Source organism: Curtobacterium sp. VKM Ac-2865, assembly GCF_015350905.1.
Lineage (GTDB): Bacteria > Actinomycetota > Actinomycetes > Actinomycetales > Microbacteriaceae > Curtobacterium.
In genome coordinates this window covers 57485-115155 of sequence record NZ_JADKRZ010000001.1, presented here as the reverse complement: position 1 = coordinate 115155, position 57671 = coordinate 57485, and the positions used below count along the sequence as shown (strand labels likewise).

Annotated in this window: 49 protein-coding genes and 1 other RNA gene (2 of these 50 running past the window's edge); 8 read left to right on the top strand and 42 right to left on the bottom strand. The window is 70.9% G+C overall.

Annotated elements, in window-relative coordinates:
• The 9 genes from ITJ54_RS00515 to ITJ54_RS00475 form a co-directional block, all read right to left on the bottom strand.
• Positions 1–1064, bottom strand: the 5' portion of a protein-coding gene (locus tag ITJ54_RS00515) for an APC family permease (RefSeq protein ID WP_323741540.1). It extends 604 nt beyond the left edge of the window; 1064 of the gene's 1668 nt are visible here — the first part of the coding sequence; its start codon is at positions 1062–1064; the stop codon falls past the left edge of the window.
• 122 nt (positions 1065–1186) lie between these two features.
• Positions 1187–2041 carry a hypothetical protein gene (locus ITJ54_RS00510; RefSeq protein WP_194625417.1) on the bottom strand — a complete coding sequence of 285 codons (855 nt, stop codon included), beginning with the start codon at positions 2039–2041 and terminating at the stop codon, positions 1187–1189.
• Positions 2042–2212: 171 nt separating this feature from the next.
• Positions 2213–2590, bottom strand: a transfer-messenger RNA (tmRNA) gene (gene ssrA / locus ITJ54_RS00505).
• A gap of 95 nt (positions 2591–2685) precedes the next feature.
• Positions 2686–3162, bottom strand: coding sequence for an SsrA-binding protein SmpB (gene smpB, locus ITJ54_RS00500; protein ID WP_071271162.1), 477 nt, complete (start codon positions 3160–3162; stop codon positions 2686–2688).
• A gap of 57 nt (positions 3163–3219) precedes the next feature.
• Positions 3220–4134, bottom strand: a complete 915-nt coding sequence (gene ftsX / locus ITJ54_RS00495) for a permease-like cell division protein FtsX (RefSeq protein WP_194625416.1) — start codon at positions 4132–4134, stop codon at positions 3220–3222.
• Complete coding sequence (ftsE, locus tag ITJ54_RS00490; protein ID WP_194625415.1) at positions 4131–4889, bottom strand: cell division ATP-binding protein FtsE; 759 nt, start codon at positions 4887–4889, stop codon at positions 4131–4133. The genes ftsX and ftsE overlap by 4 nt, the downstream gene beginning before the upstream one ends.
• Positions 4890–4940: 51 nt before the next feature.
• Positions 4941–6050 (bottom strand): peptide chain release factor 2, encoded by a 1110-nt coding sequence (gene prfB / locus ITJ54_RS00485; RefSeq protein WP_194625414.1) that lies wholly within the window; start codon positions 6048–6050, stop codon positions 4941–4943.
• Positions 6051–6162: 112 nt separating this feature from the next.
• Entirely contained in the window at positions 6163–7719 is a 1557-nt protein-coding gene (locus ITJ54_RS00480) for a glycoside hydrolase family 16 protein (RefSeq protein WP_194625413.1), read from the bottom strand.
• A gap of 166 nt (positions 7720–7885) precedes the next feature.
• Positions 7886–9049, bottom strand: a complete 1164-nt coding sequence (locus ITJ54_RS00475; protein ID WP_194625412.1) for a cysteine desulfurase family protein — start codon at positions 9047–9049, stop codon at positions 7886–7888.
• 56 nt (positions 9050–9105) lie between these two features.
• Between ITJ54_RS00475 and ITJ54_RS00470 the strand changes: the two genes are divergently transcribed.
• The 3 genes from ITJ54_RS00470 (at position 9106) to glgB (ending at position 15915) form a co-directional block, all read left to right on the top strand.
• Positions 9106–11157, top strand: coding sequence for a glycogen debranching protein (locus ITJ54_RS00470; RefSeq protein WP_194625411.1), 2052 nt, complete (start codon positions 9106–9108; stop codon positions 11155–11157).
• A gap of 94 nt (positions 11158–11251) precedes the next feature.
• Entirely contained in the window at positions 11252–13252 is a 2001-nt protein-coding gene (locus tag ITJ54_RS00465) for an alpha-1,4-glucan--maltose-1-phosphate maltosyltransferase (RefSeq protein ID WP_323741539.1), read from the top strand.
• A complete protein-coding gene (gene glgB / locus ITJ54_RS00460) occupies positions 13249–15915 on the top strand; it encodes a 1,4-alpha-glucan branching protein GlgB (protein ID WP_228508098.1) in 2667 nt (888 codons plus the stop codon). The genes ITJ54_RS00465 and glgB overlap by 4 nt, the downstream gene beginning before the upstream one ends.
• Positions 15916–16196: 281 nt before the next feature.
• Here the strand turns inward: glgB and ITJ54_RS00455 are convergent, their stop codons facing one another.
• Both ITJ54_RS00455 and ITJ54_RS00450 read right to left on the bottom strand, forming a co-directional pair.
• The gene (locus tag ITJ54_RS00455; protein ID WP_194625410.1) at positions 16197–17240 is read right to left on the bottom strand and encodes a tetratricopeptide repeat protein; all 1044 of its coding nucleotides are present in this window, start codon (positions 17238–17240) and stop codon (positions 16197–16199) included.
• Complete coding sequence (locus tag ITJ54_RS00450) at positions 17237–18973, bottom strand: hypothetical protein (RefSeq protein WP_194625409.1); 1737 nt, start codon at positions 18971–18973, stop codon at positions 17237–17239. Before ITJ54_RS00450 ends, ITJ54_RS00455 begins: the two co-directional genes overlap by 4 nt.
• A gap of 185 nt (positions 18974–19158) precedes the next feature.
• On the opposite strand from ITJ54_RS00450, the gene ITJ54_RS00445 reads away from it, so the two are divergent.
• On the top strand, positions 19159–20973 hold the full coding sequence (locus tag ITJ54_RS00445) for a hypothetical protein (RefSeq protein ID WP_194625408.1): 1815 nt from the start codon (positions 19159–19161) through the stop codon (positions 20971–20973).
• A gap of 75 nt (positions 20974–21048) precedes the next feature.
• Here ITJ54_RS00445 and ITJ54_RS00440 read toward each other — a convergent pair whose 3' ends face one another.
• The 10 genes from ITJ54_RS00440 to ITJ54_RS00395 all read right to left on the bottom strand — a co-directional run bounded on the left by ITJ54_RS00440 (position 21049) and on the right by ITJ54_RS00395 (position 29844).
• On the bottom strand, positions 21049–21804 hold the full coding sequence (locus ITJ54_RS00440; RefSeq protein WP_194625407.1) for an alpha/beta hydrolase: 756 nt from the start codon (positions 21802–21804) through the stop codon (positions 21049–21051).
• Positions 21801–22118 (bottom strand): hypothetical protein, encoded by a 318-nt coding sequence (locus tag ITJ54_RS00435; RefSeq protein ID WP_194625406.1) that lies wholly within the window; start codon positions 22116–22118, stop codon positions 21801–21803. The genes ITJ54_RS00440 and ITJ54_RS00435 overlap by 4 nt, the downstream gene beginning before the upstream one ends.
• A gap of 16 nt (positions 22119–22134) precedes the next feature.
• Positions 22135–23127: a transglycosylase SLT domain-containing protein gene (locus ITJ54_RS00430; protein ID WP_416354883.1), complete on the bottom strand. Its 993-nt coding sequence runs from the start codon at positions 23125–23127 to the stop codon at positions 22135–22137.
• Positions 23128–23194: 67 nt separating this feature from the next.
• Entirely contained in the window at positions 23195–23743 is a 549-nt protein-coding gene (locus ITJ54_RS00425; protein ID WP_194625405.1) for a DivIVA domain-containing protein, read from the bottom strand.
• Between the two features lie 73 nt (positions 23744–23816).
• The gene (locus ITJ54_RS00420) at positions 23817–24836 is read right to left on the bottom strand and encodes a phosphatidate cytidylyltransferase (protein WP_194625404.1); all 1020 of its coding nucleotides are present in this window, start codon (positions 24834–24836) and stop codon (positions 23817–23819) included.
• The gene (gene frr, locus ITJ54_RS00415) at positions 24836–25390 is read right to left on the bottom strand and encodes a ribosome recycling factor (RefSeq protein ID WP_071271201.1); all 555 of its coding nucleotides are present in this window, start codon (positions 25388–25390) and stop codon (positions 24836–24838) included. The genes ITJ54_RS00420 and frr overlap by 1 nt, the downstream gene beginning before the upstream one ends.
• A 46-nt stretch (positions 25391–25436) precedes the next feature.
• Positions 25437–26156, bottom strand: a complete 720-nt coding sequence (pyrH, locus tag ITJ54_RS00410; RefSeq protein ID WP_071271204.1) for a UMP kinase — start codon at positions 26154–26156, stop codon at positions 25437–25439.
• A 151-nt stretch (positions 26157–26307) separates the two neighbouring features.
• The gene (gene tsf / locus ITJ54_RS00405) at positions 26308–27135 is read right to left on the bottom strand and encodes a translation elongation factor Ts (protein ID WP_194625403.1); all 828 of its coding nucleotides are present in this window, start codon (positions 27133–27135) and stop codon (positions 26308–26310) included.
• A gap of 87 nt (positions 27136–27222) precedes the next feature.
• Positions 27223–28149, bottom strand: a complete 927-nt coding sequence (gene rpsB / locus ITJ54_RS00400) for a 30S ribosomal protein S2 (RefSeq protein WP_194625402.1) — start codon at positions 28147–28149, stop codon at positions 27223–27225.
• Positions 28150–28401: 252 nt separating this feature from the next.
• Positions 28402–29844 (bottom strand): sugar porter family MFS transporter, encoded by a 1443-nt coding sequence (locus tag ITJ54_RS00395; protein WP_323741538.1) that lies wholly within the window; start codon positions 29842–29844, stop codon positions 28402–28404.
• Positions 29845–30259: 415 nt separating this feature from the next.
• Between ITJ54_RS00395 and ITJ54_RS00390 the strand changes: the two genes are divergently transcribed.
• A complete protein-coding gene (locus tag ITJ54_RS00390; protein ID WP_194625401.1) occupies positions 30260–30871 on the top strand; it encodes a M23 family metallopeptidase in 612 nt (203 codons plus the stop codon).
• Positions 30872–30948: 77 nt separating this feature from the next.
• Here ITJ54_RS00390 and ITJ54_RS00385 read toward each other — a convergent pair whose 3' ends face one another.
• The 9 genes from ITJ54_RS00385 to rplS all read right to left on the bottom strand — a co-directional run bounded on the left by ITJ54_RS00385 (position 30949) and on the right by rplS (position 37949).
• Positions 30949–31878 carry a tyrosine recombinase XerC gene (locus ITJ54_RS00385; protein WP_194625400.1) on the bottom strand — a complete coding sequence of 310 codons (930 nt, stop codon included), beginning with the start codon at positions 31876–31878 and terminating at the stop codon, positions 30949–30951.
• Positions 31879–31902: 24 nt separating this feature from the next.
• Positions 31903–33144: a DNA-processing protein DprA gene (gene dprA, locus ITJ54_RS00380; protein WP_194625399.1), complete on the bottom strand. Its 1242-nt coding sequence runs from the start codon at positions 33142–33144 to the stop codon at positions 31903–31905.
• Positions 33141–34673 carry a YifB family Mg chelatase-like AAA ATPase gene (locus ITJ54_RS00375; RefSeq protein ID WP_194625398.1) on the bottom strand — a complete coding sequence of 511 codons (1533 nt, stop codon included), beginning with the start codon at positions 34671–34673 and terminating at the stop codon, positions 33141–33143. The genes dprA and ITJ54_RS00375 overlap by 4 nt, the downstream gene beginning before the upstream one ends.
• The gene (locus ITJ54_RS00370) at positions 34670–35023 is read right to left on the bottom strand and encodes a YraN family protein (RefSeq protein ID WP_194625397.1); all 354 of its coding nucleotides are present in this window, start codon (positions 35021–35023) and stop codon (positions 34670–34672) included. Before ITJ54_RS00370 ends, ITJ54_RS00375 begins: the two co-directional genes overlap by 4 nt.
• A 140-nt stretch (positions 35024–35163) precedes the next feature.
• Positions 35164–35517 (bottom strand): histone-like nucleoid-structuring protein Lsr2, encoded by a 354-nt coding sequence (locus tag ITJ54_RS00365; protein ID WP_194625396.1) that lies wholly within the window; start codon positions 35515–35517, stop codon positions 35164–35166.
• Positions 35518–35623: 106 nt separating this feature from the next.
• Positions 35624–35947 (bottom strand): DUF2469 family protein, encoded by a 324-nt coding sequence (locus tag ITJ54_RS00360; RefSeq protein ID WP_194625395.1) that lies wholly within the window; start codon positions 35945–35947, stop codon positions 35624–35626.
• Positions 35948–36000: 53 nt separating this feature from the next.
• Complete coding sequence (locus ITJ54_RS00355; protein WP_194625394.1) at positions 36001–36705, bottom strand: ribonuclease HII; 705 nt, start codon at positions 36703–36705, stop codon at positions 36001–36003.
• Entirely contained in the window at positions 36702–37448 is a 747-nt protein-coding gene (lepB, locus tag ITJ54_RS00350; RefSeq protein ID WP_194625393.1) for a signal peptidase I, read from the bottom strand. The genes ITJ54_RS00355 and lepB overlap by 4 nt, the downstream gene beginning before the upstream one ends.
• Positions 37449–37592: 144 nt before the next feature.
• The gene (rplS, locus tag ITJ54_RS00345) at positions 37593–37949 is read right to left on the bottom strand and encodes a 50S ribosomal protein L19 (protein WP_071271237.1); all 357 of its coding nucleotides are present in this window, start codon (positions 37947–37949) and stop codon (positions 37593–37595) included.
• Between the two features lie 173 nt (positions 37950–38122).
• On the opposite strand from rplS, the gene map reads away from it, so the two are divergent.
• On the top strand, positions 38123–38902 hold the full coding sequence (gene map, locus ITJ54_RS00340) for a type I methionyl aminopeptidase (protein WP_194625392.1): 780 nt from the start codon (positions 38123–38125) through the stop codon (positions 38900–38902).
• 162 nt (positions 38903–39064) lie between these two features.
• On the opposite strand, the gene trmD is transcribed toward map, so the two are convergent.
• From trmD to aroA, 8 genes are all read right to left on the bottom strand, one after another.
• Entirely contained in the window at positions 39065–39754 is a 690-nt protein-coding gene (gene trmD, locus ITJ54_RS00335) for a tRNA (guanosine(37)-N1)-methyltransferase TrmD (protein WP_194625391.1), read from the bottom strand.
• A gap of 4 nt (positions 39755–39758) precedes the next feature.
• Positions 39759–40340 (bottom strand): ribosome maturation factor RimM, encoded by a 582-nt coding sequence (gene rimM, locus ITJ54_RS00330; protein ID WP_323741537.1) that lies wholly within the window; start codon positions 40338–40340, stop codon positions 39759–39761.
• Positions 40341–40359: 19 nt separating this feature from the next.
• On the bottom strand, positions 40360–40596 hold the full coding sequence (locus ITJ54_RS00325; RefSeq protein ID WP_071271248.1) for an RNA-binding protein: 237 nt from the start codon (positions 40594–40596) through the stop codon (positions 40360–40362).
• A gap of 5 nt (positions 40597–40601) precedes the next feature.
• A complete protein-coding gene (rpsP, locus tag ITJ54_RS00320; RefSeq protein WP_194625389.1) occupies positions 40602–41012 on the bottom strand; it encodes a 30S ribosomal protein S16 in 411 nt (136 codons plus the stop codon).
• Positions 41013–41180: 168 nt separating this feature from the next.
• Positions 41181–43304 (bottom strand): FAD-dependent oxidoreductase, encoded by a 2124-nt coding sequence (locus ITJ54_RS00315; protein ID WP_194625388.1) that lies wholly within the window; start codon positions 43302–43304, stop codon positions 41181–41183.
• Between the two features lie 2 nt (positions 43305–43306).
• A complete protein-coding gene (locus ITJ54_RS00310) occupies positions 43307–44203 on the bottom strand; it encodes an SDR family oxidoreductase (RefSeq protein ID WP_194625387.1) in 897 nt (298 codons plus the stop codon).
• A gap of 148 nt (positions 44204–44351) precedes the next feature.
• The gene (locus tag ITJ54_RS00305; RefSeq protein ID WP_228508096.1) at positions 44352–45521 is read right to left on the bottom strand and encodes an acyl-CoA dehydrogenase family protein; all 1170 of its coding nucleotides are present in this window, start codon (positions 45519–45521) and stop codon (positions 44352–44354) included.
• A gap of 4 nt (positions 45522–45525) precedes the next feature.
• Entirely contained in the window at positions 45526–48684 is a 3159-nt protein-coding gene (gene aroA / locus ITJ54_RS00300; protein WP_194625386.1) for a 3-phosphoshikimate 1-carboxyvinyltransferase, read from the bottom strand.
• Between the two features lie 119 nt (positions 48685–48803).
• Here aroA and ITJ54_RS00295 point away from each other — a divergent pair, with 119 nt between their 5' ends.
• The gene (locus tag ITJ54_RS00295) at positions 48804–49943 is read left to right on the top strand and encodes a glutamate--cysteine ligase (RefSeq protein WP_228508274.1); all 1140 of its coding nucleotides are present in this window, start codon (positions 48804–48806) and stop codon (positions 49941–49943) included.
• 214 nt (positions 49944–50157) lie between these two features.
• Here the strand turns inward: ITJ54_RS00295 and ffh are convergent, their stop codons facing one another.
• The 3 genes from ffh to ftsY form a co-directional block, all read right to left on the bottom strand.
• Entirely contained in the window at positions 50158–51708 is a 1551-nt protein-coding gene (gene ffh / locus ITJ54_RS00290) for a signal recognition particle protein (protein ID WP_194625384.1), read from the bottom strand.
• Between the two features lie 171 nt (positions 51709–51879).
• Positions 51880–52047, bottom strand: a complete 168-nt coding sequence (locus ITJ54_RS00285; protein ID WP_194625383.1) for a hypothetical protein — start codon at positions 52045–52047, stop codon at positions 51880–51882.
• 59 nt (positions 52048–52106) lie between these two features.
• Complete coding sequence (gene ftsY / locus ITJ54_RS00280; RefSeq protein ID WP_194625382.1) at positions 52107–52976, bottom strand: signal recognition particle-docking protein FtsY; 870 nt, start codon at positions 52974–52976, stop codon at positions 52107–52109.
• A gap of 211 nt (positions 52977–53187) precedes the next feature.
• Between ftsY and ITJ54_RS00275 the strand changes: the two genes are divergently transcribed.
• Entirely contained in the window at positions 53188–54216 is a 1029-nt protein-coding gene (locus ITJ54_RS00275; protein ID WP_194625381.1) for a TerC family protein, read from the top strand.
• 73 nt (positions 54217–54289) lie between these two features.
• On the opposite strand, the gene ITJ54_RS00270 is transcribed toward ITJ54_RS00275, so the two are convergent.
• Positions 54290–57671, bottom strand: partial view of an AAA family ATPase gene (locus ITJ54_RS00270; protein ID WP_194625380.1) — the 3' portion only. The gene runs 338 nt beyond the window's last position; the window shows 3382 of its 3720 coding nt (coding positions 339–3720); the start codon falls outside the window, past its right edge; the stop codon is at positions 54290–54292.

Genomic DNA, 57671 nt, shown 5'->3' with positions numbered 1-57671 from the left:
CCGGCCTTCGTGGTCCACTCGAACGCCTTCGGGAAGTACCCGTTCCGGCTGAGGCCGTACGAGATGCGCGACGTCGCCGTGACGTAGATGAGTCCGGTGCCCGCCGGGGAGATGATCGCGTCGATGAAGATGACGACCGCCAGCCACGTGAGTCCCGCCGCCATCGCGATGTCGGCGAACGGGCCCGTGTACTTCGTGAAGTCCGCGGTCGCCCACGAGCCCTGGATCGCGTCCGAGCGCAGCACGCCGAGGAAGACGACCTGCAGCAGCAGGTAGATGACCAGGCCGATCACGACGGAGCCGATGACGGCGCGGGGGATGTCGCGCCTGGGGTTCTTCGCCTCGCCGGCGAGCTGGTCCGCCTGCTCGAAGCCGAGGAACGCGAAGATGATGCCGGACGTGGACACCGCGGCGAGGACGCCCTTCGCGCCCTGGGGCATGAACCCGTCCGCGGCGGTGAAGTTCGAGCCGTGGAACCCGCTGAAGGCCAGCACGATGATGACCAGCAGGGGGATGGCGACCTTCCACCAGGTCGCCGCCGAGTTCGTGTTCGCGAGGATCTTCACGCTCAGCAGGTTGATCACCGTGACGACCGCCATGAGCAGCACCGCCACGGCGATGCCCGCGCCGGTGAGGAGCTGCTGGGTCTCCCCGTCGACGGTGGTGGTGTGCAGCCACGGGTGGGCGAACTGCCAGTGCTGCGCGTACTTGATCATGGCCTCGACCTCGATCGGCGCGACCGTGACCGACTGCAGCCACGAGAACCAGCCGAACGACGCCCCGGCGACGCCGCCGAACGCGATGTGCGGGAACCGGGCCGTGCCGCCGGCGATGGGGAACATGCCCCCGAGCTCGGCGTGCACGAGTGCGAGTACCAGGATCGCGACGCCACCGATCAGCCACGAGATGATGGCGGCGGGCCCGGCGGTCTTGAGGGCCTCCTGCGAGCCGAACAGCCAGCCGGACCCGATGATCGAGCCGGTCGAGGCCCAGATCAGTCCGATGAAGCCGACGTTCCGCTTGAGTCCGGAATCCGGAAGCGTCGGTGCGCTCGTCGTTGCCACGGTTGCTCCTGTCGAGTCAGACACGACCCCGGTGGGGGGCCGTGTCCGACTCTGGCACCGTGCGGCGACGACGGCGGGATTGTTCACAGGACTGAAACATCAGTCCTGTACAACACCTCAGGCTACTGCTTCTTGGACTTCTTCTTCTCGTCCTTCTTGGACTTCTTCTTGTCGTCCTTCGTCTTGTAGTCCTTCTTCGACGACTTCTTCTTCTCGTCCTTCTTCTTCGACGACTTCTTCTTGTCATCGTCCTTCTTCGACGACTTCTTGTTCTCGTCGTCCTTCTTCGTGTCGCCCTTCTCCGTCGGCGACTGCTGCTCGGGCGCCTCGGGCACGGGCGGCACGGCAGGGACGGTCGGCACCACGGGGTCGCTCGGCTCGAGTCCGTCGACCGGCTCGACCACGACGGCGGACCCGGTGTCCTCGAGCACGTCCACGGGTTCCTCGGTCAGCTCGGAGGCGAGCGCGTCCTCGACCCGCTCCACGGTGAACTCGGCGGCGTCCTCGGCCAGCCGCACGAGGGCCTGCGCGGCACGGAGCCGTGTGGTGCTCTTGCGGGCCAACACGTCGGCCCGGGCGCCCTCGAGGAATGTCCTGAGCGACCGCTCGACGGCCGAACGGCCTCGGGGGGCCGAGCGGTCCAGGCGGTCGATCTCCCCCGCGACCCCGGCGACGTCGTCCTCGACGTGCTCGAGCCGCACGGACTCGATGAGCGCGGCCACGGCGGCGGCGGCGCGCTCGACGGCGGCGCTGCGCTGGTCCAGCACGACGAGCATCTCGAACGTGGAGCCGTACGACACGGTCTCCAGGCGGACGGGCTCGGCGCCACGGCCGCGGATGACCAGTCGGGCATCGGGGGTCGGGAGCCAGGCGGTCAGCGCGGCGACGGTGGCGACCGACGCGACGGTGCGCTCGTACTCGGCCAGGCCGACTCGTTCCTGCTCTCGCAGCCGGACTCGGATCGCGATCTCCTGCACAGCGGGACCTTCCACTCGGGTTCGGCACGGGCGTCTTCCCGGGCCTGCCCCGGAGCGTAGTCCTGCGGGGTGCACGAACAGCGAACGCCCCGTCGGTGTCCTTCGACACCGACGGGGCGTTCGGTCCTGATCACTCAGGCCACGTGTGACAGCAGCTGCGCCGCTCGGCGATGGTGGAGATGGGGGGAATCGAACCCCCGTCCATCGCTGCAATTCGACGTCTTCTACGGGCGTATCCGGATGATTCGTTCTGCTCGGCCCCGTCCTTTGCTACCGGCTTCTAGGACGACGGGCCCAGTCTCAGTGCAAGTCCCGCACGGCCCTGAGGCGCAACCGTGCAGCAAGTCCTCTGGATGACGCCGGAACTCAGGTTAGAAGACGATCACCTGGCCGACGGACTTCATGTGCTGGGCTGCTTACGCAGCGAGAGCGAAGTCAGTGCGCTTGGAATTGGCACTTGTTGTTTTCCACGGATCGTTGACGAGATGACCGTGGATCCTCGGCCCGCTTCCCGTCGGCACACAGGCAATGTCGAAACCGATCATCCCCGTACGGGCCGAACAGCGAGCCGCTGTCACACTGTGGAGTTGTCATGCCCGCTCACGCAGGCAGCTGTTCAGTCTACCGAGGAACGGCCGTCACCGCTACTCGCCGACACGGTTCCGCGTGCGCATGGCCCGCTCGGCCTCGCGCTTGTCGGTCTTCTCGCGCATCGCCTGGCGCTTGTCGAACTCGCGCTTGCCCTTGGCCACCGCGATCTCGACCTTGGCGCGGCCGTCGTGGAAGTAGATCTGCAGCGGCACCAGGGTGTAGCCACCCTGCGCCGTCTTGTGCGAGATCTTCACGATCTCCTGCTTGTGCAGCAGCAGCTTGCGCTTGCGCCGCGGGGCGTGGTTGTTCCACGTGCCCTCGGTGTACTCGGGGATGTGCACGGCGTCGAGCCAGGCTTCTCCCCCGTCCACGAAGGCATAGCCGTCGACGAGCGACGCGCGGCCTTCCCGCAGGGACTTGACCTCGGTGCCGGAGAGCACCATGCCGGCCTCGTACGTGGACTCGATCAGGTAGTCGTGGCGCGCACGACGGTTCGTCGCCACGATCTTCTCGCCGCGTTCCTTCGCCATGCGCGTCTCCTCTCGAACCATCGCTGCGGGTGCGCAGCCCCACAGTCTATCGGACGATCAGACCTTGAGGTAGCGGCGGATGGCGATCGACGCCGACACCGCCGCCAGGACGACCCCGATGACGATCACCGCCGGCACGACCACGGCCGCGTCGCTCATGCCGATGAACGCCACACCGCTGAACCGCTTGGTCAGGTAGTTGCGGACGAAGAACCAGACGACGGCGGTGATCGCGCCACCGGCCAGCACCGCACCGATCGCCGCGGCGATCACGCCCTCCAGCACGAACGGCGTCTGGATGAACCGGTTCGACGCCCCCACCAGACGCATGATCCCGAGCTCCCGTCTCCGCGAGAACGCGGACAGGCGGATCGTCGTGGCGATGAGCAGCACGGCCGCGATGAGCATGAGCGCGGCGATGCCGATGGCGGTGTACGACGACGCGTTCAGCAGGTTGAAGATCGGTTGGAGGTACCCACGCTGGTCCATGACGCTCTGGACGCCGGCGACCTTCGACAGGCTCTCCTGCAGGACGTCCGCCTGCGACGGGTTCTTCAGGTTCACCCAGAACGTCTCGTTGAGGTACTCGGGCTTGACGAACTCCGTGGTCGGCGCGTCCTTGAACTGCTGCTTGAAGCGGACGTAGGCCTGCTGCTGGTCCTGGAAGTACGTCTTCTCGATGTACGGCGCCAGCGTCGGGCCCTTGAGCTGTTCCTCGATCTGCTTGCGCTGGTCCTCGGTGGCCTTCGCCCCGGTGCAGTTGCCGGTGGTGTCCGTGTCGGTGCACAGGTAGACGGCGACCTGCGCGCGGTCGTACCAGTACCCCTTCATCTGGTTGATCTGCATCTGCAGCAGGATCGCGGTGCCGACGAAGGTCAGCGAGATGAAGGTGACCAGGACGACCGAGACGACCATCGAGGCGTTGCGGCGGAGGCCGGAACCGACCTCGCCCATGACGAGTCCGAGCCTCATCGGATGAGCCCCGGGATCGTCTGGATGCCGGTGGTGTTCGAGACGCCGGCCGGGTGCTGGATCGGGAGCGCCTGGGTCTGGTACCCGCCGGACTGCTCGTCGCGGAGGACCACACCCCCGGACAGCTCGATCACCCGTCGCTGCATCTGGTTCACGATGCTGGCGTCGTGCGTCGCCATCAGCACGGTGGTGCCTCCCTGGTTGATGCGTTCGAGGAGCGCCATGATGCCCGCCGAGGTCGTCGGGTCGAGGTTGCCGGTGGGCTCGTCGGCCAGGAGCACCGACGGCTTGTTCACCACGGCACGGGCGATCGCCACGCGCTGCTGCTCACCACCGGAGAGCTCGTGCGGCATGCGGTTGGCCTTGCCGTTCAGCCCGACGAGCTTGAGCACGTCGGTCACGGCCTCGCTGATGAAGCCCTTGCTCTTGCCGATCACCTGCAGCGAGAACGCGACGTTGTCGAACACGTTCTTGTTCGGCAGCAGGCGGAAGTCCTGGAAGACCACGCCGAGGTTCCGGCGGAAGTACGGGACCTTCCGCGAGGACAGTGCACCGAGGCGCTGCCCGAGCACGTGGATCTGGCCGCGCGACGGCTTCTCCTCCTTGAGCACGAGGCGCAGGAAGCTCGACTTCCCGGAGCCGGACGCACCGACGAGGAAGACGAACTCGCCCTTGAGGATCTCGAGGGTGACGTCGTCGAGGGCGGGACTCGGGTTGCCCGAGTACAGCTTGGTGACCTGGTCGAATTTGATCATGACCGGATCAGGGTAGGTCGCCCGGCTCGGAAAGACCGCCAGGCGCGCGGCTCAGGACTCGACGGACTGCTTGCGCCAGCGGATGCCGGCGTTGATGAAGCCGTCCAGGTCGCCGTCGAACACGGCTGAGGGGTTGTTCACCTCGTGCTCGGTCCGCAGGTCCTTGACCATCTGGTACGGCGCCAGGACGTAGGAGCGGATCTGGTCGCCCCAGCTCGCCGTGATGTTCCCGGCGAGCTCCTTCTTCTTCGCGTTCTCCTCTTCCTTCTTCAGGAGCAGGAGGCGCGACTGGAGCACGCGCATGGCGGCCGCACGGTTCTGGATCTGCGACTTCTCGTTCTGCATCGACACCACGGTGCCGGTCGGGATGTGCGTCAGGCGCACAGCGGAGTCCGTCGTGTTGACGGACTGGCCGCCGGGGCCCGACGAGCGGAAGACGTCGACGCGGATGTCGTTCTCGGGGATGTCGATGACGGCGGTCTCCGGCATCAGCGGGATGACCTCCACCGCGGCGAACGACGTCTGGCGCTTGCCCGCGGCGCCGAACGGCGACATGCGGACCAGGCGGTGCGTGCCGGCCTCGACCGACAGGGTGCCGAACGCGTGCGGGGCATCGACCTCGAACGTGGCCGACTTGATGCCGGCCTCTTCGGCGTAGGAGGTGTCCATCACGGTGGCCTTGTAGCCGTGCTGCTCGGCGTACCGCAGGTACATGCGCATGAGCATCTCGGCGAAGTCGGCCGCGTCGACACCACCGGCGCCGGCGCGGATCGTGATGACGGCGGGACGGTCGTCGTACTCGCCGTCGAGGAGCGTCTGCACCTCGAGCTCGCCCATCGTCTTCGTGATCGCCTTGAGCTCGGAGGCGGCTTCGTCCGCGGACTCCTGGTCGTCGCCCTCGTTGGCCATCTCGACCAGGACCTCGAGGTCGTCGATGCGCGCTTGCGTGTCGGTGATCTTCTTCAGGGCCGACTGGCGGTGCGAGAGCGCGCTCGTCACCTGCTGCGCGTGGTCGACGTCGTCCCAGAGGTCCTGGGCCCCGGCCTGCTCGCTGAGGTCGGCGATCTCGCGCTGCAGGCGGTCGACGTCGACCACCGAGCGGATGTTGCCGAAGGTCTCGCGGAGGGCGGAGAGCTGTTCGGTGTAGTCCAGTTCGACCATGGTCACCGATCCTACCGGCGCAGCCAGTCGACGGCCGACCGGGAGGCTCGGCGCGGCTCCGTCACGCACGTCACGTCGCCGCGGTGCCCTGCCCGCGCCTCCGGAAGGCCCGTCATCCGGCTCGGGAGATGCTCACCCACGCGACCTGCACGTCGCCGGCAGCGGCCGCCGGCGGCTTCGCGCCGCCCGCCGTCGCCGCCTGCAGGACGAGGTGGAGCGGCTTCTTCGGGATGTTCTGCGTCGTGGAGCTGACGCTCACGCCGTCGACCAGGAAGGTCAGCTTCGTCGGCGTCCACTCGATCGAGTAGGTGTGCCAGGCGGAGAACGTCGTACCGAGGTCCCGGTGCAGGCAGTTGGCGGCCGGGTTGCCCGGGCAGTGGTTCGAGAGCGTGACGTTGCCGTCGAGCGCGCCCTCGGGGAAGTCGACCTCGCCGTCCTCCCACGTGTTCGTGTCCGACCACAGCAGTCCGGCGAGCCCGTACCCCTTGACCGGGTCCGCTCGGAGCCGGATGTCGTACCGGCCGCTGGTCTGTCCGCCCCACTTGCCGTCCACGAGCGGGATGAACGCGGCGCCCGTCGGCTGGCCCGAGGCATCGGTGTGCATGTGCATGTCGAGCGTCCCGTCGGCCACCGACATGGCGGACTGCCGGTACATGCCCACGCCGCTCGTGTCGTTGAACCCGTCGTAGGCGACGAAGCGGTCCCCGTAGGTCTTCATGAAGGCACCGGAGGCTGCCGGTGTCGTGAAGTCCTCGCCGAAGGTGCGGGTCCACCCCGACGCCGCGGCCGGCATGGCCCCGCCGTCCTGCTGGTCCGACGGAGCGGTGGTGGAGTCCGGCGTCGTCGGCCGGGAGGGTACCGGCGACGTCGTCGGCACTGCCGGGATCGTCGTCGTGCGGCACGCGAGCTGCTTGTCGCTCCCGTTCCCGACGTTCACCGCGACGGCGCACACCGACTGCGTGCCGGTCTTCGTCGTCGCGAGCGAGGTGGCGAACCCGTGGGTGCCGGTGACGCGGTGGACCCGGTTCACGTCGCCCCGGGTGACGTCCGTGTGCACGGTGCCGATCCTGGTGCCGCCGACGGTGACGGTGACGTCGCTGGCGGCGGACGACGTGTCGGGGTCGAACGCCCACCCACGGACCGTCACGGTGCCGGGGGTCGCGGCGACGCTGTCGAACGCACCGAGCGGGGAGGGGTTCCCGACGGTGACCGTCCGACACCCCAGCGAGACGTCCTTCCCGCGGGTCAGGCTGAGCGCCGTGACGCAGACCGACTGCTTGCCGTACTTCGTGGCGACGACCGAGCCGGCGTACCCGTGGGCCCCGCGCACGCCCAGGCGGCGGTTCACGTCCGCGCGGGCCGTCGCGGCGGGGACGGTGCCGGCGACGCTGCCGCCGACGGTGACCCGGACGCTCGTCGACGTCGCCGACTTCGCCCGGTCGAGCGCCCACCCGCGGATGGTGACCGTGCCCAGGCCGGTGCTGACGGCGTCGATCGACCCCGTCGGCGTCGCACTCGCGGCGAGCACCGGGGACGCACTGAGCGTCGCGGCGACGATCGCCGACACCGTGACGACGACGGCGAGACGACGTCGTGCGCGCCGGTGGACGGCGACCGTCCCGACACCCGCTCGTGCCCGCGTCGCACTCGTGTCCGTCTGCATGTCCATGTGCTGATTCCCTGCCCCTGACCGACCAGAACGATCGGTACTGTACGGGCGCTCAAGTGCGCTCCGACAGCGTTTCGAGCAGGTCAGCCCCGGACTGGGGACAGGGGTCCAGCGCCGGGCGGGACGGCGGAGAAGCCCTGGTCAGCCCCGAACTGGGGACAGGTACCTAGCGGCCGAGCAGCGGCGCGCGGGACGCCATGCCGGCCGCGCTCGCCCGAGCCACGGCGTCCGGCAGGGCCGCCAGGAAGGCGTCGACGTCCGCGTCGGTCGAGGTGTGCCCGAGCGTCACCCGGAGGGCGCCGCGGGCATCGTCCTCGGACAGGCCCATGGCGAGGAGCACGTGGGAGGCCTCGGGCACGCCGGCCTGGCACGCGGAGCCGGTCGAGACGGCGACCCCGGCGGCGTCGAGGAGGAACAGGAGCGAGTCGCCCTCGCACCCCGGGAAGGTGAAGTGCGCGTTGCCCGGCAGCCGGTCGACCGGGTCGCCGCGGAGCACGGCGGTGGGCACGGCCTCGAGGACACCGGCGACCAGTCGGTCGCGCAGGGCCCGGACGTCGGCGTGCGGGATGGACGCCGCGGTGCCGAACGCGATCGCCGCCGGGGCGTCCTGCGTCCCGCTGCGCACCTGGCGCTGCTGACCGCCCCCGTGGATGAGCGGTTCGACCGTGGCGCGCCGGCCGAGCACGAGCGCGCCGATGCCGACCGGTCCCCCGATCTTGTGGGCGGACACGCTCATGGCGTCGAGGCCCGATTCGCGGAACGACACCGGCACCTGGCCGTAGGCGGCGACCGCGTCGGCGTGCACGGGGACGCCGGCCGCGTGCGCGAGCTCGACGATGCGGGTGACCGGCTGGATCGTGCCGACCTCGTTGTTCGCCCACAGGAACGTGACCAGGGCGACGTCCGTGGCGGAGGCGAGCCGGGCCTCCAGGCCGTCGAGGTCGAGGTGACCCTGCTCGTCCAGCGGGACCACGTCGACGACCGCGCCGTCGTGGCGTTCGAGCCAGTCGACCGTGTCGACGGTGGCGTGGTGCTCCCCCGCCGCCACGACGATGCGGGGTCGCGGGTGGTCGACCTGGCGTGCCCAGAAGAGGCCCTTGACGGCCAGGTTGACGCTCTCGGTGCCCCCTGAGGTGAAGACGACCTCGACGGGTTCGGCGTCGAGCGACGCGGCGACGCGGGCGCGGCCGTCCTCGAGCAGCATCTTGGCGCGCTGGCCGGCGCTGTGGATCGACGACGGGTTGCCGACCGTGGCGAGGGCGTGGGTGAAGGCGGCGAGCGCCTCGGGCAGGATCGGTGTCGTCGCTGCGTGGTCGAGGTAGACCGGCATGGGACCCCCTTCTCGAGCGTTCCCACGATACCTGCGTGTCCTCGTACCCTTGTCGGGTGCAGGAGACAGCGATCGACACCGTCCAGGGGTTCCACCTGGGTCAGGACCTCGCGCGGTTCGCGATGCGCTCGGCGACGGCGACGGCCGTCTCCCTGGTGCTCGACGCCCGGCCGGACGGCTCGGCGCCGGAGCGCCACGTGGCACTGACCCAGGAGCCGGACTCCGACCGGTGGCACGCCGAGGTGCCGGACGTCCGTGTGGGCGACACCTACCACCTGCTCGTGGACGGTCCGACCGGCGGTCGGCACGACTTCGACGGCGAGCGCCCCCTGCTCGACCCGTACGCCCGTGGCGTGGTCCGGGCTGCGGAGGGCGCGGCGGCCAGGTGGACGAGCGTGGTGGTCGACGACGCGTTCGACTGGGGCGACGTGCCCAAGCCGACGGTGCCGCTCGACCGGGTCGTGCTGTACGAGGCCAACGTCCGGACGCTCACGAGCGCGAACCCCGCCGTGCCGGAGCACCTGCGCGGGACCTTCGCCGGGGTCGCGCACGAGAGCACCATCGCGCACCTGCAGCGGATCGGTGTGACGACGCTCGAGCTCCTGCCCGTGCACGCGTTCGACTCCGAGCACTGGCTGCAGCAGGCCGGACGGGAGAACGCCTGGGGCTACAACACGCTCGGGTTCTTCGCCCCGCACGCCGGGTACGCCTCGTCGTCCGCCCGGGAAGCCGGCGCGGACGGGGTGCTCCGGGAGTTCAAGGGCATGGTGCGGCTGCTGCACGAGGCCGGCATCCAGGTCGTGCTCGACGTCGTCTACAACCACACGGCGGAAGAGGGACAGGGTGGTCCGACCTCCTCGCTGCGCGGCATCGACGGCGCCAACCGGTACCGCTTCGCCGAGGACGACACCTACTACGACACGACAGGCTGCGGGAACACGCTCGACACCTCGGTCGAGGCCACGGCGGACCTCGTCGTCGACAGCCTGCGGTACTGGGCGCGCGAGATGCAGGTCGACGGCTTCCGGTTCGACCTGATGGCCGCGCTCGCGCGTGACGCCGACCACGTCTTCGACCCCGCACACCCGCTGCTCGAGCGGATCCGGCAGCACCCGGACCTGCAGGACGTGCTGGTCATCGCCGAACCGTGGGACGTCGGCCCGGACGGCTGGCGCACCGGGGCGTTCGGCGCGGGGACGCTCGAGTGGAACGACGGCTTCCGGAACACCGTGCGGCAGTTCTGGCTGGCGGACGTCGGACAGGAGCGCCGCAGCGGCGTGCCAGGAGCCGGCATCGGTGCCCTGGCGAACTCGCTGACGGGGTCGCGGAGCGTCTTCGACGTCACGCGCGGGCCGCTCGCCGGCGTCAACTTCGTGACGGCGCACGACGGCTTCACGCTGCACGACCTGGCGTCGTACGACGGCAAGCACAACGAGGCCAACGGCGAGGACAACCGCGACGGCTCCGACGACAACCGGTCCTTCAACCACGGGCACGAGGGCGCGACGGCGGACCGCGGCGTCCGTGCGGCCAGGGGCCGGTCGATGCGCAACCTGCTCGGCACGCTGTTCCTGTCCGCGGGGGTTCCGATGCTCACCGCCGGGGACGAGCGCAGCCGCACCCAGCACGGCAACAACAACGCGTACGTCGTCTCCGGCGACCTCACCCCGGTCGACTGGTCGGACGACGAGGACGCCGAGTCGATGACCGAGACCGTGGCCGCGCTGACCCGGCTGCGTGCCGCGCACCCGGCGCTCCGCCCGTCGCGCTTCGGCGTCGAGGGGAAGGTGACGCCCTCCGCGTCCCGGATGACCTGGTACGGACCGGACGGTGGTCCGATGACCGGCGAGTGGTGGGACCAGCCGATCCACCGCGCGTTGCAGTCGTTCATCGAGTCCACGCCGGAGCACGAGCCGTACGACCGGGTGCTCGTCGTGGTGCACGGCAGCGGGCGGACCCGTGACCTGACGCTCCCCGTACGCGAGGACGTGCTGGCCTACCGGCTGGCCTGGTCGAGCGAGAAGCACCGCGACCACGACCGGCACCGCCCCGCGGGCACGGTGTTCACGGCGTACGGACCGGGCATCCACGTGTTCGAGGTCGTCTGAGAGCGTTCCTCCACGGGTCGTGCGACGCGCCGATCCGTCCACAGGACACGCCTTCCGGGGAACACGGAGGCCCGCGCCGGGTAGCGTCTGCTCCGTGGCCACCGCAGACCGACCCCGGCGTCCGAAGATCGGGCGCATCCCGATCACCGAACTCACCCCGAGGACGCCCAACGGCTTCCCCGGCAAGGCCTTCGACGGCGAGGTGATCACGTTCGGCGCGACCGTCTTCCGGGAAGGCCACGGCGTGATCGGCGCCGACGTCGTGCTGGAACGACCGGACGGCGGGACGAGGACCGTCCCGCTCCGCCTGGCCGCCGCCGGCACCGACCGCTACGAGGCGACGGTCCAGGTCGACCACGTCGGCGTCTGGACCTGGCACGTCGAGGCCTACTCCGACGACTGGGCCTCCTGGCTCCACGGCGCCCAGCTGAAGATCGCCGCCGGTGTCGACACCGAGGCCACGCTGCTCGACGGCGCGGTGCTGCTCGACCGGCTGGCGGCGGAGACCGACTCCCCCGCCGCCACCCGCGCCGCCGCGCAGGTCCGTGACGAGGCGCTCGACCCAGCAGCGCGTCTCGCCGCTGCCGAGGACCCGCGCATCCTCGCCGAGGTCGAGGACTCCCCCGTCACCTCGCTCCGCACCCACTCGCCCGTGCAGCTCCTCGACGTCGAGCGCACCCGTGCCGGCGTCGGCGCGTGGTACGAGTTCTTCCCGCGCAGTGAAGGCGCCAAGCGGAACGCCGACGGCTCCTGGAAGAGCGGCGACTTCCGCACCGCCGCGCGCCGTCTGCCTGCCGTCGCGCGCATGGGCTTCGACGTCATCTACCTCCCGCCGATCCACCCCATCGGGACGACCGCGCGCAAGGGGCCGAACAACACGCTCGACGCCGGCCCGAACGACCCGGGCAGCCCCTGGGCGATCGGTTCCGCCGAGGGTGGCCACGACGCCATCCACCCGGACCTCGGCACCGAGGACGACTTCCGCGACTTCGTCGAGACGGCGAAGAACACGGGCATGGAGGTCGCGCTCGACTTCGCGCTCCAGTGCTCGCCCGACCATCCCTGGGTCACCGAGCACCCGGAGTGGTTCACCACCCGCGCCGACGGCTCCATCGCGACCGCGGAGAACCCGCCGAAGCGCTACCAGGACATCTACCCGATCCAGTTCGACTCCGACCCCGAGGGTCTCGTCGTCGAGGTCGAACGGGTCCTGCGGCACTGGATCGCGTTCGGCATCCGGATCTTCCGCGTCGACAACCCGCACACCAAGCCGCTCTGGTTCTGGGAGCGCGTCATCCGTGAGATCCGCGACGAGCACCCGGACACGGTGTTCCTCGCCGAGGCCTTCACCCGCCCGGCGATGATGCGGGCCCTGGCGGAGGCCGGCTTCCAGCAGTCGTACTCGTACTTCACCTGGCGCAACACGAAGGACGAGATCGCCGACTACTTCGACGAGCTCGCCCACGAGACCTCGGACTACCTCCGTCCGAACCTGTTCGTGAACACGCCGGACATCCTCACCGAGTTCCTGCAGTTCGGTGGGCGCGCCGGGTACAAGATCCGCGCTGCCCTCGCTGCGACCGGAGCCCCGACGTGGGGCATGTACGCCGGCTACGAGCTCTTCGAGGACGTCGCACGCCCGGGCTCCGAGGAGAACATCGACAACGAGAAGTACGAGTACAAGCCGCGCGACTTCGCCCTCGCCGAGGCCGAGGGCGCGAGCCTGGCGCCGTACGTCACGATGCTGAACCGCTTCCGGCAGGCGCACCCCGCGCTCCGCCAGCTCCGGAACCTGCACGTGCACGAGAGCGAGGACGACGCGATCGTCGTCTACTCCAAGCACCTCCCCGCGCAGTTCATCCGCTCGGGCCGCGCCGACACCGTGATCGTCGTCGCGAACGTCGACCCCCACTCCGCCCGTGAGACCACGGTGCACCTCGACCTCGCTGCACTCGGACTCGACCCCGAGCAGTCGTTCGACGTCCGCGACGTCGTCACGGGTGCGCGCTGGGTCTGGGGATCGTCGAACTACGTCCGCCTGGACGCATTCCAGGAGCCCGTGCACCTGCTCGTCGTGGAAGGACCCCACCGATGACCGACCCCCACAACCCCGAGCGGATCGAACCCCACGACCGCGGCCAGGGGCCCAGCGTGCCGCCGGTGCAGCCGCCGCCCCCGCCCGCGCGCTCGGAGCACCCGGCGAAGCACGTCGACCCGGCAGCGGACCCCGACGCGCTCGACCCCGTCGACGCCGCTGACGCTGCTGGCCTGAGCGCCGGGTCCCCGGTCCCGAGCCGTCCGGTCCCCGCGCCGGTGCCGTCCCGCGCTCCGCAGGCAGCGCCGCGGACCGAACCGCGGACGTCGGCTCCTGGCGAGGACCTCCCCGGTGCCCGCCTGCCGCACCGCGAGGCCCCCGACCGTGACGTGCCCGAGTCGGCGACGCTCGCCGGCGGGCTGGACGCCACGCACCCCCGTCACGCCGAGCCCGTCGACACGACCCCGGCCACCACGGCGCAGGACGTCGCGGAGTCGGCTGCCGCCTCCGGTCCGACCGACAGCACCAGCACCAGCACCACGACCGATGCTGCTGCCGCGCCGGTCGAGCCGCGGCCCGCTCCCCTCGAGGAGTGGCTGCGCCAGCAGGTCGCCGAGGGCCGGTGGTCGCAGCCGCACGACGTGCTCGGCCCGCACCCGGTCGACGGCGGCACCAGCGTGCGCGTCGTGCGCCACCTCGCCGAGGCCGTCCGCATCGTCCGGCCCGACGGCGACGACATCGAGCTCGCACACGAGGGCGACGGCCTCTGGTCCGGCGCCACGACCGGCGAACTCGGCCGGTACCGCGTCGAGTCCGAGTACCTCGAGGACGACACCACGTGGACCAGCGACGACGCCTACCGGTTCCCGCCCACGCTCGGCGAACTCGACCTGCACCTGTTCGGTGAGGGCCGCGACGAGCAGCTCTGGAACCACCTCGGTGCCCACGTCACCACCGTCGACGGCGTCGACGGCGTCGCGTTCGCCGTCTGGGCCCCCCGGGCCACCGCCGTCCGTGTGATCGGCGACTTCGAGGGCTGGGAAGGCCGCACCACCGCCATGCGTCGCCTCGGCGACCTCGGCGTCTGGGAGCTGTTCTGGCCGGGTGCCCTCGACGGGCAGCGGTACAAGTTCCAGATCCTCACCGACGGCGGCTGGGTCGAGCGCGCCGACCCCTTCGCGCGCCGCGCCGAGGTCCCCCCGCTGACCGCGTCCGTCATCACGAGCTCCACCTACACGTGGTCGGACGGCGACCGCCAGTGGATGGCAGACCGCGCCGCCACGACGACGCACGACCGTCCCATGAGCGTCTACGAGGTCCACCTCGGATCGTGGCGCCCGGGCCTGTCGTACCGCGACGTCGCCGACGAGCTCATCGGCCACGTGCAGCACCTCGGGTTCACGCACATCGAGTTCCTCCCGCTGTCCGAGCACCCCTTCGGCGGGTCGTGGGGCTACCAGGTCACCGGGTACTACGCCCCGACCTCGCGCTACGGCACCCCGGACGACCTGCGCTACCTGATCGATCGACTGCACTCCGCAGGCATCGGCGTGATCATGGACTGGGTCCCCGGGCACTTCCCGAAGGACGAGTGGGCCCTGGCGAAGTTCGACGGCCACGCGCTGTTCGAGCACCCGGACCCCCGCCGTGGCGAACAGCTCGACTGGGGCACCCTGGTGTTCGACTTCGGCCAGCCGCAGGTGAAGAACTTCCTCGTCGCGAACGCGCTGTACTGGATGGAGGAGTTCCACATCGACGGCCTCCGGGTGGACGCCGTCGCCTCGATCCTCTACCTCGACTACTCCCGCACCGAGTGGCTGCCCAACATCCACGGCGGACGCGAGAACCTCGAGGCGATCTCCTTCCTGCAGGAGACCAACGCCACCGCGTACAAGCGCTACCCCGGCATCGTCATGATCGCCGAGGAGAGCACCTCGTGGCCGGGCGTCACCCAGCCCACCAGCGCCGGCGGCCTCGGCTTCGGCCAGAAGTGGAACATGGGCTGGATGCACGACTCTCTCGAGTACGTGCAGCGTGACCCGGCGTACCGCTCGTACCACCACGACGAGCTGACGTTCTCGTTCGTGTACGCGTTCAGCGAGCAGTTCACCCTGCCGATCAGCCACGACGAGGTCGTGCACGGCAAGGGCTCGCTCTACGGCAAGATGCCCGGCGACGAGTGGCAGAAGCTCGCCAACGTGCGCGCCTACCTCGCGTTCATGTGGTCGCACCCCGGCAAGCAGCTGCTGTTCATGGGCCAGGAGTTCGCCCAGATCGGCGAGTGGTCCGAGGCCCGCGGGCTCGACTGGTGGCACCTCGACGACCCGGGCCACCGGGGCGTGCAGGACCTCGTCGCCGAGCTCAACAGCGTGTACAAGGACACCCCGGCGCTGTGGACACACGACAGCACCGCCGAGGGCTTCGAGTGGCTCGAGGGCGGCGACGCTCCCCACGCCACGATCGGGTTCCTGCGCAAGGCCGGTGACGAGCGCCTCGCGGTGTTCGTGAACTTCTCCGGCGTGCCCGTCGAGCGGCGCTTCGGCCTGCCGACGACCGGCGAGTGGCACGAGGTCCTCAACACCGACGCGGCCGAGTACGGCGGGTCCGGCGTCGGCAACCTCGGTGTCGTCACCGCCGAGGACACGCCATGGGCCGGCCGCCCGGCATCGGCGAACCTCGTCGTGCCCCCGCTCGGTGCGGTCTGGCTGAAGCTCGCCCAGTAGTCCACCAGGGCAGCCGCGAACGCGCGGAGGAGGTCGGTACACCCGACCCCCTCCGCGCGTTCGTCTGTGCGGCCGCGTCGACCAGGTGCCGCGCGACTCTGCGCGTGGCAGGTCGAAACGCGCGTAGGGGGTCGGATCTTCCGGCCCCCTACGCGCGTTTCCACATCCCACCGCACCCGTGATGGGTGGGACCGCCGCCACGACGGACGGGAGGCTCGGTGCCAGCTGGCAGCGAGCCTCCCGTCCGTCCCTGGCTCACACCGCGGGACGCCCTCGTGCGGTCAGTAGAGCGCGTTCGCCAGGCGGCGGCGTGCCGCCACGACGCGCGGGTCCTCCGCACCGATGAGCTCGAAGTACTCGACGAGCCGGACACGGAGCGCCTCACGCTCGTCGCCGAACACCGTCGGGACCAGGTCGAGCAGGCGTCCGAAGGCGTCCTCGACGTGGCCGCCGCTGATGTCGAGGTCGGCGACGGCGAGCTGCGCCTGGACGTCGTGCGGCCCGGCTCCGGCAGCAGCGCGGATGTCGTCCGCGGTGTGCCCGGCGAGCCGGTCCAGGAGCGACACCTGGGCCAGCCCCGCGACGGCCATCTGGTCGTGCGGGTCCTGCAGGATCGCGGTCTTGTACTCCTGGATGGCGGTGGCGTAGTCGCCCTGCTCGATCGCGTCGTACGCGGCCTGGTGGTGCGGCGGCAGCGGCTCGGGTTCGGGCTCGCCCTGCTCGACGGCCTCGGGTTCGACACCGGCACCGTCGACGGTCACGCGCCCCGAGACACCGTTCTGCTCGGCGGCCTGGAGCACCTGCTCGAAGACGTCGCGGACCTCGGCCTCGGGCAGCGCCCCGACGAACAGCCCCAGCGGGCGTCCGGCGATGACGGCGGCCACGGTCGGGATCGACTGCGCCTGGAAGGCCTGCACGAGCTGCGGGTTCGTGTCGGCGTCGACCTTGGCGAGCAGGACCCGACCGCCGTACTCAGCGGTCAGCCGTTCGAGGATCGGTGAGAGCTGCTTGCACGGCCCGCACCACTCGGCCCAGATGTCCACGATCACGGGGACGATGGTCGAGAGCTGCAGGACGTCCTGGAAGCTCTCGTCGGTGACGTCGAGGACCAGTGACGGGACGGTCAGGTCGCCAGCGCTCTCGCTGCCGGGGACGCCGGCACCGGGAGCTCCGGCGCCAGCAGCACCGGGACCTGGTCCCGCTGCACCTGGGCCTGCTGCACCGGGACCGGCCGGCTGTCCTGCCGGTCGCTGCGCGCGCTCGACCAGGGAAGACAGGTCGACGGCTCCGCGGAGTCCGGACGGGGTCGGGGGGACGTTCGTCATTGCACCTCACTCGCTGCGATCAGGCCCTGGGTGAACCCGAGCAGGACCATCTTGTCGTCCGACCCGACGGCCGGCACGGAGAAGAGCAGCTGGACGCCGTAGGTGGCGCTCACGCCCTTCTTGCTGGAGTCGACACCGGACAGGGCCTTCACGGCACCCTCGGTGTTGACGGAGGCCCCGGCTGCCGTCGGCGTGACCTTCTCGATCTCGTCGAGGCTGACCGACACCAGCGCGCCGGCCCCGTTCGTGGCCAGGGCGATGGCACTGCCGTCCTCCGACTCGGACGAGTACTCGATCTTGGCGGTGTCGGGCAGGGCCTCGGACTTCTTGTCCTTGTAGTCCTTGCCGATCTTCGGCCGGAGGTCGTCGCCGTCGCTCTGGAACAGGTCGGCGTACTCGCTGTCGGCGTCCTTGGACAGGACGTCACCGTAGGCCTTGGCGACCTGGTCGGGGGCGATCGCCAGGAGCGGGGAGTCCGAGGCGAGCTGCGCGGTGCCGATCGACACGGGTGCGACGGAGGGCAGGGTGGCGTCGGCCTCGAGCGAGACGTCGTACATGACCTTGTAGTCGTCGCGTGCCGACTCCTGCACGAGGGTGAGCGCCTGCGGGGCCGTCTTCTGGTCCGCCGGGTCCGACGTCACGACGAACACCGTGCGGGGCCAGCTGTCGGTCTGCTGCGGGAGCGCGACCGAGACGTCGGCGGCCGAGATCGTCGGGGGTGCCTGCACGTCCTGGTCGGCGTCGCGGATCGTGTAGTTCGCCTTGCGGAGGTCGAGCGCGGGCCCGGCGAACCGGGTGGCCGCGAGGTCGGCGTCCTTGTCGCTGTCCGCCTTCGAGGCGACCTCGGCGACGCGCTGGACCACCCGGGTGATCTGCTGCCGGGTGGCGGCGGTCGGCTCGGCCTGCTCGGCGGCTCCCGTCGCCGACGCGCTCGGGGTCGGGGTCGCTGCCACGCCGCCCTGCGGCCAGTACTCGGACGAGCACCCGGCCAGCGACAGTGCGCCGACCAGGACGACCGGCACCGCGATCAGGGACCGACGGCCACGACGGGACTTCACGGGCACCTGGGCACCGGCCGCGGCGGCGCGGCGGGAGGCCCGGACGCGGGGCGGTCGGGTCCCACCACTGCGACGGCGCGGTCCGCGGGAACGACGCTGGTGCAGGAACGCCCAGACCAGCAGCACGATGCCGCCGAGCACGAAGACGCCGCCGGCGGTCATGAGCGGACCCACGGAGGGGGTGGAGGTGTCGCGCGGCCAGGTGACCGAGACGTCCGACGCCGCTGCCGACGAGTCCTCGCCGACGATGACCACGGAGACGTCGTCGGGCAGCCGCACGGTGAACTGCCGGGCGCCGTCGTACTCCTGGTACCAGAGGTCGCTGCCCTTCGGGTCCGGCACCGTGGTGTCGGTGCCCGCGGTCCTCGCGACGAGCCGGGACTGGTCGGCGTCGTAGCGGAGCGTCCGGTGACGGGCGTCACCCACCCAGGCGTCGACGTCGGAGGTCTTGCCGTACGCGGCGAAGACCTTGCCGGGACCGGAGACGGCGATCCGCTGGTACCCGGGGTTCGCGTTGAGCACGGAGCCGGGGATCACGGTCACGGGGGCCTTGGTGGTCGAGGACGTCTGCGCGACGATCGAGGACGGCGGAGCGAAGACCGTCCGCTCGGCGACCCCCAGGCCGACGAGCAGCAGCCCGATCACGAAACTGACGATCGCCAGGACGAATCGCACGGAACTCTCTCCCTCCGCGCCGGGGTGGGGGAATCGGCGCGAATCAACGGCCCAGGTTACGCGAGAACCACTGGGAGGCGCATCCCGTCGTGCTGTCCCCGAGCACAGCGCTGGTCATCGGGGCACCACTACAATCGGGGCGCGGGCGGCACCGGGCCGCACGAGTGGACCAGTGGGAGCGACACGTGGCGAACGACGAGGCAGAGTTCGGGACCGAGCTGCGGGGCTACCGCAAGGACGAGGTCGACCGCTCTCTGAACGACCTGCGTCGTGAGCTCATCAAGTCGAACACCGACCGCGCCGAGGCCGCCAAGGAGATCCGTCTGCTGCAGTCCCGCGTCGCGGAGATGCAGGGCGAGCTCGACGAGGCCGGCACCCCCACCTACAGCGGGCTCGGCACGCGCCTGGAGTCGACCCTCCGCGTCGCCGAGGAACAGTCCACGCGGCTGATCGCCCAGGCCGACATCGACGCCCAGCGCCTCCGTGCGTCGAGCCGCGCCGAAGCCGACCGCACCGTGCGCGAGGCCCAGGAGGAAGCGCGCGAGACCCTCGAGGACGCCAGGACCCGCGCCACGAACGAGCTCGCCCGCGCCCGCGCCGAGTCCGGCGACACCGTCGAGCGTGCCCGCGCCGAGGCCGGCATGCTCACCCAGGACGCCCGCAACGAAGCCGCTGCGATGCGCGGTGCCGCGGTCACCGAGGCCGCCGAGACCCGGTCCGTCGCCATCCGCGAGACGAACGCCCTGCGTGCCGGCGTCGAGCACGAGGTCGCCGAGCTGCGCGAGCTCGCCCAGCGCGAGGCCGCCGCCGCCCGCGGTGCCGCCGCCGACCTCGACCGCGAGACCGAGCACCGCCGCAGCGTGTTCGAAGCCGACCATGCCCGCCGCGTCGAGGACCTCGACCGCGACGAGCGCACCCGCCGCGAGGCCCTCGAGCGCGAGGTCACCGACGGCCGCGCCGCCTGGGAGCACGAGCACACCGAGCGCCGCCGCGCCTTCGAGCTCGAACTCGAGACCGGCCGAGCCGACCTGGCGTCCGAGGTCGACGCGCGCCGCGCCGAACTCACGGCCGAACTCGCGGACCGCCGCCGTGAGCACGACGAGGACCTCGCCGCCGCACGCGCCGGTTGGGAACGCGAACTCGCCTCGGCCCGCGCGGCCCTCGCCCAGGAAGCCGACGCCGTCCGCGCACAGCTGCAGGTCGACCAGGAGCAGACCGCCACCGAGAACGAACGGCTGCTGCAGGAGAACGCTGCTCGGATCGCGCGCGAGACCGAGGAGCACCGCGAGCGCATCGACCGCGAGCGTGCCGAGGCCCTCGCCGCCGCGGAACGTGCCGCGCAGGACCACGACGCCGAGCTCGCCGCACGCCGCGAGCGGGAGCACGCCGAGGTCGACTCCGAGATCGCCGAACGTCGCAGCGCCGAGCTCGGCACGCTCGAGGCCGAGCGGACCGCGCTCCGCCAGGAGATCGACACCGCCAGGGCCGCCCTGGCGAAGGAACGCGACGAAGCCCTCGCCGAGATCGCGCGTGACCGCGACGAGGCCCGCACCACCCTGGAGTCCGAGCTCGCCGCGCGACGGGACGACGCCGAGCAGGACTACCTGCAGAAGCACCACGAGACCGTCACCGAGACCCAGCGCTACCTGGACGAGGCCAACCTGCAGCTCGCCGAGGCGACCCGCCGGGCGACCGAGGCCCGCGAACGCGCCGAGCACCTCCGTCAAGAGGCCAACGACCTCGAGCGCACCAGCACCGCGGATGCCGAGGAACACGCCCGCCGGCTGCTGGCCGACGCGCAGGAGCGCGCGCACCAGCTCGTCGCCGAGGCCGAAGCGCGCACCGCCGACCAGATCGCCGAGGCCGAGGACCGGCTCGCCGCCATCCGCACCGAGCGAGAAGCAGTGGCCGGCTACCTGGAGAACCTGCGCGGCGTCCTGTCGCACGCCGCCAGCGTCGTCGACGACGTGCCGACACGGGTGGACGCGACCGACTCCTGAGGCGACCCGACCTGGAGGCTCGACCCGGTCCTCCAGGTCGGCCCACGCTGATCAGGCGATCAGGTGATCAGGTGCTCATCGCGGCCAGTGTGTCGGCAGTGGCGCCGTCCCAGGGACCACCAGGTCCGCGACGGCGTCGAGGACGACGCGGACGTACCGCTCCCCCACCCACAGGTGCTTCGCACCGGGCACCGGCACGACACGGACGTTCGGTGCGACGGCGAACCGCCGGGCGGCGGCGTCGGGCTGCAGGAAGTCGTCGTGCTCCGGGACGAGTGCCACCACGGGCACGTCGACGGCGGCCCAGCGGGCGAGCTCGTCGTCGCTCGTCCGGTGCAGCGGCGGCGAGAGCAGGACGACCCCGGCGACGGTGCCGGCTTCGACGTGTTCGCGTGCGTGCTTGAGGATCACCTCGGTGCCGAAGGACCACCCGACGAGCCACGGCGTCGGCAGCCCGCGGGCGGCGACGTCAGCGACGGCGGCGCGGAGGTCGAAGCCCTCGGAGACGCCCTCGCCGAAGGTCCCCTCGGACGTGCCGCGCGGGGAGGTCGCCGAGCGGAAGTTGAAGCGGAGCACCGCGATGTCGGCGAGTTCCGGGAGCCGAGCCGCCGCCTTCTTCAGGACGTGCGAGTCCATGAATCCCTGCGCGGTGGGCAGCGGGTGCAGGGTGACGATCGTGCCGCGCGCGGATCGGCCCTGCGGCTCGGCCAGCTCGCCCACCAGGGTGAGGTGGTCGTCGGTGACGAGCTCGATGTCGGTGCGGACGGCGGGCAGCACCGTGGCCGACCGGATCTCGGTGTCCGTGGTGGTCGGGTCGGGGGCGTCCGTCATGCCGTCCTCCAGCAGTGGTTGTGCCAGTGCCGGCGGGACGCGAGGTCGGCAGCGTCGCCGAGGACGCCGTCAGCGCGCCAGACCACCACGTGCGCGACGCCGGGCTCGATGGTCAGCCCGCAGCCCGGGCAGAGGTACTCCTTCTGCGCGGACGTTGTCGAGATCGGCTGCACGGCGTACTCTCGGCCGCGGCGGACTTCCGTCCGCTTCCAGCCGCTCATGAGTCGGTCGAGACCGAACGGTTCCTCGACGTCCTCGACCCGAGCGCCGTCGGCTCGCCCCTTCGGACGCCGCGGCCGGTTGCTGCGCGGCATTGGCGGGGGCTGCCGATCAGTACCAGTTGAAGGACTGGCTGTGACCCCAGGCGCCACACGGGGTGCCGTATACGCCGGAGATGTAGTTCAGGCCCCAGGTGATCTGCGTGGCGGGGTTCGTCTGCCAGTCGGCACCGGCGGTCGCCATCTTGCTGCCCGGAAGCGCCTGCGGGATGCCGTAGGCGCCGCTCGGGTTGTAGGCGTTGACGCGCCAGCCCGACTCCTTGTTCCACAGGGAGACGAGGCAGCTGTACTGGTCGTTGCCCCATCCGCGGGCAGTGACGAGCTCGAGCGCGATCGACTGCGCGCTGCCCGGGTCGGGCGTCGCGGCGACGGCGGCGATGCTGTTCGACGGGGTGACCGCAGCGGCGGACGCGGGCTTCGCGGCGTCGGTCGTCGTCGTGGTGTCCGTCGCGGTCGCGGCCGGCGCGGGCTTGACGACCTTCTTCGGCACGGGCTTGATGATCTCGTAGCCGTCGCGGGTGACGTCGAAGGCGGCGTACGTGCCGTGCGCGCTGAACTGCTGCGGCGCCGCGGGGGCCTTGGTGAGCACCGGCGTGTCGACGGCGGCCTGGGCGACGTCGGCCTGCAGCGGGTTGAACAGCGAGCCGCATGCCAGCAGGGCGACGGCGAAGAAGGAGAGCGCGGGCACGTTCGAGCGACGACGCATGAAGCCGTTGAGCGTGGCGTCCGTTGCGGTGCGACGCGCCTGCGGGGCGATGCGGTTCTTCGGGCTCGTGCGGGCCACGGCACCGCGGCGCTGCTTGACGACGCGCGGGTCCGACGGCGTCGCCGGGCTGACGCGGTTCGCCGCGACCGACTTCGGCGCGACGGGCGCGGGAGTCTGGCCGTGCTGCACCGGAGTCGCTGCGGTCGGGTCCACCGACTGCACCGGGGTCTCCGCTGTGCGGGTTCGGTTCAGTGCCGCGCGGCGCTCACTGACGACCTGGTCGTCGAGGTGCTGCCGGGATGCGCGGTCGGAGCTGAGATCTGCCGTGTGCCTGCCCATGAGTCTGACCAGGATAACGGAACGATCACGGAAAGCGAAGCACCTGGCGCCAGCGCGTCGCGATCGGTCAGCGGACGGCGAGCATGACCTCGACGACGGCGTCGAGGAGCGCGTCCACCTGGGCCTCGCGGTACCCGCCGTGCTTCGGGCGGAACACGATCGACCGCACCTCGGTCAGGCTCAGCGGCTTGCCCTCGCGGAAGTAGCCGCCCAGCCGCTTCGCGAACGCGTCGACGTCCTTCGGGTGGTATCCCGTGGCCAGGACGTTCACGCGGTGGAACCGCTGGCCGTCGGGACGCTCGAGGCGCTCGACCACGTCGGACGCCTTGGTGCGGGCGTCGGCGTACCAGGTCTTCTGCCCGACGTCGGCGATCTCGCGCTCGCGCTCCCGGGCGGCGAAGGCGTCCTCGAGCCGTTCGAGCGCGGCGTCCACGTGCTGGGTCGAGTAGCCGCCCTTCTTCATCGAGAAGGCGGTCGCACGGATCTTCGCGGCCTCGAGCCCCGGGGCGCTGTCGTTCGCGGTGTAGGCGCGGCGGGCGTCCTCGAGGAAACGGTCGACCTCGTCGACGTCGTAGCCGAGGACCGAGCGGGGAGTTGTCGGGAAGGTCGTGGACACGGCGACATTCTGCCAGCACACCACCCTGGGACCCGCTGGACGCGCGGGGGCCGGAGCCGTCACCGCGGACAGGTCAGTGGTTCACGATGAGGTAGAGCACGTAACCGACCGCCGCGGACGGCAGGATGCTGTCGATGCGGTCGAGCAGGCCGCCGTGGCCCGGCAGGAACGACGAGATGTCCTTGATGCCGAGGTCGCGCTTGATCATCGACTCGGTCAGGTCGCCGAGCGTGGCGGACCCGGAGATGAGCACGCCGAGGATGATCCCGAACCACCAGGGCATGTCGAGCATGAGCCAGGACACCAGGATGCCCATGACGATGCTGGCAGCGACGGAGCCGGCGAAGCCCTCCCACGTCTTCTTCGGGCTGATCCGCGGCGCCATCGGGTGCTTGCCGAGGTTGAGCCCGGTGGCGTACGCCCCGGTGTCGACCGCGACGACGACGAGGATGAAGCCGACCACCCAGAAGTTGCCGCGTTCGAGCCCCGACAGGAGGACCACGCACGCGCCGAGGAGCGTGACGTAGGCCTGGACGAACAGCCCGTTGGTCAGGTCACGGACCACGTTGCCCCTGGACGGCCGAGGGCGCGCGACCGCGACCTCGACCAGACGCCAGACCGAGATCAGGACGATGCCGCCGAGGATCGTGAAGAGCGCCTGGACCTGGCCGCCGAGGAACGCCGCCGGCACCATCGCGACCGCGGTGGCGACGCTCGGGATCCGCGGGACGTCACGCCCGGCGAAGCGCATGGCCCCTGCGAGCTCCCACACGCCGAAGCCGAGCAGGAACGCGGCGACGACCATGAACGACGGGGTCCAGAGCAGCAGCGACCCGAGCATCACGACGGCGAACGCCAGCGCGATCGCGATCGCGGCGGGCAGGTTCCGACCGGTGCGGGCGGTCAGTGCCTCGTTCCGGGCGTCGAACGAGGCGCGGCGCGCGTCGAACGACGCCCGGCCCTGGCGGAGCTGGGCCTCGAAGTCCGTCCGCGCGGCGCGGGCCCTGGCATCGAAGTCCTGCCGGAGACCCTTCGCCGGCGGGCGGGGGTCATCTGCTGTCGGGCGGTCAGCGCCCTCGTCGTGACGCCGCATCAGACCTCGAGGAGTTCGGCTTCCTTCTTCTTCAGCGACTCGTCGATCAGGTCGACGTGCTTCTTCGTCAGGGCGTCGAGGTCCTTGTCGCCGCGGGCGATGTCGTCGTCGGAGACCTCCCCCTTGAGGGCCTCGAGGTCGTCCTTGGCCTTGCGGCGGATGTTGCGGATGACGACCTTGTGGTCCTCGCCCTTGCCGCGCACGAGCTTCACGAACTCCTTGCGGCGGTCCTGGGTGAGCTCCGGGATCGTCACGCGGACGATCTCGCCGTCGTTCGTCGGGCTGGCACCGAGGTTCGGGAAGGTCGCGATGGACCGCTCGATCTCCTTCAGCGCCGTCTTGTCGTAAGGCGTCACGATGAGCGTGCGCGCTTCGGGCGTCTGGAGGGACGCCAGCTGCGCGAGCGGCGTCGGCGAGCCGTAGTAGTCGACCGGGATCTTCTGGAAGAGCGCGGCGTTGATGCGCCCGGTTCGGACGGTGGCGAAGTCGTCCTTGGCGACCTCGACGGCCTTCGCCATCTTCGCGGTCGCGTCGGTCATGACATCACTGATCACGGTGGTTCTCCTTCGGTACGTCGTCGAGTCTAGTCAGGCGCTCGGGTCAGTTGCTGACCACGGTGCCGATGCGCTCGCCCCGGATGGCGGCGGCGACGTTGCCCTCGCCCTCCATGCCGAAGACGTGCATCGGCATGCCGTTGTCCATGCAGAGCGAGAACGCGGTGGCGTCCACGACCTTGAGCCCCTGCAGCAGGGCGTCCTGGTACGTCACGTGGCGCAGCTTCTCGGCGGTCGGGTCCTTCTTCGGGTCGGCGGAGTACACGCCGTCGACGCCGTTCTTGGCGACGAGGACCTCGGTCGCGCCGATCTCGAGCGCACGCTGGGCAGCGACGGTGTCGGTGGAGAAGTAGGGCAGCCCGGCACCGGCGCCGAAGATGACGACCCGGCCCTTCTCGAGGTGCCGCTCGGCGCGCCGCGGGATGTACGGCTCGGCGACCTGGGTCATGCTGATCGCGGACTGCACACGGGTGGCGGCGCCGGCCTGCTCGAGGAAGTCCTGCAGCGCCAGGGCGTTCATGACCGTCCCGAGCATGCCCATGTAGTCGGCACGGCCGCGGTCCATGCCCCGCTGCGACAGCTCGGCACCGCGGAAGAAGTTGCCACCGCCGACGACGATCGCGACCTCGACCTCGCGCGCGGCCTCGGCGATCTGCTTGGCGATGGTGGCGATGACGTCGGGGTTGACCCCCAGGGAGCCGGCGCCGAAGGCCTCTCCGGAGAGCTTCAGCAGGACTCGTCGGCGTCCGGTCGTCTCGTCGGTCATGTGTCGCACCCTTCGTCGAATGTCTCGTGGGAATCTACCCGGCCGCAGCCGGTCCGGCGGAGGCAGGTGGAGCCTCCAGGCCGGTCACGCGCCACAGTGCGCGAAAACGGGGCCAGGAACCGATGTGGTTCCTGGCCCCGTCACGGGTTCGTTACGCGCCGACCTTGACGCGGGCGAAGCCCTGGATCGTGATGCCGGCGTTGGACGCGGCCTTCGCGACGGAGATCTTGTTGTCCTTCGCGTAGTCCTGGTCGAGGAGCGACACCTGCTTGATGTAGGCGTTCACCCGGCCCTCGACGATCTTCGGGAGGGCGGCCTCGGGCTTGCCCTCCTCGCGCGTGATCGCCTCGACGGTGGCACGCTCCTTGGCGATCTCGTCGGCCGGGACCTCGTCGCGCGTCAGGTACGTCGGGTTCGCGAACGCGACGTGCTGCGCGATCGAGCGGGCCTCGGCGGCGTTGTCGCCCTCGTAGGCGACGACGACGGCGATCTGCGGCGGCAGGTCCTGGCTCGTCTTGTGCAGGTAGATCTCGAAGGAGGAGCCCTCGACACGGCGGACCGTGCGGACCTCGAGCTTCTCGCCGAGCGCAGCCGCGTTCTCGTTGACGACCTCGAGGACGGTCTTGCCGTCGAGCGGGGCCTGGTTGGCGGACGCGACGTCGGTGGCGTTCGCAGCGGCGACCGCGGCGAGGACCTTGTCGGCGAGGGTGGTGAACTTCTCGTTCTTCGCGACGAAGTCGGTCTCGCTGGCCAGCTCGACGACGGTGGCGGCACCGTTGTCGGCGGTCGCGACGACGACGCCCTCGGAGGTGGCACGGTCATCGCGCTTGGCGACGGCCTTGGCACCCTTGATGCGGAGCAGCTCGACGGCCTTGTCGTAGTCGCCGTCGGCCTCGACGAGCGCGTTCTTCGCGTCCATCATGCCGGCCCCGAGGTCCTCGCGGAGCTTCTTCACGTCCTGTGCGGTGAAGTTTGCCATTGGCTGGCGTCCTTTCTGGACTGTGCGTGTGTGGGGATCGAGCGGAGTCGAGGGCGCCGGGCCGTGTGGCCCGGCGCCCTCGGGGACTCACTCGGCGGGGGTGGTCTCCGCAGCGGCCTCGGCCTCGGCGGTCGGCTCGGCGTTCTTGGCGGCGTCGGGGATCGGGTCACCGATCGCCTTGTCCGCGACCTGCGCGTCGGCGTTGTTCTCCTCGACCGTGCTGCCCTCAGGGGCGGCCTCGGCGGACGGGGTCGCGCTGTCGCCACCGAGGAGCTCCTGCTCCCACTCGGCGAGCGGCTCGGTGGCCTCGTCGTCGTCGCCACCGTTGTGGCGGGTCTTGAGGCCCTCGGCTGCGGCGTCCGCGATGATGCGGGTCAGCAGGCCGACGGAGCGGATCGCGTCGTCGTTGCCCGGGATCGGGTACGTGATCTCGTCGGGGTCGCAGTTGGTGTCGAGGATGCCGATGACCGGGATCCCGAGCTTCTGCGCCTCGTCGACGGCGAGGTGCTCCTTCTTCGTGTCGACGATCCAGAGCGCGCTCGGGGTCCGCGTGAGGTTGCGGATGCCGCCGAGGGTCTTGTGGAGCTTGTCCAGCTCGCGCTTCTTGATGAGGAGCTCCTTCTTCGTGAAGCCCTTCGTGGTGTCGTCGAAGTCGAGCTCCTCGAGCTCCTTCATGCGCGCGAGGCGCTTGGACACCGTCTGGAAGTTCGTGAGCAGACCGCCGAGCCAACGCTGGTTGACGTACGGCTGGCCGACGCGGGTCGCCTGCTCGGCGATGGAGCCCTGCGCCTGCTTCTTGGTGCCGACGAAGAGGATCGTGCCACCGTGCGAGACCGTCTCCTTGACGAAGTCGTACGCGCGGTCGATGAAGGCCAGCGACTGCTGGAGGTCGATGATGTGGATGCCCGAGCGCTCGGCGAGGATGAATCGCTTCACCTTCGGGTTCCACCGACGGGTCTGGTGTCCGAAGTGGACGCCGCTGTCGAGCAGCTGGCGGATGGTGACGACGGCCATGTGCCGTCCTCCTTCTGGCTTCTCGGCGCACGGCATGACCGTGCACCTGGTGCGGTTGTGTCGACCACGACCGGAGGTCGTGGTCCCTGGTGCCCTGACACGCGACCGCCCGCTCGTGAGAACGGGACCGATGATCGGGTGTGTTGCGTGGACACGCGAAGTCAGCGCGCCACGGCGCGCTGCTGGAGAAATGCTAACAGAAAGGAGGCACGGTGCGGGTCGGACCCGCACCGTGCCTCCAGGCTGTGGTGACTAGGCCTTCGCGGCGCTCGTCTCCCCCTCGGCGGAGATGCCCATCTCCTCGAGCGAGCGGCCCTTGGTCTCGGGGATCTTCGCGATCACGAAGAAGAACGAGATGAGGGCGAACAGCGCGTAGATGCCGTACGTGACGGTGAGGTTGAAGCCCGACAGGACCGGGAACGAGATCGTGACGATGAAGTTCGCGACCCAGTTGGCGGCCGACCCGATGCCGAGCGCGGTCGCACGGATGCGGTTCGGGAACATCTCGCCGAGGAGCACCCACATGAGCGGACCCCACGTGGCGCCGAACGAGACGACGAAGAGGTTCGCGAAGATCAGCGCGATGATGCCCCAGGCACCCGGCAGGCTCGGTGAACCGTCGACCATCACGGACTGCGAGAAGGCGATGGCGACCATGGCGAGCGAGACGAACATGCCCGCGGAGCCGGCGACCAGGAGCGGTTTGCGACCGACCTTGTCCACCAGGAAGATCGCGATGAACGTCACCGCGACGTTGACCACCGAGGTGATCGTCGAGATGAGGAACGAGTCGCCCTCCTTGAACCCGACGGCCTGCCAGAGGGTGGTCGAGTAGTAGAAGATCACGTTGATGCCGACGAACTGCTGCAGCACGGCCAGGATGATGCCGACCCAGACGATGGGCTGCAGGCCGAAGCGGTTGCCGCGGATGGAGCCCTTCTTCTCGTTGGCTTCCTTCTCGATGCCGTCCTGGATCTCCTCCAGGCTCGTGTTCACGGTGTCGCGCGGCACGATCTTCGTCATGACCTCGCGGGCGTCGTCCTTGCGGCCCTTCGTGAGCAGGTAGCGCGGCGACTCCGGCAGCGTGATCGCCAGGATGCCGTAGACGATCGACGGGATCACGCCGACCAGGAACATCCAGCGCCAGGCCGGCAGACCGGCGACCTCGGCCGACGCGCTGCCAGCAGTGACTGCGAAGAACTGGTCGGAGAGCAGGGCGGCGAAGATGCCGAGCGTGATCGCGAGCTGCTGGAACGAGGCCAGCCGCCCACGGATCGCCTTCGGGGAGACCTCGGAGATGTACGCGGGGGCGATGACCGACGCGGTGCCGATGCCGAGACCACCGATGAGGCGCCACAGGACGAAGTCCCACGTGGCGAACGCGAAGCCCGAGCCGATCGAGGAGACGAAGAACAGCACGGCTGCCCAGAACATCACCCGGGTGCGACCCCAACGGTCAGCGAGACGGCCGGCGAAGTAGGCGCCGAACGCACACCCGATGAGGGCGGACGCGACCGCGAAGCCGCTGGCGCCCTCCGACAGGTCGAACTCGCCCTTGATGGCCTCGACCGCGCCGTTGATCACGGACGAGTCGAATCCGAAGAGGAAGCCACCCACGGCCGCCGCGATGGCGAAGAGGGTCACCTTCCCCTTGAACGCACGGTCTTCTCCGTGCCCGGTTGCTGTGTTCGACACGATGCTCCTGGGTTCTGCCGCCGTGCGGGATCGTGCACGGTGCCCCGGCGGTCGACTGGTTCGCCGGCCGGGCGGCGTTGCGTGGTCCGGAGCGGCCTCGACGATACTCCCCGAGCGGCTGGTGGTCATAACCAGGTTCGTGGAGGTGTTCGTCGGGGGTTCTCGACTCGGAACGACACGGTCGCTGTCGTACGACGTCGATGCTGTCGTTCGAGCTCCGGCTGGCCGGGGGTGGCGCGGGCGGCCGTCGCGTTCTCGACTCGGAACGACAAGGTCGCTGTCGTACGACGTCGATCTTGTCGCGCGATGGCCCGGCTCGCCTCCGCCGTCCCACCACAGCCGGGAGGCTCGCCCCACCCTCCACAGATCCACCCGCGCCCGCCAACGCTTGGCTCCCGCCCGACACGCTCGTTCCATGGACCGTCTCACCCTGGTGCTCGCGCTGCTCGGGCTCGTGGTCACGCCGACACTCGATCCGGCTCCGGCACTCGCCCCGACTCCGGCGCGCGTTCCTGGCGGCGTCGACACCGCTCACCGTGCCGCCGCTCCCGGTGATGTCGCCCCCGATGGCAAGGGTTCCGGTGGTGGCCGGCCTGGTGGTGCTGCTCCTCCGTGGGTGTGGCCGACCGGGTCGCGCGTGGTCGAGCGGTCGTGGGAGCCTCCCGCCGATGACTACGCGGCCGGGCATCGCGGCATCGACGTCGTTGCCGCGCTCGGGACCACCGCGGTCGCGGTCGACGACGGCGTCGTGACGTTCGCCGGTGCCGTCGGCGGCCGGCCCGTCGTGACGATCGACCACGGCGCTGGGCTCGTGAGCACGCTGGACTCCGTCCAGCCCGCGGTCGTACGGGGCGACGTCGTCGAGCAGGGTGACCCCGTGGGACTCGTGGCCGTCGGGCACTGCCCTGCCGAGGACCCGTGCGTGCACCTCGGCGCCAGGCTCGACGACCGCTACGTCGACCCCACGCCCTACCTGCCCGCCGCCGCGTGGCCGGTGCTGCTCCCCGAGTCCGCCTGGCCGGGGTGACGAAGCGCGACTGCGTCGGGCGTCGGGCGTCGGGCGTCAGGCGTCGGGCGTCGGGCGTCGGGCGTCGGGCGTCGGGGTCAGGCTCGGGGGTGCGCCGTGCGGTAGACCTCGCGGAGCCGGGCCGAGGACACGTGCGTGTAGATCTGCGTCGTGCCGAGGCTCGCGTGGCCGAGGAGCTCCTGCACCGCACGGAGGTCCGCTCCCCCGTCCAGCAGGTGCGTCGCCGCCGTGTGCCGGAAGGTGTGCGGGCCGCTCGGCCCCTCGCCGGGCAGGTCCTGCAGCAGCCGAGCGACCACGCGGTAGGCGCTCCGGACGCCGAGGCGCCCGCCCCGGTCACCGAGGAACAGTGCCGGCGACGCCGTCCCCGCCGCCCGGGCGGCGAGCGCTGGACGCCCCCGCGCGAGCCAGGCCTCGATCGCGTCCTGCGCCGGCACACCGAAGGGCACGACCCGCTCCTTGCCGCCCTTGCCGAGCACCCGTACCGTCAGCCGTCCGCGGTCCACCGCCGTGACGTCGATGCCCACAAGCTCACTGACCCGGATCGCCGCGGCGTAGAGCAGCTCGACGAGCGCCAGGTCGCGCAGTGCCACGGGGTCGTCCCCGCTCGCGCGCCCGGCGAGTCCGTCGAGCAGTTCCCGCACCTGGTCGGCAGAGACCACCCGCGGCAGGTGCGACGCACCCTTCGGAGCCCGCAGCCGGACACCGGGGTCGTTCGGCAGGACGCCGTTCTCGCTCCCCCACCGGGTGAACGCCCGGACGGACGACGACCGCCGCGCGATGCTCGACCGCGCCAGGCCGCGCTCGTTCGACGCCCAGAGCCAGTCACGGAGCACCTCGAGCGACAGCCCTTGCACGACGTCGAGCCCGCGGGCCTCGGTGAAGCGGAGGAGGTCCTCGAGGTCGCCCCGGTACGCGCGAACCGTCTGCTCGCTCAACCCACGCACGTGCAGCGCGTCGCTGAGGAACGCCGAGACCGCGCCACCGAGTGACCCGCCACGACCGTCCATGCCCCAACCCTAGGCACCGGGGCATCAGCGCGCTGCCCACCCGTCCGGTCGTCGGACGACGAGCCCCTGCAGTTCGGCCAGGGCCAGCGCGTCGGTGGCTGCCGCGACGGAGAGCCCGGACCGCCGAGCGACCTCGGTCACGGGCGCAGGACGGCGCCCGAGGGCATCGACCGCCCTGACCACCTCCGGGTCCTCCGACGCCGAGCGCAGCGGCACAGCGTCCTCCGGCTGCACCGACGCTCCCCCGGCGGCCTCGAGCGCCGCGCGCATCGGGTCGTCGGGCTGGACCGCGAGCTGCGCCCGGCCCTGCGCGACGAGCCGGTGGCAGCCGACGGACGCCGGGGACGAGAACGCACCCGGCACGGCCAACACCGGTCGTCCCAGCTGCGCCGCGTGGTGCGCGGTGTTGAGCGCCCCGGACCGTGCACCGGCCTCGACCACGACGGTCGCGTGCCCGAGCGCCGCGATCAGGCGGTTGCGGGCGAGGAACCGCCACCGCGTGGGCCGTGTCCCCGGTGGCGACTCGGCGAGCAGCAGCCCCTGGTGGCCGACAGTGCGGAGGAGTTCGACGTGTCCGGCGGGGTAGAGCTGGTCGATCCCACCGGCGAGCACCGCGACCGTGGGCGTGCCGGCGGCGATGGCGACCCGGTGCGCCACGGCGTCGATGCCGTACGCCCCGCCGCTGATCACCGAGCAGCCGGCATCGGCAGCCGCTGACGTGATCTCCGCCGTGGCCTCGGCCCCGGCGAGCGTGTTCGCGCGACTGCCGACGACCGCCAGGCACGGGCGTCGCAGCGCGCTCGTGGGGCCACGGAGCCGACCGCGTCCCCAGAGCACGAGCGGGGCGTGGGCACCGAGGTCGGTGAGGCGTTCGGGCCAGTCCGCGTCCCCGGGAAGCAGCAGCGCACCGCCGACCCGACGCGCAGCCGCCACCACCGCATCGACGTCGATCGCCTGGGTCCTCGGACGCCAGCGAGCCAGTGCCGCCACGAGCGCGGACTCGAACGCCGTGCCCTCGCCGGGCCCGACGACGCCCGCGTCCAGGCACGCACGGACGAGCACGGCCGGGTCGCGCTGCACGGCCTCGAGCACGAGGGCGAGCGCCCTGGCAGCCCCGAGCCCCTCGACGAGGACCCCCGCGGTGGAGTCCCCCGGCTCCACGAGCGCGCTCCACGCGACCCGGGCCAGGGCGTCCTCGGTGTCGACCGCTCCCTCGTGCACCCCGCCGAGGTCCACCGGTCGGCCTCCGACTCCGAACCCGCTCACAACGCGCTCCGGAGCCCGATCGCCGCGCGGACCTGCGGCTCGCCGGGGAGATCGACCCCGCCGAGGTCCGCCAGTGTCCACGCGAGCCGCATCACCCGGTCCCACCCGCGCATGGTGAGCGTGCCGAGGTCGAGTGCCCGATCCAGGTCCTTCGTCGAACCGGGGTCCGCGCGCCCGGCCCCACGGAGCCAGCTCCCCGCGACCTCGGTGTTCGTGGTCCATCCCGTGCCCTCGAGTCGGGCGTGCATCCGGGCGCGCGCGGCTGTGACGAGCGACCGGGCCTCGGCGGTCGTCGGCGTGGTCCCCGCCGCTCGTCGGATCGCACCCGTGGTGACCCGTTGGACCTGCACCCGGATGTCGATCCGGTCGAGCAGCGGCCCGGACAGCCGTCCCATGTACCGACGCAGCGTCATCGCCGTGCAGTCGCAAGGCGGCGCACCGGACCCGGGCAGGGCACCCGCGTTCCCGCACGGACAGGGGTTCGCGGCGAGGACGACCTGGCACCGCGCCGGGAACTCGGCGGCCCCGGCGGCGCGGTGCACCGTTATCCGTCCGGACTCGAGCGGCTGCCGCAGCGCGTCGAGCACGGCCCGGGGGAACTCCGGCGCCTCGTCGAGGAACAGCACCCCGCGGGTGGCGCGGGACACGGCACCCGGCCGGATCGTTCCGGAACCACCTCCGATGAGCGCGACCGCCGACGCCGAGTGGTGCGGGGCCTCCCACGGCGGCCTCGGTGTCCACGACCGGGCACCGAGCCCGGCGACCGACCGGACCGCAGCGACCTCGAGCGCCGCCTCGGAGTCGAGGTCCGGCAGCAGCCCTGGCAGTCGTTCGGCGAGCATCGTCTTGCCGGCGCCCGGTGGACCGAGCAGCAGCGCGTGGTGTCCGCCGGCTGCGGCGACGATCATCGCGTGCACCCCGACCTCGTTCCCCACGACCTCGGCGAGGTCCACGGCACGCTGGGGCTGTTCGGGTGGCAGGTCCGTCAGCACCGGTTGCACGTCGACCGACGGCAGGAGGGCGCCCGCGTCGATGGCGGCACCGCGGAGCGAGTCGACGCCGTGCACCGTGACGCCCGGCACCACCCGTGCCTCCGCCAGGTTGCCGAAGGGGACGACCACCCGCTCGATGCCGGCGTCACGGGCGGCGAGCGTCATCGGGATCACCCCCGGCACCGGACGGACCCGCCCGTCGAGGCCGAGCTCACCGACGTAGGCGACCCGCGCGGAAGCCCGAGGCGCACTGCCGGCAGCGGCGAGGACCGCCATCGCGATCGCCAGGTCGAAGCCCGACCCGCGCTTGGGGATGGCCGCGGGCGTCAGGTTCACCGTGATCCGCCGCGCGGGCAGTGGACACCCCGCGTTCGCCGCTGCCGAGCGCACCCGTTCGCGTGCTTCGCCGAGGGACGTGTCCGGCAGCCCGATGATGCTGAACGCGGGCAACTGGCTGGTCAGGTGGGCCTCGACCTCCACCAGCCTGCCGCTGACCCCGAGGAGTGCCACCGCCGACGCACGCCCGATGTCCGTCACGCGACGGCCTCGACGTGCTCGACGACCGTTCGGTCACCCAGCACGTGCACGGCGATGGCGTCGATGCGGATCGCCCGCGCCGAGTGGTCCGGGTGCGCGGCGAACCACGCAGGCACGAGTCGTCGCAGGCGGAGGAGCTTCTGTGGCGTGACGGCCTCGAGCGGGTGCCCTGTCGAGGCCCCAGCGCGGGTCTTGACCTCGACGAAGACCAGGTCCTCGGCGCAGCGGGCGACGATGTCCAGCTCCCCCCGCGCACATCGCCAGTTCCGGTCGACGATCTCGTACCCGTGCCGTTCGAGCCAACCGGCGGCGATCGCTTCGCCGCGGGCTCCCAATGTGACTGTTCCCATCCGGTAATGGTCGAGAAACACCGATCACGAATCGACGACCAACGGTCATCTGTGGAGAACGACAACGATTTCGCACCTGTGGAGGAACGAAGAAACCCGGCCGACCATGCGGTCGACCGGGTTCCCGAAGAACGTGAGGATCAGTGCGCGGCTGCGTATGCTTCCTGCACCTGCGTGGAGATACGCCCACGGCTGGAGACTTCGTAGCCGTTCTCCTTGGCCCATTCCCGGACCTTTGCGAGTTCCTCGGAGTTGCCACGCTTCGGAGCCGTCTTCGGAGCAGCAGTCCCACCGCTGGTGCGACGACCACTCACCTTCCGCGCTGCGGCGATGTAGTCGGAGATCGCGTCGCGGAACTTGTCGACATTGTCGTTCGACAGATCGATCTCGTACGTGGAACCATCGAACGCGAATTCGACGGTACGGCCGTCGCCTGCGGTGATGGGCGAGTCATCGAGATCGTCGACGAGCTGGACGGTGACCTTCTGTGCCATTGCGTGCTCCTTGCGCGTGGGGGTGGAAATCCCCTCCACAGTATCCGGCGATCCGGAAATGCGCACAATTCCCCCGGCGGTTCACGATGACCACGGTGGAATGCGTCTACTCGTCGAGCGCGAGTTCCTTCGGCAGTTCGAGTTCACGCGTGGTGAGTTCCTCGACATTGACGTCCTTGAACGTCAGCACGCGGACGGACTTCACGAATCGGTCGGAACGGTAGACGTCCCAGACCCAGACGTCGGTCATCGTCAGTTCGAAGTAGAAGTCGTGCTCGGTGTCCCGGCGCGCGAGCTCGACCTCGTTGGCGAGGTAGAACCGGCGCTCGGTCTCGACCACGTAGCGGAACTGCGACACGACGTCGCGGTACTCACGGTAGAGAGCGAGCTCGACCTCGCGGTCGTAGTCGTCGAATTCGTCATCATCCATTGCGGCACCAGTCTACGGCGCAGACGGCGCCGAGACGACGCGCCATCGACCGATCACGCAACGGGGGCCGCCAGCTCGTCGAAGCCGTCCAGCGCCACGCTCGACGCCGCGTGCAGCCAGCTCTTCCGGTGCAGGGCGTGCGGTCCGACCGCGCGGATGGCGTCGTAGTGCGCCGTCGACCCGTAGCCCTTGTTCGACGCCCAGGCGTAGTGCGGTGCGTCGTCGTGCGCGGCCACCATGAGCGTGTCCCGCTCGACCTTCGCCACCACGGACGCCGCGGCCACCGAGGCGCAGTCCCGGTCCGCCTTCACGCGCACGGTGACGTCGAGCGGCGAGGCCTCGACCAGGGACGCCGGCAGGGCTCGGGACAACCAGTCGAAGGAGCCGTCCAGCACGACCACGGCGCCCTCGAAGGACACGCCGGAGTCCGCCAGCGCCGAGAGCGCCCGCGCCCCGGCCAGTCCGAGCGCCGGCACGATCCCCTGCTCGTCGACGTACTCGGCCGACGCCATGCCCACGGCGGTGCGGGCCCACTTCGTCACCACCGGCACGAGTTCGGTACGTCGAGCGGCCGAGAGCAGCTTCGATTCCGCCAGGCCCTGCGGTACGCGGCGGACGTCGATCGTGACCGCTGCCGCGCCGACCGCGACCGGACCGGCGATGGCGCCACGGCCGACCTCGTCGACGCCGATGACCGTCACGCTCCCGGCGGCGAAGAGCGACTTCTCCACGCGCAGGGACGGACGGACCGGGGTCACTGGCGCTTCTCCTCCACGCCCGCGAAGACGTTCGGGTAGTCGTCGAGCCACGTCCACCGGCTGGTCGGCCAGGAGATCACGAAGGCCCGCCCGGTCACGTCGGACAACGGCACGAAGCCCTTCGACGGGGTGTCGCCGTTGTACCGGGAGTCCTTGGAGTCGTAGCGGTTGTCGCCCATGACCCAGATGGTGCCCTTGGGCACGGTGACCGAGAAGTCGGTGCCCGAGGCGCGGGTCTCACCGGCGGGCAGCTTGAGGTACGGCTCCTTGAGCGGCACGCCGTTGACCGTCATCTGCCCGAGGTCGTTGCAGCAGGCGACCTTGTCGCCCGGCAGTCCGATCACGCGCTTGATCAGGTGGTCGTCGCTGTCGCCGGTCCCGAGGCCGACCTGGGTCAGCAGCCAGTCGATCGCGCGGGCAGGCTGCGACGTCGGCGTGACGCTCGGCACCTCGGCGCCGGTCAGCCACCCGCCCGGGTCCTTGAAGACGACGATGTCGCCGTGCTTCAGCGACACGGTGTCGGGGACGAGCTCGTTCACGATGACCCGGTCGTCGATCTGCAGCGTGTTCTGCATCGACGCGGACGGGATGTAGAACGAGCGGATCAGGAAGGTCTTGACCAGGAACGAGACCAGGAGTGCTGCGACGAAGATGATGAGCAGGTCACGGAGGAACGTGAGCACACCGTTCCGCTGCTTGGTCCCACGAGGCCGACGCCCGTCGTTCTCGGTCGTGTCGGTCATGCCATCCTCGTCGTCAGGAACCAGCGTCCGGCGCTGCTTCGAGCAGGACCGGGGGAACGGGAGAGCCCCCCGTCCGATGCACAACCGTACATGGACGAGGGGCCGTCAGCGGCGTCCGGCTCGCGGCGCTCACTGTGAAGGCGATCAGTTGTCGCGCTTCTCCTTGATCTTGCGACGAGCCGCCTTGCCGCGCAGTTCGCGCAGGTAGTACAGCTTGGCGCGACGGACGTCACCGCGGGTCACGATCTCGATGTGGTCGATGATCGGCGAGTGCACCGGGAACCAGCGCTCGACGCCGACCTGGAAGCTGACCTTGCGGACCTTGAAGGTCTCGCCGATGCCGTGGCCCTGGCGGCCGATGACGACGCCCTGGAACACCTGGACACGCGAGCGCGTGCCTTCGATGATGTTGACGTGGACCTTGACGGTGTCACCCGCACGGAAGTCCGGGACGTCGGTGCGCAGCGATGCTGCGTCGACGTTGTCGAGGAGTTGGCTCATGAGTCAGTTCACTCTCTGCGGACGCACACGGGTCGCCGCGGATCGGTGGTGGGAACGAAGTGGTGTGCCCGGTGTCGGCGACTCCCCCGTGGCAGAGTCCAGCCAGGGCACAGCTGTCCATACTGCCACAGCTCCGGTACGCCGCACAACGCGGGACCGGGGAGGATGGCTCCATGACCGAACTCCGCACCCCGACCGAACTCGACGGACTCCGCGTGGCCGGCCGGTTCGTCGCCGACGTCCTCGACGAGCTGCTCCGGACCGTCGACGTGGGCGTGAATCTCCTCGACCTCGACCGGGTGGCCGCGCAGATGATCGCCGACCGCGGCGCCGTCAGCTGCTACGTCGACTACCACCCGTCGTTCGGCAACTCCCCGTTCGGCCGGAACCTGTGCACGAGCGTGAACGACGCAGCACTCCACGGGCTCCCCCACGACCGCGTGCTCGTCGACGGCGACCTCGTGAGCCTCGACTTCGCCGCGAGCGTCGACGGCTGGACGGCCGACTCCGCGGTGACCGTCCAGGTCGGCACGCCTCGGGAGGAGGACCAGCGCCTCATCGACACGGTCGAGCGAGCCCTCGCCGCGGGCATCGCGCAGGCGCGGCCGGGCAACAGGCTCGGCGACGTCTCGTCCGCGATCGGGGCCGTCGAGCGCCGAGCGGGCTACGACGTCAACCTGCAGTTCGGTGGTCACGGTGTCGGTCGTACGATGCACGGCGAGCCGCACGTCCCCAACGACGGTCGGCCCGGTCGCGGCCTGAAGCTCCGCCCCGGTCTGGTCATCGCGATCGAGCCGTGGCTGATGCAGGGCACGGACGAGCTCGTGCAGGACGCGGACGGCTGGACGCTCCGGAGCGTCGACGGCTCCCGCGCCGCGCACGTCGAACACACGGTCGCGGTCACCGAGACCGGCCCCGAGATCCTCACCCTGCGCGCAGACGCGCGCACCTGACGGACTGCCGGACGGGAGGCTCGTGGCGGCCTGGCCCCGAGCCTCCCGTCCGGCGCACGGTCCGACCCACACCACCTGCGATGGCAAGCGAGAACGCGCGTAGGGGGTCGGAAGATCCGACCCCCTACGCGCGATTCAACCTGCTACGCGGGCTTCGACCCGCTACGCGTCGGGGAGCAGGTCCGGGCGGACGCGCCGCGTCCGCTCCACCTGCTGCTCGTGCCGCCAGGCAGCGATGCGCCCGTGGTGACCGGAGAGCAGGACCTCGGGCACGTCGAGGTCGCGCCACGCGGCGGGCTTCGTGTACGAGGGGTACTCGAGCAGGCCGTCCTCGTGGGACTCCTCGACGAGCGACTCGGGGTTGCCGACCACGCCGGGGACCAGGCGTCCGACGGCCTCGATCATGGCCATGGCCGCGACCTCGCCGCCGTTCAGCACGTAGTCACCGAGGGACAGTTCGACGACCGAGCAGCGCGACGCCGCCCACTCGAAGACCCGGGCGTCGATGCCCTCGTACCGCCCGCAGGCGAAGACGAGGTGGTCGTGGTCCGCGAGCGAGCGGGCGATCGACTGCCGGAACGGTGTGCCCGCTGGGGTCGGGACGACGAGCGTCGACGACCCGTCCTGCCGCAGGATCGCGTCGAGAGCCTGGGCCCAGGGCTCGGGCTTCATGACCATGCCGGCGCCACCGCCGTACGGGGTGTCGTCGACGGTGCGGTGCCGGTCGGTCGTCCAGCTGCGCAGGTCGTGCACGTGCAGGTCGAGGAGCCCGCCCTGCCGCGCCTTCCCGAGGAGCGAGACGTCGAGGACGCCGAAGAACTCCGGGAAGATCGTGACGATGTCGATGCGCACGGCGCTAGGACTCGTCGTCTGGGGCGGGACTCGACGCGTCTGCGGACGGCGGCTCGGGCGTCGCCATCTCGGCGACCGGGTCCTCGAAGAGCCCGGTCGGCGGGGTCACCGTGACGGTGCCGGCGGCGATGTCGACCGCCGGGACGATCGCGGAGACGAAGGGCACCAGGACCTCGCCGCGGTCGGCGGTGTCGATGGCGAGCAGGTCCTGTGCCGGCAGGTGGTCGACGCGGGCGACCGTGCCGACCTGGACGCCGTCGCGGAGGACACGGAGGCCGACCAGCTGGTGGTCGTACCAGGCGTCGTCCTCGCCCGTCTCTTCGTCGGGGTCCTGGTCGACCCAGAGGATGGCCCGTGCGAGGGTCTCGGCGCCGGAACGGTCCGTGATGCCCTCGAAGAAGGCGACCGGGTGGCCGTTGTACCAGCGGAGTTCATCGATGGCGAGCGTCTTGCCCGACCAGGGAGAGTCCTCGGGGACCTGGAGCGTGAAGACCGCTCCGTGCGTGAACCGACGATCCGGGTCGTCGGTGTAGAGCTCGAGCTTGAGACCGCCCTTGAGCCCGTGCGCCTTGGTGATGCGACCCACCCGGACCTGGGTCGCCTCGTCAGGAATCGGAGTCGACCACGTCGACCCGCACCCGCTTGCCATCGGCGAGAGCCGTGACGAGGGTGCGGAGCGCCTTGGCGGTCCGACCGGCGCGTCCGATCACGCGGCCGAGGTCCTCGGGGTGCACGTGCACCTCGAGGACCTCGCCCCGCGCGGAGGTGGAACTGGCGACGCGCACGTCGTCCGGGTGATCGACGATCCCCTTGACGAGGTGCGTCAGCGCAGATTCGAGCAAGGTCGTTACGCCTCGGTCGTCTCTGCGTCGTCGGCCGACTCGGCGGGAGCGGCCGGGGCCTTCTTCTCCGCCTTCGGCTTGAGGACGGCCTTCTTGGTCGAGTCGACCGTGAAGGGCTGCTTCGGCTCGGCGACCTTCACCTTGGAGGTGGTGTCGGCCTCGCCCTTGAACTTGGCCCAGTCACCGGTGAGCTTGAGGAGTGCGGCGACCTGCTCGGTCGGCTGTGCGCCGACGCCGAGCCAGTAGAGCGCGCGCTCCGACTCGATCTTGATGACCGAGGGCTCCTCGGTCGGGTGGTACTGACCGATCTCCTCGATGACGCGACCGTCGCGCTTGGTGCGCGAGTCGGCGACGACGACACGGTAGTACGGCGCCCGGATCTTACCGAGACGCTTGAGACGGATCTTGACAGCCACAAATGCTCCTGTTGCGTGTTGTTGTGGTTGAACCGGAACCGCGGGCGTGGGGGCACACACGGTGGAAGCTCGAGAGATACGTGATCCGCTGGATAGAGGGTCGAGCGGACACGTTTCGACCGTTCATTCTTGCAGGTTTCCGAGCGAGAAGCGAGCCAGGACGCGCCGTCACGGCGCGAGTGTCCGGACCGCCTCCAGCGCCTCGGTCGTGGCACGGACGGCGTCGACGCTGCGGGCGTCGCGTGCGCCGCCCACGACGGCGAACGGCACGCCGGCGTCCTGGAGGCCCGACACCAGTCCGGTGGGGTCGTCACCGTCGGCGCCGATCACGCTCTCCTGGCCGGCACAGATCACGACATGGTCCGCCGGCACCGCGCGTTCCGCGCCGTCCTCGTCGCGGATCCACAGCGTGCCCGGCTCGATGCGCAGGTACTCCTGCACCCCGCCGACCATGCGCACGCCGGCGTCGCGGAGCCGCCCGAGTGCGACCCACCGGGACGTCAGGCCGACGCCCTGGCCGAACTTGCCCGTGCGTCGGAGCACCGTCACCTGGTCACCGGGACGGATCGTCCGCGTGGCAGCGGGCTCCCGCTGGGGCAGGTCGCCGACGACGTCCCGCGCGACCGAGAGGTCCCAGCGGGCGGCGAACTCCCCCGCACGGACGGCCTCGTCGGGCGACTCGGTGAGGAACGCCGCCGTGTCGACGCCGATGCCGCCGCCACCGATGACGGCGACGGTGCCCGCGGGGACGCCCTCGGTCAGCGCACGCTCGTACGACACGACGTGCGGCAGGTCGGCACCGGGGACGTCGACCACGCGCGGCAGCACCCCGGGGGCGAGCACCACGGCGTCGCTGTCGACGAGGTCCGCTGCGGTCGCCGGGCGCCCGAGGTGCACGGCCGCACCGCGTTCGTCGAGCTCGGCACGGGCGGCGCGGACGGTGGCGGCGTAGTCCTCTTTCCCGGGGACGACGGCGGCGAGCCCGAACTGGCCGCCGAGCCGGTCGGCGGCCTCCCACAGCGTCACCCGGTGGCCACGACGGGCGGCGTCGACCGCTGCGGCCAGGCCGGCCGGTCCCCCGCCGACGACGTCGACGCGCTTCGGCTCGGTGGTCGGGCGGAGCGGGAAGGCGACCTCTCGCCCGGCACGGGGGTTGACCAGGCACGACACGGGCGCGCCGACGATCGAGCGGTCGAGGCAGGCCTGGTTGCAGCCGATGCAGGTGTTCACCAGCGCGAACCGGCCCTGGAGCGAGCGGGACACGATGGCGGGGTCGGCGAGGAACGGGCGCGCCAGGGCCACGGCGTCGATGAGTCCGTCGGCGAGCACGGCATCGCCGTCGCGCAGGTCCGTCATCCGGTTCGAGGCGATGACCCGCACGTCCGGGTACGACGAGTCGCGGACGACCCGGGCAATCCGCCGCGCGTAGGACAGCCACGCCCCGTGCGGCACCGCGGCCTGCACGGTGGGCGTCCGGGACTCGTGCCAGCCGATGCCGACCGAGATGCCGTCGAGGCCGAGCGGCAGCAGGTCGTGCACCAGGGCGTCGACGTCCTCCGGGGTCGAGGACCCGGGCATCAGGTCGGCGCCCGACAGCCGGATCGTGACGGCGAGGTCGGGCACGGCGTCGCGGACGGCCCGGACGACGGCCACCGGGAACCGTCGACGGCGCTCGGGCGACCCGCCCCAGGCGTCGTCACGCAGGTTCGTCAGCGGCGAGTGGAACTGGTTGATCAGGTAGCCCTCGGACGCCATGATCTCGACGCCGTCGAAGCCGATGTCGCGGGCGGACCGCGCCGCGGCGGCGAAGTCCTCGATCGTCCGCTCGATCTCGTCCGCGGTGAGCTCGGTCGGGATGACTCCGCGTGCCGCCGCCCAGGGCAGGGCCGACGGCGCGACGGCGCGCTGGGGGTCGCCGTGCCGGTCGACCATCCCGCCCACGAGCGCGTACCGGCCCGCGTGGAACAGCTGCGCGAGGATCGTGCCGCCCTCCTGGTGCACGGCGTCGACCGCGACCCGGAAGCGCTCGTCGGCGCCGTCCGCACCGAACACGGCGAAGTCGGGACCACCGCGGGCCTCGTCGCTGACCGCGATGCCGCCGGTGATGATGCAGGCCGCTCCCCCAGCAGCACGTTCGCGGTAGAACGCCGCCATCCCGACGCCGCCGTCGTCGTGGACCTCGAGGCCGGTGTGCATCGACCCCATCACCACGCGGTTCGGCAGGTGCAGGGGGCCGAGCGTCCACGCGGACGCGACGGACGCGACGGCGGTGTCGGGAGCGGCGAGGGACATTGCTACTCCCCGACGTCGCCCATGACGGACGGCCCCTTGGGACCGCCAGCGCCGCCACTGCCGTCAGCGCCGTCAGCGCCGTCGCCCGGCAGGACGGCGTCCCGCAGCGGCGACGTCGTGTCCGACCAGAACGGCGGCGCGACGACGGTGATGCCGCCGTCGACGGAGAGGATCTGCCCCGTGATGTACGACGCCTTGTCGGAGAGCAGGAAGTCCACCGCGTCGGCCATGTCGTCCGCGGTGCCCGGGCGCTGCAGCGGCACCTTCGACAGCACGGACTCCATCGGTGCCATGCCCGGCACCGCGTTGTAGAAGTAGTCGAGCGAGTCGGTGTCGATGAGCCCGCCGTTGACCGCGTTCACGGTGATCTGGCGCGGACCGAACTCGACCGCCATGTACTGCATGTACGACTCGGTCATCGCCTTGGCGGCACCGAGTGCGGCGTACGTCGGGAACGCGCGCAGCGACCCGTAGGACGTGACGACGACGATGCGGCCGCCGCGGTCCATCAGGTCGGCGGCACGCTGGGCGCCGAGCACGAAGGACCGGGCGTTCGTGGCGTAGCTGCGGTCGAGGTGGTGCAGCTTCAGGTCCGCGACGGGCTTGAACGCGCTGGCCGCGGCGTTCGCGACGAACATGTCGAGGCGGCCGTAGGTGTCCCGCACCAGGTCGAACATGGCGTCGAGCGACGCCGGGTCCTCGATGTCGGCCTGCACCGTGATGCCGTCGCCGCCAGCGGCGCGGACGTCGGCGAGCGACTCCTCGGCCAGGTCCGCGTTCTTCTTGTAGTTGATCACGACGGTCACGCCGCGCGCGCCGAGCTTCTGCGCGAGCAGGCGGCCGATGCCGCGTGACGCGCCGGTGATCAGGGCGATGGGTGCGGTGCTGGGGTCGGTCACGTCAGTCCTCTTCTTGCGTGTGCAGGGGCGGACGGGAGGCTCGTGGCGGGGCCGCCACGAGCCTCTCCCCACCGGCACGGCCGGCTCGCCGCTGGGGCGTCGATCCGGAACCGGCGGTGTGGGCCCAGTCCGGTGGTTCGATTGTGTCTCAGAAGCCGACCTGGCCGGTCACGACGGCACGGCCGACGATGAGCTTCTGGATCTCGTTGGTTCCCTCTTCGAAGCGCTGGGCGCGAGCGTCACGGTAGACCCGCTCGATCGCGTTGCGCTTCCAGTAGCCCTGCCCGCCGTGCACCTGCAGTGCCTTGTCGCTCACGCGGGCGAGCATGTCCACCGCGATCATCTTCGAGGCGCTGGAGAGCGTGCCGGCGTCCGGGCGGCCCTCCTCGTAGGCACGCGCGGCCTCGAGCACGAGGGCCCGGGCGGCGGCGATGTCGGCGTAGTTCTCGGCGAGGTAGAACTGGATCGCCTGGCGCGTGGCGAGCTTCTTGCCGAAGGTCTCGCGTTCGTTCGCGTACTCGACCGCAAGTTCGTTGGCCCGCTCGGCGAGGCCCACGGCGCTCATGGCGACCGAGATGCGGCTCGGGAGCAGGAAGCCGCCGAGTGCGACCTCGAGCCCCTGGCCCTCGTCCCCGAGCAGCGCGCTGGCCGGGATCGGGGTGTCGGTGAAGCGCAGGATCGCGTGGTCGGTGCCGCGGATCCCCATGGTGTCGGAGTCGTCGATGACCTCGGCGCCGGGCAGCCCGGTGTTCGGCATCAGGAACGCGACGGTGCCGTCCTGGCCCGTGGTGCCCTCGAGGCGGGCGGCGATGAGCCAGTAGTCGCACTTGACGCCGAACGTGATGAGGTGCTTCTCGCCGTTCATCACGTACGTGTCGCCCTCGCGGCGGACCGTCGTGCGGATGTCCGCGCCGGTGCCCGCCGTCGCCTCGGTCAGGGTGAAGGCGACGAGCTTGTCACCGGCGACCGAGGGCTTGACGACCTGCTCGATCTGCTCGGGAGACGCGTACGGGGCCATGGCCCGCCAGGTGCCGTTGATGACGTGCACGAGCATCCGGATCGACGCGTGCGACCGCGAGATGATCTCCATCACCTCGAGGTAGCGGGAGAACGGGATGGCCCGGCCGCCGAGCTCGACGGGTGCCGCGAGGCTCAGCCAGCCCTTGTCCTTGAGCTCCTGGAAGAGCTCGGGCGCGACCTTGCCGGTGCGCTCGATCTCGTTCGCCCAGTCCTCACCGCGCGTGCGGACCCACTCGGTGACCTCGGCCTTGAGCTCGTGGAGGTCCTGCTCGGTCGCGGGTTCCATGACCATCGTCATCGTCTCAGTTCTCCTTCGTGCTCACGAGCGCGGCGACCTGCTCGCGCAGGACGTTCTTCTGGACCTTGCCCACCGCGTTGCGCGGCAGCTCGTCGATGTACTCGAGCCGCTCGGGCCAGTAGTACCTGCTGACGCCGGCGTGCTCCAGGTACTGCTGCATGCCGGCGAAGTCGAGCGGCTCGTCGGAGCGTGCCGACACCACGTAGGCGCAGGCCCGCTCGCCGAGGCGCGCGTCGGGCATCGCCACGATCGCGACGTCCGTCACGAGCGGGTGCTGGTAGAGCAGGTTCTCGATCTCCACGACCGGGATCTTCTCACCGCCGCGGTTGATGACGTCCTTGACGCGACCGGTGATCGAGAGGAAGCCGTTGGCGTCCACCTTGGCCAGGTCGCCGGTGCGGTACCAGCCGTCGGGGGTGAAGACGTCGTCGGTCAGGTCGGGGCGGTCGAGGTAGCCGTCGAACATCGTCGGCGAGGACAGCTCGAAGTTGCCCTCGGTGTCCGCCGGCAACTCGGTGCCCTCGTCGTCGACGATGCGGATGCTGATGCCGGGGAGCGCCCGACCGTCGTGGCCGTACGCCGCGGCGGGGTCGTCGCTCGGGCTGGAGAGCGCGCCGAGGCACGTCTCGCTGGTGCCGAACGCGCCGAGGATCGCCGTGCCGAGCACCGTGGCGGCCCGCTGCGCGAGGGCACGGGGCACCGCGGCGCCGGTCGGCACGAAGATGCGCAGGCTCTCTGGTGCCGGGGCACCGGCCTCGACCAGGTCGACCAGGTCGGTGAGGAACGGCGTCGCGCACTGCACGAAGGTCGCCCCCGCCGCGCCGAAGGCCTGCTCGAGCGCCGCGCGGCCGTCCCACACGGGCTGGATGACCTGCGGTGCACCCAGACGGAAGGCCAGCAGCATGCCGTAGAGGAACCCGGTCTGGTGCGCGAGCGGCGACGGGATGTAGATCCGGTCCTCGCTCGTCAGTCCCGACTGGGCGACGTGCATCGCCGTGGCCAGGCCGAGCGTGCGGTGCGGGTGCTGGACGCCCTTCGGCTCGCCGGTGGTGCCGGAGGTGAAGAGGAGCTGGCAGATGTCGTCCGGGGTCGGGGCGTGCGAGCGGATCTGCTCGACGTCGACCTGCACCGAGCCGAGCGCGGTGTCCCAGTAGCGCCAGTTCCACTCGCTCGCCGCGACGCGCTCGAAGGCGTCGGCGGGCACGGGCGGCTGGTTCGTCGGGGTCTCCCCCGGGCCGCGGGCCTCGGAGCGCAGCACGATCACGTGCTCGACCGCGAGCCGACGCTTCTGGGCGGCGGCTTCGTCGATGACGTCGAGGAGTTCCAGGGCCGGGCGTCGCTTGCGGAAGACGTTCGGCAGGAAGACGACGCGGGCGCGGGACCGAGCGAGCGTCATGGTGGTCTCGCGGGGCCCGAAGACCGGCATGATCGGCGTCGCGACGGCGCCGATCTGGATCGCCCCGAGGGTGATCGAGACGAACTCGCGCCAGTTCGGCAACTGCATCGCGACGGACTCACCGCGGCGCACCCCGAGCTCGAGGAGCAGGGCGGACACCCGGTCAGCCTCGTCCTGCAGTTCCCGCCAGGTCGTGTTCACCGGCTCCGGACCGCCGACCTCGATCACGGCGAGGCCGTCGGGGTCGGTCTCGGCGAGCGAGCGCACCTTCTCGCTGAGGACCAGCGGTTCGGCGTCGACCCCGGCGAGCGCCGGCAGGTCCTCGGCACGGGCGGCCGCGGTGGTGTCCTCGCCGAGGTCGGTGCGCTGGTCGACGATCTCGGCCCGGTCCGCGCGGATCTCGGCTTCTGCGATCGTGGCCTCGGCGTCGCCGACCTGCATGTCCAGGCCGACGGAGTTCATCGCCTCGAGGAAGGTCGGGTAGGAGATCCGGTAGGCCCGGGGGTAGGTGAGTGCGGAGACGCCCTCGGCCCGGGTCGCGGCGACGGCCAGGGACATCAGCACGCGGTGGTCGTTGAACGACGACATCGACGCGCCCTGCAGCGCACCGGCGCCCACACCCGTGACGCGGAGCTCGTCGGCGCCCTGCTCGGCGCGACCGCCCATCCGGTTCAGCTGGAGCATCGCGGCGACGCGGTCGGACTCCTTCAGGCGGATGTGCGCCACGTTCCAGAGCCGGGTCGTGCCCTCGGTGAAGGTCGCCATCGTCGACAGGACCGGCAGCAGGTCGGGGATCGGCTGGCAGTCGATGTCGAGGGGGCGCAGCGGGGAGCCGTCGTGCTCGATGCGCACGAAGCCGGTCTCCTCGTCGATGCGCATCGGGACGCCCATGGCGGTGGCGAGGTCGAGGAACTCGCTCTCCGGGTGGTCGGTGTCCGCCGTGGTGAAGGACCGCAGGCCACGCAGCAGCACGTTCGACTCGCGGATGCCGGCGGCGGCGATGCCGAACGCGGCCGAGCCGATGTCCGGCGGGATGACGTAGTCGTGCGGCGTGGCCTGCTGGCCCGCCGGGATCCGGTACTCGAGCCAGTCGTCAGAGACGTCGACCCGCAGGCCGAACTGCCGCATCATCCGGACCGTCAGCTCGACGTAGGGCTGCTCGTTCAGCCGCCCGCCGGTGATGTGGATGCGGGTCTCCTGCTCCGCGAACGGTGCGACGAGCAGCAGCCCCGACACCCACTGCGACAGGGTGCCGGCGATCGAGACATCGCCACCGCGGGGACGCCCCGGCTGCACGGTGACGGGCGGGCAGTCGTTCGGGGCGTCGAGCTGGATGCCCATCTGCGTCAGCGAGGTCAGCAGCGCTTTGATCGGACGACGCTGGAAGTACTTCATCCCGGAGAGCGTCATCGGCTTGTCGGCCAGGGACGCCAGGCCGGTCATGAAGTACAGCGTGGTGCCGGAGGAACCCATGTTCAGCAGACCGTCGGCCCCGCGGGAGCCGTGGTCGACGACGTCGGTGGCCTCGTACCGGCCGCCGAGCCCGGTGACGTGGTACTCGTCGCCACGGCGCTTGACGTCGACACCGAGGGCACGGAGCGTGCCGACGGTCCACTCGACCTGTCGCGTTGCGCTGATCCCGTAGACGATGCTCGTCCCCTTCGCCAGCGACGCGAGCACCAGTGCGCGGTGCGCGTGGTACTTCGAGACCGGGATGTCGAGTTCCCCGACGAGCGGTGCGGACGAACCGCGGACGACCAGCTGCATGCGTACCTCATTCCCTGTGCGGCGCTTCTACGGTAGTCCTGGTGTGAAGGTCCTGAGAACCGGATCCGCACGATCGACACTGCGGTTCGTTGTGCGTGTCCGACAACCTCCCCGGCAGGATGTACAGCATGGACATCCGCTTCACCGAGTCCCGCCCGTCGACCCTCGGCGTCGAGTGGGAGCTCCCGCTGGTCGACCGCGACACCGGCGACCTGACCCCGCGCGCGCCCGCCGTCATCGCCGCCGTGCACGAGCGACTCGGCGACCACGACAAGGTCACCGAGGAGCTGCTCACCAACACGGTCGAGGTCGTCACCGGCGTGCACGACACCGTCCACGGGGCCACCTCGGAGCTCTCCGCCACGATCGGCGAGGTCATCGACGCCGCCGAGCCGCTCGGCGCCCAGGTCATGTGCTCCGGCACGCATCCGTTCGCCGTGTGGGACCAGCAGGAGATCACGCCGGACAGCGAGCACTACACGGAGCTCATCGACCGCACGCGGTGGTGGGGCCGTCAGATGCTCATCTGGGGCGTCCACGTGCACGTCGGGATCGACGACCGCGACAAGGCGGTCCCGATCATGAACGCGATGCTCGCGTACGTGCCGCACCTGCAGGCCTTCACCGCGTCGAGTCCGTTCTGGGCCGGCACCGACACCGGGTACGCCTCGAACCGTGCCCTGATGTTCCAGCAGCTCCCCACCGGCGGCCTCCCGCCCCAGCTCGGCGCATGGGCCAACTTCGAGGAGGTCGTCGGCGACCTCACCCACACCGGTGTGATCGACGGCGTCAAGGACCTCCGCTGGGACATCCGCCCCTCGCCGGGCTGGGGCACGCTGGAGAACCGGGTCTCCGACGGCATCTCGACCCTGCAGGAGGTCGGCGCCGTCACCGCGCTCGTCCAGTGCCTGGTGACCGCGTCCTCGGACCGGCTCGACGCCGGCGAGACCCTGCCGACCATGCAGCCCTGGTTCGTCCGCGAGAACAAGTGGCGTGCCGCCCGCTACGGCATGGACGCCGAGATCATCACGAACGTGGCCGGCGACGAGCGGCTGGTCACCGACGAGGTCCACGACCTGGTGACACGGCTCGACCCGATCGCGGAGCGCCTGGGCTGCCAGCAGGAGCTGCACCACCTCGACACGATGATCGAGCGCGGCGCGTCCTACCAGCGGCAGCTCAAGGTCGCGCAGGAGCACGGAGGCGACCTGCGCGCGGTCGTCCGGCACCTGGTCGCCGAACTGAGCGACTCGCTCTGACGCCGCAGGCGGTCCCGCGCGTCGCAGGCTGATTCGCGCGTCGGAGGTCGAATCGCGCGTCGTAGGTCGCATCGCGCGTAGGGGGTCGGAATTTCGGACCCCCTACGCGCGATCCGACTCGCTGAGTCCGGCGCGGTGGGTCAGAACGCACCACAGGCAGACGGGAGGCCCGGTGCCAGCTGGCACCGGGCCTCCCGTCATGCAGGTGGTCGCGTCAGCGACCCAGGAACTTCTGCAGGCTCGCGAGCTCTTCCACGGTCGGCGCCTTGCCCTTCTTGCCGCCACCGAGCCCGAGGCCCGAGCCCTGCGGCACCTGCTGCTGCGGCGCGGCGGTGCCGGCGGCGAGGGCCGCACGCTTGGCCGGGTTGCCGACCTTCTTCTTCTTGCTGCCCTGCTGCTGCGCCTTCTTGCCGCCGTGCATGCCCGGGATCGGCCCCATGCCCGGCATCTGCGGCACACCACCGCGAGCGACGGTCTTCATCATCTTCGCCGCCTGCTCGAAGCGGTTCACGAGCTGGTTGACCTCGGTCACGGTGGACCCGGCACCGCGCGCGATGCGGAGGCGACGGGAGCCGTTGAGGAGCTTGGGCAGCTCGCGCTCCTGCGGCGTCATCGACTGGATGATGGCCTCGGTGCGGATGATCTCGCGCTCGTCGAAGTTGTCGAGGGCCTCGCGCATGCCCTTCGCGCCGGGGAGCATCCCGAGCATGCCCTTGATCGACCCCGCCTTGCGGAGCTGCTGCATCTGCTCGAGGAAGTCGTTGAGCGTGAAGGTGTCGGACGCGATCTTCTCGGCGACCTTCATCGCCTGTTCCTCGTCGAAGGCGCCCTGGGCCTGCTCGATGAGGGAGAGGATGTCGCCGAGGTCGAGGATGCGGCTCGCCATGCGGTCCGGGTGGAACGGCTCGAAGTCGTCGAGGCCCTCGCCCGTGGAGGCGAACATGATCGGACGGCCGGTCACGCTGGCGACCGACAGCGCAGCACCACCGCGGGCGTCGCCGTCGAGCTTGGACAGGACGACGCCGGTGAAGTCGACGCCCTCCTGGAACGCGCGGGCCGTCGTGACGGCGTCCTGCCCGATCATCGCGTCGATGACGAAGAGGACCTCGTCCGGGTCGACGGCCTTGCGGATGTTCGCGGCCTGCTTCATCAGCTCGGCGTCCACACCGAGACGACCGGCGGTGTCCACGATGACGGTGTCGTACTGCTGGTCGACCGCGGCCTTGATCGCGTTCTTGGCGACCTTGACCGGGTCCCCGACGCCGTTGCCGGGCTCGGGGGCGAAGACGTGCACGCCGGCCTGCTCGCCGACGACCTGGAGCTGCTGCACGGCATTCGGACGCTGCAGGTCGGCCGCGACGAGCATCGGGGTGTGGCCGTCCTTCTTGAGCCACTTGCCGAGCTTGCCCGCGAGGGTCGTCTTGCCGGCACCCTGGAGGCCGGCGAGCATGATCACCGTCGGCGGACGCTTGGCGAACTCGAGCCGGCGCTGCTGGCCGCCCAGGATGCCGACGAGCTCCTCGTTGACGATCTGGACGACCTGCTGTGCGGGGTTGAGCGCCCGGTTGACCTCGTCGGAGAGGGCACGCTCGCGCACCGCCGCCGTGAAGGCCTTCACGACCTCGAGGGCGACGTCCGCGTCGAGCAGGGCCCGGCGGATCTCGCGGACGGTGCCGTCCACGTCCGACGGCGTGAGCCGTCCCTTGGTCCGCAGGTTGCGGAAGGTCTCGGTGAGCCGATCAGAAAGCGATCCGAATTGCGCCATAGTCCGACGATTCTACAGGGCCGCGTCCCACAGCGATGCCGTGCCGGGTTGCGCCATAGTCCGTCGATTCTACAGGGCGCGGCGTCGCCGCTCGTCGGGGCCGGCCCCACGACGGACGGGAGGCTCCCCACCAGCTGGTGGGGAGCCTCCCGTCCGGTGCGGAACGCGTCGTCAGACGCGCGAGCCGGCGCCGCGGACCCGGCGGACGATCCAGCCGATGACGGCCAGGACGATGAGCACGAGGCCGATGAACAGCAGGAACTTCAGCGCGGCGCTGACGATCCCGGTCACGAGCAGCACGATGCCGATGACGATGGCGATGATGAGCAGTGCGGGCATGTGTGGACCCCTTCCGATGTACCTGGACGATCCGTGTACTGCCCAGACGGTACCCGGGCTCAGCCCACGAGGTTCTGCACGAACACGTGCGGGGTGAAGCCGGTGAGGTCGTTGATGCCCTCGCCCTGCCCGATGAGCTTGATCGGGATGCCGGTCTTCTCCTGCACGCTCAGCACGAAGCCCGCCTTGGCCGAGCCGTCGAGCTTGGTGATGACGAGCCCGGTGACGCCGGCGCCCTCGATGAAGGCCTGGGCCTGTGCGAGCCCGTTCTGCCCGGTGGTGGCGTCGAGGACCAGCAGCACCTCGGAGATCTCGGTCTGCTTCTCGATGACGCGCTTGATCTTGCCGAGCTCGTCCATCAGGCCGGCCTTGGTGTGCAGACGGCCCGCGGTGTCGATGACGACGATCTCGGTGCCGTCGCGCATGGCCTTCTCGACGGTCTGGTACGCGACCGAGGCCGGGTCCTGTCCGGGCTGCGACGGCCGGACGACCTCGACCCCCGCACGCTCGGCCCACGTCGCGACCTGCTCGACCGCTGCCGCGCGGAAGGTGTCAGCCGCGCCGACGACCACGGTGCGGTCGTACGCCTTGAGGAACTTGGCGAACTTGCCGATGGTGGTGGTCTTGCCGACGCCGTTCACCCCGACGACGAGCACGACGGCCGGACGGGCGCTGAGCTTCAGCGTGGTGTCGAGCTTGGACAGCCGTTCCTCGAGGACCTCGCGGAGCATGCGGTTCAGGTCGGCGGGGTCCGTCGTGGCGTACCGCTCGACCCGGGCGCGGAGGTCCTCGATGATCTCCTCGGAGATGTCGGGGCCGAAGTCGGCGCCGATGAGGGCGGTCTCCAGGTCGTCCCACGTCGTGTCGTCGATGGTCTTCCGCTGGAAGAGGCCCCGGAGACGGGAGGACAGTGACCAAGTACTCGCCATGCTCCCAGCTTAGAGCGCGGCGGATGTGGCCGGGCCCCGCTACGATGGGTGACACGAAGGGGAGTATTCCCTCTCGGTGTCCCCGTCAGTACGGGCCGGAACGATCCGGTCCCGGGGCGCCGGTCGCATGCAGCCCGCTCGGGCCCCTGCGGCGGAAGAGACCTTCAGGCCTCGGCGTACCCACTCGCCCACACACCTGAAGGATCCATCCGTGGACGTCCCCACCTCCGTCTGGCTCATCACCATCGCCGGCATCCTGGCGCTGCTGGTCTTCGACTTCTACTCGCACGTGCGCACGCCGCACGTGCCACACATCCGCGAGTCCGCGATCTGGTCGGCCGTGTACATCGCGCTGGCCATCGTGTTCGGCTTCGGCATCCTGGTCTTCGGCGGCGGGCAGGCCGGCGGCGAGTACTTCGCCGGGTGGCTCACCGAGAAGGCCCTGTCGGTCGACAACCTCTTCGTGTTCCTCATCATCATGTCCTCCTTCGCGGTGCCGAAGGAGTTCCAGCAGAAGGTCCTGCTGGTCGGTGTCGCCATCGCCCTCGCTGCCCGCGGTGTGTTCATCGCCCTCGGCGTCACGATCATCGACAACTTCTCGTGGGTGTTCTACCTGTTCGGCGCACTGCTGTTCTGGCTCGCCTGGTCGCAGGCCCGCAGCGGCAACGACCACGGCGCCGACGAGGGCGACTCCCGCCTGATCCGCATCCTCAAGCGCGTCATCCCGACCTCGGACCACTACGACGGCGACAAGCTGACCACCCGTGTCGACGGCAAGCGCCTGTTCACCCCGATGCTGCTCGTCATGGTCGCGATCGGCCTGACCGACGTGCTCTTCGCGCTCGACTCCATCCCCGCGATCTTCGGTCTGACGCAGGACGCCTACATCGTGTTCACCGCGAACGCGTTCTCGCTCCTGGGCCTCCGGCAGCTGTACTTCCTCATCGCCGGAATGCTCGAGCGGCTCATCTACCTGGGTCAGGGCCTCGCGGTCATCCTCGGCTTCATCGGCGTGAAGCTCGTCTTCCACGCCATGCACGTCAACGAGCTGCCCTTCATCAACGGCGGCGAGCACATCGAGTGGGCGCCGGAGATCCCGATCTGGTTCTCGCTCGGGTTCATCCTGCTGACGATCGCGGTCGCCACGGTGGCCTCCCTGGTGGTGTCGAAGAAGCGCCAGGAGCGCGGGCTCACCCCGACCGGGTCCCAGCGCACCGTCGAGACGACCGACGCGAAGTAACGCGTCCGCACCACAGACCGACGGGAGGCGCGGTGCCAGCTGACACCGCGCCTCCCGTCCGTTGCGTGGCCGGCTACGCGACCGCGACCGCGTCGGCCGGCTCGGGCTCGCGGCGCTGCACGCGCTGCCCCACCACGGCGGAGACGCCGTCCTGGCGCATCGACACCCCGTAGAGCGCGTCGGCGATCTCCATCGTGCGCTTCTGGTGCGTGATCACGATGAGCTGCGACGTGTCGCGGAGCCGCTCGAACACGGTGAGCAGCCGCCCGAGGTTCGCGTCGTCGAGCGCCGCCTCGACCTCGTCCATGATGTAGAACGGCGACGGCCGGGCGGTGAAGATCGCCACGAGCAGGGCCACGGCCGCCAGGGAACGCTCCCCGCCGGACAGCAGCGTCAGCCGGTCGATCTTCTTGCCGGCGGGCTTCACCTGCACCTCGATGCCCGTCGCGAGCATGTCGGTGGGGTCCGTCAGCGTGATCGACCCCGAACCGCCGGGGAACAGGATCGGGAACACGACGTCGAAGGCGTCCCTCGTGTCGTTGAACGCCGACTCGAAGATCGTCTGCATCTTCGCGTCGAGCTCCTCGATGATCGTCATCAGGTCCGTGCGGGTCTTCTGCAGGTCCTCGAGCTGGTCGGCCAGGAACGCGTGCCGCTGCTCGAGCGCCTGGAACTCCTCGAGCGCGAGCGGGTTCACCCGGCCGAGCTGGCCGAGGTCGCGTTCGGCAGCTGCCAGTCGACGCTCCTGCTCCGCACGGACGTAGGGCACCGTCTCGACGTCGGCGGGGTCGATCTCGGCCGAAGCGTCGAACTCCGGCAGCGCCGGGCCACCGGGCAGTGTGGACTCGGCGGGCAGGAGGTCGGCGGCGGCGCCGTCCGCGTCGGTGGCGTCGTCGTCGCCGGCCGCGTCGACGTCGGCCGCTGCCGCTGCCGCCCGTTCGGCGTCCCGGTGCCGTCGCGCCAGCACCCGCGGGTCGATGAGCACGTCGACGGGGACCGGCACGTGCGGCCCGTACTCGGCGACCAGGACGGACTCCACCAGGCCGAGTTCGCTGAGCGCCCGGTCGACCACGCCCGACACGTGCAGCTTCTTCTCGTAGATCTCCATCTCGAGCGAGTGCACCCCGTCGGTGATCCGCTGCAGCCGGTCGCGGAGCTCGCGCTCCTCGGTGCGGATGGTCTGCAGCTCGGTGTTCCGCTTCGCCCGCTCGGCCTCCTCGGTCGCCAGGCGCACCCGGGCCTCGGCGAGCGAGCGGTCCACGGCACCGAGGACCTCCGGCAGGTCGGCGAGCACGCGCTCGGCGGTCGCCATCTGCCCCCGTCGGATCACGGCGAGTCGTGCGGCTTCGGCTGCCGCGGCCCGCTCGGACGCGAGCTGCCGGTCGAGCTGGTCGGCCCGCGTCCGCTCGGAACGCGCCCGTTCGCGCACGGTCTCGACCTGGATGCGCTGTTCGATCTCCGCCGCACGGGCTGCCTCGAGCGCGTCGAGCAGCCCCTGCCGCTCCGATGCGTCCACCCGCGGTCGTGGCTGCGCGGCGTGCTCCTGCTGGGCGCGTTCGGCGTCCGCGAGGACCCGCTCCGCGGTCTCCACCGCGCCGTCGGTCTCCCCGAGGGCGGCTCGCAGGCGGTCGACTTCGGCCGCGGCGTTCTCCGCGCGTGCCCGGACCGACGCACTGGTGCGGTCGTAGTCGGCCACCGCGGCGGCGTGCGCACGGCTCGCCCGGTCGGCGTCGTCCAGCTGGCGGCGCGCGTCGTCGACGGCACTGCGTGCGGCCTGGAGGCTCGTGGCCGCGTCCTCGGCGTCCGTCGCGACCGCGTCGCGTCGGATGACGGCGTCGTCGCGTTCGGCCGCGAGCTCGATGCGGGACGTGGTCCGGGCACCGCCGCCGGTGACGCGGACCGCGCGGACCAGGTCGCCGGACCGCGTCACGACCGTGGCCTGCGGGACGGCGGTGAGCACGGCCTCCAGGTCGACGTCGTCGGACACCGCGACGAGCGTGTCGGCGAGGATCGCAGCGAGGGCCGGCGGACCGGTGACCAGGTCGAGGGCCGGGCGGACGCCGTCGGGGACGGGGCCGGCGGACGGCGTGCCGGACGCGTCGGCGACGACGACGTCGATGCGGCCGATGTCCTCGGCCCTGGCGTGGGTGACGGCGTCGAGCGCGGCGGTCCGGTCCTCGGCGAGGACCGCGTCGGCCAACCCGTCGAGAGCGGCCGCGATCGCGCCCTCGTAGCCGGGCGTGACGCTCAGGCGATCGGCCAGACGGCCGACGATGCCAGCACGACCGGCGTCGATGAGGGCCTGGGAGCCGTCGCGGACGTCGATCGACATCGCGAGGGCGGCGACGCGCGCCTCGAGGGCATCGCGTTCGCGTTCGAGGCCGTGCAGGCGGTCGCGGAGGGCGTCGCGGTCGGTCTGCGCCTGCTCGAGGCGGGTCCTGGCGGTCTCGAGCGCGGTCTGCAGGGCGTCCGGGTCGGCGTCGGCCGACGGGTCGGTGCCGACCTCGGCCAACGCGGCCTCGGCGGTGCGGGCGCGCTCGGCGGCCTCGGCGAGGGCGCGCTCACGGCGCTCGCGGTCGGCGACGGCGGACCCCCGCTTCGACCGTGCGACGTCGACCGCGCTCGTGAGGCGCTGGGCGGTGAGGTCGTGCTGGGTGACGAGGGCCGCCTGCGCGGCGATCCGCTCGTCGAGGGCGTCGAGAGTGGCCCTCGCGGCGCGGACGGTCTCGGCGGTCGCGACCATCCCGCCGGCCATCTCGGCGGCCTGGGCGTCGAGCCGGGTGGCCTCTGCGCGGACCCCGTCGACCTGCTCCGGCGTGATCGTCGGGCCCTGCTGCGGAGCGTCCGCCTGCTGGGCGAGGAGCATCAGCCGCTGGTTCGCCAGGCTCGACAGCCCGCGGAGTCGCTCCTGCACGCTCTCGAGCCGGTGCACGACCGTGCGGGCGCGGTCCACGTCGTCGCCGACCATGCTCTGCTCGACCTGCTGCTGGCGCGTGCGGGTCTGGTCGAGGCGTTCGGACAGGACGATGCGCTCGGACTTCCGGCCGGCCTCGACCTCCTGGTGCTCGTGGAGCTCCCGGCGCAGGCGCACGACGTCGTCCGCGAGGATGCGGGCCTTGGCGTCGCGGGCGACGGCGGCGACGGACTGGGCCTTGCGGGCGACCTCGGCCTGACGCCCCAGGGGCTTCAGCTGGCGGCGGATCTCCCCCGCCAGGTCGGACAGGCGCGTCAGGTTCGTCTGCATCGCGGTGAGCTTGCGGAGCGTCTTCTCCTTGCGGCGACGGTGCTTGAGGATCCCCGCGGCCTCTTCGATGAAGCCGCGCCGGTCCTCCGGGGTGGCGCGGAGGACCTTGTCGAGCTGGCCCTGCCCGACGATCACGTGCATCTCGCGGCCGAGGCCGGTGTCGCTGAGGAGCTCCTGGACGTCGAGGAGTCGGCAGTTCTCGCCGTTGATG

Bases quoted from the DNA above. Each gene is read 5' to 3' on its own strand.
- smpB (WP_071271162.1), bottom strand. From the start codon at position 3,162: ATGGCGAAGGAACGCGGCGAGAAGATCGTGGCGACGAACCGTCGTGCG.
- ftsX (WP_194625416.1), bottom strand. From the start codon at position 4,134: ATGAGGCTCGGACTCGTCATGGGCGAGGTCGGTTCCGGCCTCCGCCGC.
- ftsE (WP_194625415.1), bottom strand. From the start codon at position 4,889: ATGATCAAATTCGACCAGGTCACCAAGCTGTACTCGGGCAACCCGAGT.
- prfB (WP_194625414.1), bottom strand. From the start codon at position 6,050: ATGGTCGAACTGGACTACACCGAACAGCTCTCCGCCCTCCGCGAGACC.
- ITJ54_RS00480 (WP_194625413.1), bottom strand. From the start codon at position 7,719: ATGGACATGCAGACGGACACGAGTGCGACGCGGGCACGAGCGGGTGTC.
- ITJ54_RS00475 (WP_194625412.1), bottom strand. From the start codon at position 9,049: ATGCCGGTCTACCTCGACCACGCAGCGACGACACCGATCCTGCCCGAG.
- glgB (WP_228508098.1), top strand. From the start codon at position 13,249: ATGACCGACCCCCACAACCCCGAGCGGATCGAACCCCACGACCGCGGC.
- ITJ54_RS00455 (WP_194625410.1), bottom strand. From the start codon at position 17,240: ATGACGAACGTCCCCCCGACCCCGTCCGGACTCCGCGGAGCCGTCGAC.
- ITJ54_RS00440 (WP_194625407.1), bottom strand. From the start codon at position 21,804: ATGACGGACGCCCCCGACCCGACCACCACGGACACCGAGATCCGGTCG.
- ITJ54_RS00435 (WP_194625406.1), bottom strand. From the start codon at position 22,118: ATGCCGCGCAGCAACCGGCCGCGGCGTCCGAAGGGGCGAGCCGACGGC.
- ITJ54_RS00430 (WP_416354883.1), bottom strand. From the start codon at position 23,127: ATGGGCAGGCACACGGCAGATCTCAGCTCCGACCGCGCATCCCGGCAG.
- ITJ54_RS00420 (WP_194625404.1), bottom strand. From the start codon at position 24,836: ATGCGGCGTCACGACGAGGGCGCTGACCGCCCGACAGCAGATGACCCC.
- pyrH (WP_071271204.1), bottom strand. From the start codon at position 26,156: ATGACCGACGAGACGACCGGACGCCGACGAGTCCTGCTGAAGCTCTCC.
- tsf (WP_194625403.1), bottom strand. From the start codon at position 27,135: ATGGCAAACTTCACCGCACAGGACGTGAAGAAGCTCCGCGAGGACCTC.
- rpsB (WP_194625402.1), bottom strand. From the start codon at position 28,149: ATGGCCGTCGTCACCATCCGCCAGCTGCTCGACAGCGGCGTCCACTTC.
- ITJ54_RS00390 (WP_194625401.1), top strand. From the start codon at position 30,260: ATGGACCGTCTCACCCTGGTGCTCGCGCTGCTCGGGCTCGTGGTCACG.
- ITJ54_RS00385 (WP_194625400.1), bottom strand. From the start codon at position 31,878: ATGGACGGTCGTGGCGGGTCACTCGGTGGCGCGGTCTCGGCGTTCCTC.
- ITJ54_RS00370 (WP_194625397.1), bottom strand. From the start codon at position 35,023: ATGGGAACAGTCACATTGGGAGCCCGCGGCGAAGCGATCGCCGCCGGT.
- ITJ54_RS00365 (WP_194625396.1), bottom strand. From the start codon at position 35,517: ATGGCACAGAAGGTCACCGTCCAGCTCGTCGACGATCTCGATGACTCG.
- ITJ54_RS00360 (WP_194625395.1), bottom strand. From the start codon at position 35,947: ATGGATGATGACGAATTCGACGACTACGACCGCGAGGTCGAGCTCGCT.
- lepB (WP_194625393.1), bottom strand. From the start codon at position 37,448: ATGACCGACACGACCGAGAACGACGGGCGTCGGCCTCGTGGGACCAAG.
- rplS (WP_071271237.1), bottom strand. From the start codon at position 37,949: ATGAGCCAACTCCTCGACAACGTCGACGCAGCATCGCTGCGCACCGAC.
- map (WP_194625392.1), top strand. From the start codon at position 38,123: ATGACCGAACTCCGCACCCCGACCGAACTCGACGGACTCCGCGTGGCC.
- ITJ54_RS00315 (WP_194625388.1), bottom strand. From the start codon at position 43,304: ATGTCCCTCGCCGCTCCCGACACCGCCGTCGCGTCCGTCGCGTCCGCG.
- ITJ54_RS00305 (WP_228508096.1), bottom strand. From the start codon at position 45,521: ATGACGATGGTCATGGAACCCGCGACCGAGCAGGACCTCCACGAGCTC.
- aroA (WP_194625386.1), bottom strand. From the start codon at position 48,684: ATGCAGCTGGTCGTCCGCGGTTCGTCCGCACCGCTCGTCGGGGAACTC.
- ITJ54_RS00295 (WP_228508274.1), top strand. From the start codon at position 48,804: ATGTACAGCATGGACATCCGCTTCACCGAGTCCCGCCCGTCGACCCTC.
- ffh (WP_194625384.1), bottom strand. From the start codon at position 51,708: ATGGCGCAATTCGGATCGCTTTCTGATCGGCTCACCGAGACCTTCCGC.
- ITJ54_RS00285 (WP_194625383.1), bottom strand. From the start codon at position 52,047: ATGCCCGCACTGCTCATCATCGCCATCGTCATCGGCATCGTGCTGCTC.
- ftsY (WP_194625382.1), bottom strand. From the start codon at position 52,976: ATGGCGAGTACTTGGTCACTGTCCTCCCGTCTCCGGGGCCTCTTCCAG.